46 protein-coding genes, 1 pseudogene and 1 other annotated feature are annotated in these 57,671 nt (G+C 42.1%); of the genes and pseudogenes, 14 read left to right on the top strand and 33 right to left on the bottom strand.

Annotation, left to right across the window (positions count from 1 at the left end):
• Positions 1 to 505: 505 nt before the first annotated feature.
• The 4 genes from metA to aceK all read left to right on the top strand — a co-directional run bounded on the left by metA (position 506) and on the right by aceK (position 6,513).
• Positions 506 to 1,435, top strand: coding sequence for a homoserine O-acetyltransferase MetA (gene metA / locus ABR397_RS14860; protein WP_350306419.1), 930 nt, complete (start codon positions 506 to 508; stop codon positions 1,433 to 1,435).
• Positions 1,436 to 1,722: 287 nt separating this feature from the next.
• Positions 1,723 to 3,321: a malate synthase A gene (aceB, locus tag ABR397_RS14865; RefSeq protein WP_350306420.1), complete on the top strand. Its 1,599-nt coding sequence runs from the start codon at positions 1,723 to 1,725 to the stop codon at positions 3,319 to 3,321.
• A gap of 64 nt (positions 3,322 to 3,385) precedes the next feature.
• Positions 3,386 to 4,693 (top strand): isocitrate lyase, encoded by a 1,308-nt coding sequence (gene aceA, locus ABR397_RS14870; protein ID WP_350306421.1) that lies wholly within the window; start codon positions 3,386 to 3,388, stop codon positions 4,691 to 4,693.
• Positions 4,694 to 4,755: 62 nt separating this feature from the next.
• The gene (aceK, locus tag ABR397_RS14875) at positions 4,756 to 6,513 is read left to right on the top strand and encodes a bifunctional isocitrate dehydrogenase kinase/phosphatase (RefSeq protein ID WP_350306422.1); all 1,758 of its coding nucleotides are present in this window, start codon (positions 4,756 to 4,758) and stop codon (positions 6,511 to 6,513) included.
• A gap of 178 nt (positions 6,514 to 6,691) precedes the next feature.
• On the opposite strand, the gene ABR397_RS14880 is transcribed toward aceK, so the two are convergent.
• Positions 6,692 to 7,114, bottom strand: a complete 423-nt coding sequence (locus tag ABR397_RS14880; RefSeq protein ID WP_350306468.1) for a tail fiber assembly protein — start codon at positions 7,112 to 7,114, stop codon at positions 6,692 to 6,694.
• A 2-nt stretch (positions 7,115 to 7,116) separates the two neighbouring features.
• Positions 7,117 to 8,025, bottom strand: coding sequence for a gp53-like domain-containing protein (locus ABR397_RS14885; protein ID WP_350306423.1), 909 nt, complete (start codon positions 8,023 to 8,025; stop codon positions 7,117 to 7,119).
• A 401-nt stretch (positions 8,026 to 8,426) separates the two neighbouring features.
• On the opposite strand from ABR397_RS14885, the gene ABR397_RS14890 reads away from it, so the two are divergent.
• Complete coding sequence (locus ABR397_RS14890) at positions 8,427 to 9,617, top strand: lactate oxidase (RefSeq protein ID WP_350306424.1); 1,191 nt, start codon at positions 8,427 to 8,429, stop codon at positions 9,615 to 9,617.
• Positions 9,618 to 9,785: 168 nt separating this feature from the next.
• Here ABR397_RS14890 and ABR397_RS14895 read toward each other — a convergent pair whose 3' ends face one another.
• On the bottom strand, positions 9,786 to 10,928 hold the full coding sequence (locus tag ABR397_RS14895; RefSeq protein WP_350306425.1) for a DUF1266 domain-containing protein: 1,143 nt from the start codon (positions 10,926 to 10,928) through the stop codon (positions 9,786 to 9,788).
• A 219-nt stretch (positions 10,929 to 11,147) separates the two neighbouring features.
• Here ABR397_RS14895 and zur point away from each other — a divergent pair, with 219 nt between their 5' ends.
• Positions 11,148 to 11,657 carry a zinc uptake transcriptional repressor Zur gene (zur, locus tag ABR397_RS14900; RefSeq protein ID WP_350306426.1) on the top strand — a complete coding sequence of 170 codons (510 nt, stop codon included), beginning with the start codon at positions 11,148 to 11,150 and terminating at the stop codon, positions 11,655 to 11,657.
• A 135-nt stretch (positions 11,658 to 11,792) separates the two neighbouring features.
• Here zur and lexA read toward each other — a convergent pair whose 3' ends face one another.
• Positions 11,793 to 12,398: a transcriptional repressor LexA gene (gene lexA, locus ABR397_RS14905; protein WP_350306427.1), complete on the bottom strand. Its 606-nt coding sequence runs from the start codon at positions 12,396 to 12,398 to the stop codon at positions 11,793 to 11,795.
• A 119-nt stretch (positions 12,399 to 12,517) separates the two neighbouring features.
• A complete protein-coding gene (locus ABR397_RS14910; RefSeq protein ID WP_350306428.1) occupies positions 12,518 to 12,889 on the bottom strand; it encodes a diacylglycerol kinase in 372 nt (123 codons plus the stop codon).
• A 129-nt stretch (positions 12,890 to 13,018) separates the two neighbouring features.
• Between ABR397_RS14910 and plsB the strand changes: the two genes are divergently transcribed.
• A complete protein-coding gene (gene plsB / locus ABR397_RS14915) occupies positions 13,019 to 15,475 on the top strand; it encodes a glycerol-3-phosphate 1-O-acyltransferase PlsB (RefSeq protein ID WP_350306429.1) in 2,457 nt (818 codons plus the stop codon).
• Positions 15,476 to 15,525: 50 nt separating this feature from the next.
• Here the strand turns inward: plsB and ubiA are convergent, their stop codons facing one another.
• The 3 genes from ubiA to pgi all read right to left on the bottom strand — a co-directional run bounded on the left by ubiA (position 15,526) and on the right by pgi (position 18,758).
• Entirely contained in the window at positions 15,526 to 16,380 is an 855-nt protein-coding gene (gene ubiA / locus ABR397_RS14920; RefSeq protein WP_350306430.1) for a 4-hydroxybenzoate octaprenyltransferase, read from the bottom strand.
• Positions 16,381 to 16,416: 36 nt separating this feature from the next.
• The gene (gene ubiC / locus ABR397_RS14925) at positions 16,417 to 16,923 is read right to left on the bottom strand and encodes a chorismate lyase (RefSeq protein WP_350306431.1); all 507 of its coding nucleotides are present in this window, start codon (positions 16,921 to 16,923) and stop codon (positions 16,417 to 16,419) included.
• Positions 16,924 to 17,111: 188 nt separating this feature from the next.
• Positions 17,112 to 18,758, bottom strand: coding sequence for a glucose-6-phosphate isomerase (pgi, locus tag ABR397_RS14930; RefSeq protein WP_350306432.1), 1,647 nt, complete (start codon positions 18,756 to 18,758; stop codon positions 17,112 to 17,114).
• A gap of 297 nt (positions 18,759 to 19,055) precedes the next feature.
• On the opposite strand from pgi, the gene lysC reads away from it, so the two are divergent.
• On the top strand, positions 19,056 to 20,435 hold the full coding sequence (lysC, locus tag ABR397_RS14935) for a lysine-sensitive aspartokinase 3 (protein WP_350306433.1): 1,380 nt from the start codon (positions 19,056 to 19,058) through the stop codon (positions 20,433 to 20,435).
• A gap of 372 nt (positions 20,436 to 20,807) precedes the next feature.
• Positions 20,808 to 21,107: a hypothetical protein gene (locus ABR397_RS14940; protein ID WP_350306434.1), complete on the top strand. Its 300-nt coding sequence runs from the start codon at positions 20,808 to 20,810 to the stop codon at positions 21,105 to 21,107.
• 113 nt (positions 21,108 to 21,220) lie between these two features.
• Here the strand turns inward: ABR397_RS14940 and ABR397_RS14945 are convergent, their stop codons facing one another.
• The 6 genes from ABR397_RS14945 to ABR397_RS14970 form a co-directional block, all read right to left on the bottom strand.
• Entirely contained in the window at positions 21,221 to 22,258 is a 1,038-nt protein-coding gene (locus tag ABR397_RS14945) for a DUF2156 domain-containing protein (RefSeq protein ID WP_350306435.1), read from the bottom strand.
• Positions 22,242 to 24,809, bottom strand: a complete 2,568-nt coding sequence (locus ABR397_RS14950; protein ID WP_350306436.1) for an aminotransferase class III-fold pyridoxal phosphate-dependent enzyme — start codon at positions 24,807 to 24,809, stop codon at positions 22,242 to 22,244. Before ABR397_RS14950 ends, ABR397_RS14945 begins: the two co-directional genes overlap by 17 nt.
• Positions 24,810 to 24,898: 89 nt before the next feature.
• Positions 24,899 to 25,945, bottom strand: a complete 1,047-nt coding sequence (locus tag ABR397_RS14955; RefSeq protein WP_350306437.1) for an acyl-CoA dehydrogenase — start codon at positions 25,943 to 25,945, stop codon at positions 24,899 to 24,901.
• A 50-nt stretch (positions 25,946 to 25,995) separates the two neighbouring features.
• The gene (locus ABR397_RS14960; RefSeq protein ID WP_350306438.1) at positions 25,996 to 26,892 is read right to left on the bottom strand and encodes a hypothetical protein; all 897 of its coding nucleotides are present in this window, start codon (positions 26,890 to 26,892) and stop codon (positions 25,996 to 25,998) included.
• Between the two features lie 48 nt (positions 26,893 to 26,940).
• Complete coding sequence (locus ABR397_RS14965; protein ID WP_350306439.1) at positions 26,941 to 27,324, bottom strand: hypothetical protein; 384 nt, start codon at positions 27,322 to 27,324, stop codon at positions 26,941 to 26,943.
• Positions 27,317 to 28,141: an alpha/beta fold hydrolase gene (locus ABR397_RS14970; RefSeq protein WP_350306440.1), complete on the bottom strand. Its 825-nt coding sequence runs from the start codon at positions 28,139 to 28,141 to the stop codon at positions 27,317 to 27,319. The genes ABR397_RS14965 and ABR397_RS14970 overlap by 8 nt, the downstream gene beginning before the upstream one ends.
• Before the next feature lie 902 nt (positions 28,142 to 29,043).
• Here ABR397_RS14970 and iclR point away from each other — a divergent pair.
• The gene (gene iclR, locus ABR397_RS14975; RefSeq protein ID WP_350306441.1) at positions 29,044 to 29,874 is read left to right on the top strand and encodes a glyoxylate bypass operon transcriptional repressor IclR; all 831 of its coding nucleotides are present in this window, start codon (positions 29,044 to 29,046) and stop codon (positions 29,872 to 29,874) included.
• 263 nt (positions 29,875 to 30,137) lie between these two features.
• On the opposite strand, the gene ABR397_RS14980 is transcribed toward iclR, so the two are convergent.
• The 3 genes and pseudogenes from ABR397_RS14980 to ABR397_RS14990 form a co-directional block, all read right to left on the bottom strand.
• Positions 30,138 to 30,701, bottom strand: coding sequence for a hypothetical protein (locus ABR397_RS14980; protein WP_350306442.1), 564 nt, complete (start codon positions 30,699 to 30,701; stop codon positions 30,138 to 30,140).
• Between the two features lie 276 nt (positions 30,702 to 30,977).
• Positions 30,978 to 31,150 (bottom strand): annotated as a pseudogene (locus ABR397_RS14985) (IS30 family transposase); the annotation flags it as partial.
• A gap of 458 nt (positions 31,151 to 31,608) precedes the next feature.
• Positions 31,609 to 32,145, bottom strand: a complete 537-nt coding sequence (locus ABR397_RS14990) for a single-stranded DNA-binding protein (protein WP_350306443.1) — start codon at positions 32,143 to 32,145, stop codon at positions 31,609 to 31,611.
• Positions 32,146 to 32,378: 233 nt separating this feature from the next.
• On the opposite strand from ABR397_RS14990, the gene uvrA reads away from it, so the two are divergent.
• A complete protein-coding gene (gene uvrA, locus ABR397_RS14995; RefSeq protein WP_350306444.1) occupies positions 32,379 to 35,213 on the top strand; it encodes an excinuclease ABC subunit UvrA in 2,835 nt (944 codons plus the stop codon).
• 117 nt (positions 35,214 to 35,330) lie between these two features.
• On the opposite strand, the gene ABR397_RS15000 is transcribed toward uvrA, so the two are convergent.
• The 7 genes from ABR397_RS15000 to dnaB form a co-directional block, all read right to left on the bottom strand.
• Entirely contained in the window at positions 35,331 to 36,269 is a 939-nt protein-coding gene (locus ABR397_RS15000; protein WP_350306445.1) for a pseudouridine-5'-phosphate glycosidase, read from the bottom strand.
• On the bottom strand, positions 36,266 to 37,357 hold the full coding sequence (locus ABR397_RS15005; RefSeq protein WP_350306446.1) for a PfkB family carbohydrate kinase: 1,092 nt from the start codon (positions 37,355 to 37,357) through the stop codon (positions 36,266 to 36,268). The genes ABR397_RS15000 and ABR397_RS15005 overlap by 4 nt, the downstream gene beginning before the upstream one ends.
• A gap of 532 nt (positions 37,358 to 37,889) precedes the next feature.
• Positions 37,890 to 38,144: a cloacin immunity family protein gene (locus tag ABR397_RS15010; RefSeq protein ID WP_350306447.1), complete on the bottom strand. Its 255-nt coding sequence runs from the start codon at positions 38,142 to 38,144 to the stop codon at positions 37,890 to 37,892.
• Positions 38,145 to 38,152: 8 nt separating this feature from the next.
• Positions 38,153 to 39,934 carry a colicin-like bacteriocin tRNase domain-containing protein gene (locus ABR397_RS15015; RefSeq protein WP_350306448.1) on the bottom strand — a complete coding sequence of 594 codons (1,782 nt, stop codon included), beginning with the start codon at positions 39,932 to 39,934 and terminating at the stop codon, positions 38,153 to 38,155.
• Between the two features lie 338 nt (positions 39,935 to 40,272).
• Positions 40,273 to 41,469 (bottom strand): amino acid aminotransferase, encoded by a 1,197-nt coding sequence (locus ABR397_RS15020; RefSeq protein WP_350306449.1) that lies wholly within the window; start codon positions 41,467 to 41,469, stop codon positions 40,273 to 40,275.
• 52 nt (positions 41,470 to 41,521) lie between these two features.
• A complete protein-coding gene (gene alr, locus ABR397_RS15025) occupies positions 41,522 to 42,601 on the bottom strand; it encodes an alanine racemase (RefSeq protein ID WP_350306450.1) in 1,080 nt (359 codons plus the stop codon).
• 38 nt (positions 42,602 to 42,639) lie between these two features.
• The gene (gene dnaB / locus ABR397_RS15030) at positions 42,640 to 44,049 is read right to left on the bottom strand and encodes a replicative DNA helicase (RefSeq protein ID WP_350306451.1); all 1,410 of its coding nucleotides are present in this window, start codon (positions 44,047 to 44,049) and stop codon (positions 42,640 to 42,642) included.
• Between the two features lie 171 nt (positions 44,050 to 44,220).
• On the opposite strand from dnaB, the gene ABR397_RS15035 reads away from it, so the two are divergent.
• Entirely contained in the window at positions 44,221 to 45,204 is a 984-nt protein-coding gene (locus ABR397_RS15035) for a quinone oxidoreductase (protein ID WP_350306452.1), read from the top strand.
• Positions 45,205 to 45,222: 18 nt separating this feature from the next.
• Here ABR397_RS15035 and dusA read toward each other — a convergent pair whose 3' ends face one another.
• The 5 genes from dusA to tal form a co-directional block, all read right to left on the bottom strand.
• Positions 45,223 to 46,260 carry a tRNA dihydrouridine(20/20a) synthase DusA gene (dusA, locus tag ABR397_RS15040; RefSeq protein WP_350306453.1) on the bottom strand — a complete coding sequence of 346 codons (1,038 nt, stop codon included), beginning with the start codon at positions 46,258 to 46,260 and terminating at the stop codon, positions 45,223 to 45,225.
• 243 nt (positions 46,261 to 46,503) lie between these two features.
• On the bottom strand, positions 46,504 to 47,010 hold the full coding sequence (gene def / locus ABR397_RS15045) for a peptide deformylase (RefSeq protein WP_350306454.1): 507 nt from the start codon (positions 47,008 to 47,010) through the stop codon (positions 46,504 to 46,506).
• Positions 47,011 to 47,311: 301 nt separating this feature from the next.
• A complete protein-coding gene (locus tag ABR397_RS15050; RefSeq protein WP_350306455.1) occupies positions 47,312 to 47,638 on the bottom strand; it encodes a hypothetical protein in 327 nt (108 codons plus the stop codon).
• Between the two features lie 229 nt (positions 47,639 to 47,867).
• A complete protein-coding gene (mog, locus tag ABR397_RS15055; RefSeq protein ID WP_350306456.1) occupies positions 47,868 to 48,443 on the bottom strand; it encodes a molybdopterin adenylyltransferase in 576 nt (191 codons plus the stop codon).
• A gap of 90 nt (positions 48,444 to 48,533) precedes the next feature.
• On the bottom strand, positions 48,534 to 49,487 hold the full coding sequence (gene tal / locus ABR397_RS15060) for a transaldolase (RefSeq protein ID WP_350306457.1): 954 nt from the start codon (positions 49,485 to 49,487) through the stop codon (positions 48,534 to 48,536).
• A gap of 254 nt (positions 49,488 to 49,741) precedes the next feature.
• On the opposite strand from tal, the gene yaaA reads away from it, so the two are divergent.
• Positions 49,742 to 50,518 carry a peroxide stress protein YaaA gene (yaaA, locus tag ABR397_RS15065; RefSeq protein ID WP_350306458.1) on the top strand — a complete coding sequence of 259 codons (777 nt, stop codon included), beginning with the start codon at positions 49,742 to 49,744 and terminating at the stop codon, positions 50,516 to 50,518.
• A gap of 55 nt (positions 50,519 to 50,573) precedes the next feature.
• On the opposite strand, the gene thrC is transcribed toward yaaA, so the two are convergent.
• From thrC to thrA, 3 genes are read right to left on the bottom strand one after another with little or no spacing between them, the layout of a single operon-like run.
• Entirely contained in the window at positions 50,574 to 51,866 is a 1,293-nt protein-coding gene (gene thrC, locus ABR397_RS15070) for a threonine synthase (protein WP_350306459.1), read from the bottom strand.
• Between the two features lie 8 nt (positions 51,867 to 51,874).
• Positions 51,875 to 52,804 (bottom strand): homoserine kinase, encoded by a 930-nt coding sequence (gene thrB / locus ABR397_RS15075; protein WP_350306460.1) that lies wholly within the window; start codon positions 52,802 to 52,804, stop codon positions 51,875 to 51,877.
• A gap of 2 nt (positions 52,805 to 52,806) precedes the next feature.
• Positions 52,807 to 55,266: a bifunctional aspartate kinase/homoserine dehydrogenase I gene (thrA, locus tag ABR397_RS15080; RefSeq protein WP_350306461.1), complete on the bottom strand. Its 2,460-nt coding sequence runs from the start codon at positions 55,264 to 55,266 to the stop codon at positions 52,807 to 52,809.
• Positions 55,267 to 55,291: 25 nt separating this feature from the next.
• Positions 55,292 to 55,413: a sequence feature (Thr leader region), on the bottom strand.
• Between the two features lie 664 nt (positions 55,414 to 56,077).
• On the opposite strand from thrA, the gene arcA reads away from it, so the two are divergent.
• Positions 56,078 to 56,794 (top strand): two-component system response regulator ArcA, encoded by a 717-nt coding sequence (arcA, locus tag ABR397_RS15085; RefSeq protein WP_350306462.1) that lies wholly within the window; start codon positions 56,078 to 56,080, stop codon positions 56,792 to 56,794.
• 68 nt (positions 56,795 to 56,862) lie between these two features.
• Here arcA and creA read toward each other — a convergent pair whose 3' ends face one another.
• Positions 56,863 to 57,348, bottom strand: a complete 486-nt coding sequence (creA, locus tag ABR397_RS15090; protein ID WP_350306463.1) for a protein CreA — start codon at positions 57,346 to 57,348, stop codon at positions 56,863 to 56,865.
• Positions 57,349 to 57,671: the final 323 nt, after the last annotated feature.

A 57,671-nucleotide genomic window follows, 5' to 3' on the forward strand; every position in this document is an offset into this window, starting at 1 on the left:
GATGATATAAAAATACTTCTTCCTGTTTTTTCGGATAATCCTCCCCCTTTTTTCAGGGCTTAAATCCTGCCAAATTAACCGTTTTATCCCTTTTTTTATTATGTTCTTTTTAGGATTTTCCTCATAAAATGTATTTCGGTGCTGGAGGTAAATCTGATAGTTTAGCAATAAGAATAATTTATTAATTAATATTATTTGTTTCGTAAGGTATATTATTTTTAGTATTTATAGCTTGCTAGCTAACTTCATAAATCTTGTCTTTTTGTATTGATTTTCTTAATTTTTAAGTAAATTAACCTTATTATCTTTTTATATAAAAATGAAATTGTTTCCTGTTTAAAATATTAAAAATTTATTAATTATTGTTATGTTGGATATCGTAGTATGAACAAAATGAAATAATTTCAGCTTACTTGTAAAGCCTCGACATTCAGCTAATACTTAGTTAGATTTAGCTGTCTAGAAGTCTAAATATGTAAACGGATAAAAAAATCGAGGTTATAGCATGCCAATTTGTATACCGGATGAATTACCTGCTGTGAATTTCTTACGAGACGAAAATGTGTTCGTGATGACATCTACCCGTGCAAATATTCAAAATATACGTCCGCTAAAGGTATTGCTGCTTAACCTAATGCCAAAGAAGATTGAGACAGAAAATCAATTTTTACGATTGCTATCCAACACACCTTTACAGGTAGATATTCAGTTACTCAGAGTAGATAACCGGAAGTGTAGAAATACGCCTATTGAGCATTTGAATAACTTTTATTGTGATTTCGAGCAGATAAAACATCAAAATTTTGATGGTTTAATTGTCACTGGTGCTCCATTGGGGTTGGTTGAATTTGGCGATGTGGCATATTGGGGGCAGATCGAAAGAATAATTAGTTGGGCAAAGGAGCATGTAACTTCTACTCTATTTATCTGTTGGGCAGTACAAGCAGCGTTGAATATTTTGTATGGTTTGCCGAAGCTTACCAGAGAAATAAAATTATCAGGTGTTTATTATCATACTACTCTTGACCCTCTGGCACTTTTGACCCGGGGGTTTGATGAATCTTTTTTTGCTCCTCATTCCCGCTATGCGGACTTTCCTGAACAGGTTATTCGTGAACATACTGATCTGGATATTCTTTCCTGCTCTGAAGATGCAGGCGTGTATTTACTGGCGAGTAAAGATAAACGCATGGTGTTTGTTACGGGTCATCCTGAATATGATGCCGGAACATTGGCTGGTGAATATTTACGTGATTTAGCGGCAGGTCTGGATCCAAAGATCCCAATAAATTATTTTCCAGATAATAATCCAGAAAGAAAACCATTAGCATCATGGCGCAGCCACGGGCATTTATTGTTTTCTAACTGGCTGAATTACTATGTGTACCAGATTACGCCATATGATCTTACCTACATGAATCCAACACTGGACTAATATCTTCATAAATGGCTGAATCTCAGCCATTCTATTCCCCAGATTTTTTTCTGATCTTCTGTCAAAACATCGCACTTTTTGTAGTTTATCTTATATAACAAAAACTTAATAAAATCATCATATAATTTATGGAATCGATTTCTCTAATTATGTATAGGTAATTTGTCATTTAAATCATTGTTTTTAATTGAATAAAATTAATTTTTTAAAAAAATGGAAATCGTTTTTGATTTATTTTGAATATAGATTACTCTTATTCAGGTGTGCTTTAAAATGAGGGTGAGTGAATGACGCAGCAAACTTTAGTGACTGAATTATCGTTTATTAAGCGATTTAGAGCGGCAGAACAGGAAATTTTGACGCCTGAAGCGGTAGATTTTCTGGCAAATCTGGTGGTTCAGTTTACTGATACACGGAAAAAACTATTAGTGGATCGCGATGTTTGGCAGCAGAAAATTGATGGCGGTGAATTGCCTGATTTTATTTCGGAAACTAGTTCCATTCGAGAAAGTAAATGGAAAATTCAAAACATTCCAACCGATCTCCGTGACCGCAGAGTAGAAATCACTGGACCAGTAGAACGGAAAATGGTGATCAACGCTTTGAATGCGAATGTAAAAGTTTTCATGGCCGATTTCGAAGATTCCTTAGCACCAGCTTGGGATAAGGTTATTGAGGGGCAAATTAATTTACGTGATGCTGTTAATGACACAATTTCTTACGTTAATGAGCAGGGTAAACAGTACCAGTTACAATCTGATCCGGCTGTTTTGATCGCACGGGTAAGGGGGCTTCATTTACCGGAAAAACATGTTCTCTATCAGGATGAACCTATTGCCGGCGGATTGTTTGATTTCGCGCTCTATTTTTACCACAACTATCAGCAATTGCTGGCAAAAGGGAGTGGTCCTTATTTCTATTTACCCAAAATTCAGTCTTACCACGAAGCGCTTTGGTGGAGTGATGTGTTTAGTTTTGCAGAGGATCGTTTTGATTTACCGAGAGGCACAATCAAAGCAACGGTGTTGATTGAAACTCTGCCCGCTGTATTTCAGATGGATGAGATTCTTTACCATCTTCGTCACCATATTGTTGGTCTTAACTGTGGTCGCTGGGATTATATTTTCAGCTATATCAAGACATTGAAAAATCATAGTGACCGGGTTTTGCCTGATCGTCAGTCTGTCACGATGGATCAGCCATTCCTGAGTGCTTATTCCCGCTTACTGATCAAAACCTGCCATAAACGCGGAGCATTTGCGATGGGAGGAATGGCCGCCTTTATTCCAAGCAAAGATACTGAACACAACAAATGGGTGTTAGATAAAGTCCGGGCGGATAAAGAGTTGGAAGCGCGTAATGGCCATGATGGTACATGGGTTGCTCATCCTGGTCTTGCCGATACGGTAATGGAAATTTTCGATAAGGCATTGGGAGAACAGCAAAATCAGCTAGTGATTTCCCGCGAGGAAGATGCGCCTATCACAGCTGTGCAATTGCTGGAACCTTGCCCAGGAGAGCGCACTGAAGAAGGGATGCGCGCCAATATCCGCGTAGCAGTTCAATACATTGAAGCCTGGATTTCAGGAAATGGGTGCGTGCCTATCTATGGCTTGATGGAAGATGCTGCGACAGCAGAAATTTCTCGGACATCCATTTGGCAATGGATTCATCATGAAAAATCATTATCCAACGGTAAAAAAGTAACAAAAAACTTATTCAGACAAATGCTGGAAGAGGAAATGGAGGTCATTAAGCAAGAAGTTGGAGAAACACGTTTCAGCCAAGGGCGATTTAACGATGCGGCCGAGTTGATGGAGCATATTACGACGCAGGACGAACTGATAGATTTCCTGACACTGCCGGGATATCAATTGCTCGATTAAGCAACAAATAATAATAAACCACTATTATCCGATTAATTTAATAAAAGATTAGGAAGTAGAAGTCATGACAATCTCTAGAACTCAACAAATCGCTCAATTGGAACAAGAATGGAAAAGCGCTCGCTGGAATGGAATTATCCGTCCGTACAGTGCGGAAGAAGTGGTTAAATTGCGCGGCTCGGTTAATCCTGAACATACATTGGCGCAGCTTGGCGCTAAAAAGTTGTGGGAATTACTGAATGGCAAGGCAAAGAAAGGTTATGTGAACTCATTGGGTGCATTGACCGGCGGACAGGCATTACAGCAGGCGAAAGCGGGTATTGAAGCGATTTATCTTTCTGGCTGGCAGGTTGCGGCTGATGCTAACACCGCATCCAATATGTATCCTGATCAATCCCTCTATCCGGTGGATTCGGTTCCGGCAGTAGTCAAACGTATTAACAACAGTTTCCGCCGTGCAGATCAGATTCAGTGGGCAAATGGCATTGGTACTGATAGCCAGGGATATACCGATTATTTTCTGCCAATTGTGGCAGATGCGGAAGCAGGATTTGGTGGTGTTCTGAATGCTTTTGAATTGATGAAAGCCATGATTGAGGCTGGCGTTGCCGCTGTTCACTTTGAAGATCAACTTGCTGCGGTGAAAAAATGTGGTCATATGGGCGGTAAAGTTCTGATTCCGACACAAGAGGCTATTCAAAAATTGGTTGCTGCGCGTCTGGCGGCGGATGTGTCTGGCGTGCCGACACTGCTGATTGCCCGTACAGATGCCGATGCAGCTGATTTGTTGACTTCTGATTGCGACGCTTATGACAGTGAATTTATTACTGGCGAGCGGACTTGTGAAGGATTTTTCCGTACCAGAGCAGGTATCGATCAGGCGATTAGTCGTGGTTTGGCTTATGCGCCGTATGCTGACTTGGTATGGTGTGAGACGTCAACGCCTGATATCGAAATGGCTCGCAGTTTTGCTAAGGCGATTCATGCTAAATATCCTGGTAAATTACTGGCTTACAACTGTTCTCCATCGTTCAATTGGAAAAAGAATTTGGATGATAAGACCATTGCGCGTTTCCAGGCTGAACTGTCAGCAATGGGTTATAAATTCCAATTTATTACTCTGGCGGGTATTCACAGTATGTGGTTCAACATGTTTGACCTGGCACACGCTTACGCGCAGGGAGAAGGCATGAAACATTATGTGGAGAAAGTTCAGGAAAAAGAATTTGAATCCATTGAACGTGGTTATACCTTCTCTTCCCATCAGCAGGAAGTGGGTACAGGTTATTTCGATAAAGTGACCACGATTATTCAGGGGGAAACATCATCTGTTACTGCATTGACTGGTTCCACGGAAGAGCAGCAGTTCTGATTGTTGTGTTTCTTGTTCCATTCAGCCTGCTTATTGCAGGCTGAATATATTGAGGAGTTGCGATGGGGATAGATTCAGCACATCTGATAGCACAAACGATTTTACAAGGATTCGATGCACAGTATGGTCGCTTTTTGGAGGTGACTTCAGGTGCACAGCAACGCTTTGAACAGGCCGATTGGCGCGCCGTTCAGCAAGCCATGAAAAAGCGCATCAATCTTTATGATCACCATGTTGGGTTGGTCGTTGAGCAGCTTAAATGCATACATGGCGCTTTCGGGTATGATGAAGAGTACATTGCCGAAGTGAAGGTGGTTTATACCAGTTTATTACCAGATTATCCCCGATTTGAAATTGCCGAGAGTTTTTTTAATTCTGTTTATTGCCGTTTGTTTGAGCATCGTAACCTGACGCCGGATAAGTTATTTATTTTTACCTCCCAGCCTGCCCGCAGATTTCGGGATATTCCCCGGCCGTTATCGCGTGACTTTTTCCCTGATGGCAATCTTGCCTCAATGCTACGGACAATACTTAATGATTTGCCGCTGCGTTTGCACTGGGAGGATCTGGAGAGGGATATTCGTTACATCACGGATTATCTGCAAAGAGCATTACCAGCCGGAGAATTATTACAGGCGACTTTTCAGATAGTGAATGAACTGTTTTATCGTAATAAAGCTGCCTGGCTAGTGGGTAAAATCCGCATTGAAAATCAGGTTTACCCTTTCTTATTGCCGATCCATCATAACGAATCTGGTGAGATTTTTATTGATACCTGTCTGACCGATCAGGCTGATGCCAGCATTGTATTCGGTTTTGCTCGTTCCTATTTTATGGTTTATGCGCCTTTACCTGCGGCTTTGGTTGAGTGGCTGAGAGAAATTTTGCCGGCCAAATCGACTTCTGAGCTTTATATGGCAATTGGCTGTCAGAAGCATGGTAAGACAGAATATTACCGGGAATATCTGGCATTCATTACCTTCTCCAAAGAGCAATTTATGATTGCTCCCGGTGTTAAAGGTATGGTGATGTTGGTGTTTACTTCTCCTTCATTTGATAGAGTATTCAAGGTTATTAAAGATAAATTTGCGCCACAGAAAGAGGTGACTCAGGAGCGGGTACAAGAGTGCTACCGGTTGGTCAAAGAGCATGACCGTGTGGGGAGAATGGCTGACACACAGGAATTCGAAAATTTCGTTGTTGATAAGGTCCGTATCAGTCCTGAGCTAATGGAAGAGTTGCAGAAAGAAATACCGGAAAAGTTGGAAGATTTTGGGGATAAGATCCTTATCAAGCATTTGTATATGGAACGCCGGATGACACCGTTGAATATCTATATGGAACAGGTGGATGAACAAGAACTGAAAGATGCGATTGAAGAATACGGCAATGCGATTAAACAACTTGCTGCGGCGAATATTTTCCCCGGAGATATGTTGTTCAAAAACTTTGGTGTGACACGGCATGGGCGTGTGGTGTTCTACGACTATGATGAAATCTGTTATATGACGGAAGTTAACTTCCGCGATATACCGCCGCCGCGTTATCCAGAAGATGAATTTGCCAGTGAACCTTGGTACAGTGTGGCGCAAAATGATGTTTTTCCTGAGGAATTCAGGCACTTTCTTTGTACTGACAGTCGCATTCGCCGCTATTTTGAAGAGATGCATAGTGATTTGTTCAAAGCAGATTATTGGCGAGCGCTACAGGAACGGATTAAAGATGGTCATGTGGAAGATGTGTTTGCATATCGCCGCCAACAGAGGTTTAGCCAACGCACTGGGATAGGAAGTTATTCTATTTCCAACGTTTCAGCTTGATTTTGATGAGGAATTGGCAGTTGCCGTTGGCAACCGCCGTTTTCATCAGTAGTTGATATTATTATGTGTATCTACCTAGCAGATAATCAGAAATTAAGATTTAAGGATAGCTGGCATCCTGGATTCCCCAAAAAAAGTCAAGCAGCTAATTTTTTTGGGGAAATTCAGCGTTTATCGATTACCTTGGTTGTTCAGGCCAATCAATATCGTTCTCCTGTGAAATATCTACCCGGTTAAGCATTACTCTATATTCTTTCCATGCCGATAAAGCTATTTTCTCTTCTTCAGTAGCAATATCTAGATCAACAGCATCTTGTAATGGTGCGATTTGCTTTATTGCCTCAGCCATTAATTGCTGCTTTTGGAATTGAGCATATTGTTGTAATTCATCTTTTGTGGGTGGAGGAATATCAGCCCATTCTGGCAAGCCATTTTTACCGGCTATACGGTATTTTCCTTCTGGTGCGTTATTAGCGGCATATTCATGATAAATATCACTATTGATTTCCATAATATCATCCGGCAATGAACCAGCCGCAATATAATTCTCTTTCAACTCTATTGGGTAGAATGCATTGGTTTTTGCACTGTAATAATACATAACTAATATCCTATCGCTATCCAAAAGAATGGACTGTTCCATCTGGCATTTACCCAAGAGTTTAATAAATCGAAAGATGAGCTATCAATTACATTTACGTAGCCAATAACTGCCCCCATACTACCTATTTTGCTCTGGATAGGATTAATATTCACAGAATAATCCATATTGGAAAAACTAATTGGTAATTGAATACGAGCTACATTGCCACTTTGGATCACGTCAGTGCGTCCCCATTGATAAATTACACCGGTATCTCCACATTTCCACCAGCCATTAGTAGCTTTACCGGCTGTATTCTTATTACCTTTAGCATTAATCTTTTTATCAACTTCAATACTAATTTTCTTGTCTAATTCAGTATCGATTCTCCTGTCTACTGCAATATTAATTTTTTGGTCTATTTGTTCTGGTGTGTATACACCGATATCTACGGCACCCAAATGAATATCCTCAGACAATTCCTTACCATTCACTTTCCGAATATTAGGCACTCTATTACTAAGCTTTTCATTAAACGAATCTGCTAATTCTTGGGTAAGCTTTTGTGTCGCGGCCAACGTGCTGCTATTACCAAGCTGGTCTGTAAGCTGAACAATGCCTTCCTGTGCTAATGAAGCACTTGGAATTTCCGTTGTGATTTTCTGCTCTAAAGCTCTATTTAATTGTGTAGTGAGTTTGACGATATCGCCATCATCCAAAACATCATCGCTAGATTGTGTAGAGATAAAATTAGCTACCACAGATGATATCGTTGATGACTGACGCAAGACTTTATTTAATAAGCCAATAGAAATAGTATTGGGTGGAATCCCTGTGTTCAGGTCTCGACTTTCTTCATATTCTCCTTGAGAAACAACATTAGCATCTTGGCTAGCAGAAAAAGCTTTAAATTCATTTTTATTACTCATAATTTCTCCTTAAGGAAAAAATAATGTTTTCATTAAATAAGATTTTGAGTTAATAGATATTAAAATAAAAATTTCCCTTATCATCGAATATCATTTTGATATTGCATTTCAATAATAGTCTCTTTCTGATAAAGAACGATGAAAATTTTTTATAACTTTTAGCAATTAATTATTTTCTTATAGTTAATTGAGGTAATAGAACAACACCTGAAATAAAATTTTGAATTTTTAGATGAACCTCTCACAACAAAAAATCACCGGGTTCAACAAGCTTTATAAGCTCATAAAAACATGCTTAATTATTTATTAGCTTGAATTATCCAGAATTTGTCTATCCTTATATATGTGGACAAAATTTATTGTCAATATTTATAAGCCTACTTTAAGTAAGGGAGAATTGTATGCCATCAAGAAGAGACGTCATGGTTGGAGGATTAAGTCTTGCTGCTGCCGGTATCCTATCTACGGTATCTTCAGCTAATGCTGCAACTGCTAACATAAAACTGCAAGGAGCTTATAAGACAGGTAGTGTAGAAAAAGCCCTTGATATTATTAATCTTTATGATTTGGAAGAAGAAGCTCGTAAACTGATTCCTGCTCCTCAATTTGGCTATATTAGCAGTGGTTCAGGTGATGAATGGACGCTACGTGAAAATACCAGAGCCTTTGACGATTACCAAATTATTCCCCGCTATCTTGCGGGGATAAAAGAACCCGACACAACAACCGAATTACTTGGCAGTAAAGTAGATATACCTATTTTCATTCCACCGATGGCGGCACACGGATTGGCTCATATCTCTGCTGAATTGGGAACAGCAAGAGGCGCTGCCGCTGCTGGCGCCTTGTTTACTGCACAAACTCTGTCTAATTCATCTCTCGAAGAGATAGCAAAAGTGAGTAACGGCCCCAAATGGTTCCAAATTTATTTTACCAAAGATATGGGTATTAACCGTGAACTAATACGTCGGGCTAAAGCTATGGGCGCAACCGCCATCGTATTTACGGTTGATTTAGAGTGGAGCGGTAATAGGGAAACTGATAGACGTAATAAATTTACCTACCCACGTTCACTTCCATTTCCTAATATTCCTGGCGCTCCCGCTGGTGCGCCATTATCAGAGATTATAGCGCTATTTAAACGTGATCTTGGTTTTAAGGATCTGGAATTTCTTGCCAAAGAATCAGGTCTTCCAATCATTGTAAAAGGTATTCAATCTGCCGAAAATGCTAAAGAATGTGTTGACCACGGAGCCGCAGCTATTCAAGTCTCTAACCACGGTGGTCGGCAATTAGATACTGTCCCGGCAGCAATCAAGTCATTACCAGGCATTGTTGAAGCTGTTGGTCGTCACATTCCGGTCTACTTAGATGGCGGTATTCGTCGCGGTATTCATGTGTTTAAAGCTCTCGCATTAGGTGCCAAAGCTGTCGCTATCGGCAGACCAATTTTATATGGACTGGCATTGGGCGGAGCGCCAGGCGTGACTTCCGTTTTAAACCTGCTTAAGGATGAGCTGAAACTTAGCATGAAACTGGCGGGGTGCGCAGCTATTAAAGATATTGAGAGAAAGTTTATCAGTTTAATTTAACTCATTAACTGATAACGTAAATATCAGCCCCGTTTCATTTAAAGTAGGTGATTTCAGGAAATGGGGTAAATTCTGTTAACCACGGTGGTTTTTATAATTTAACCAGTAAAATAGCATTTTCACCTTCCCCCTGAAGTATTCTTCAAGGGGAAGTATTTAATATAAATATTAATGAAGTATACGAGATGCTGACGGCTCCGTGAGATCAATTTCATACCTTTGTTGTTCTTCCATTCTACTGCGTAAAACATCTTCTACTAATGCAGAAAACCCTGTCATCATTTGCCGTTCCATAATAACGCCTTTTGGCTCAGGCCACGGCAGGCTGGCAATTGGCCAGTCACAATATAATTTATAATAATTAAACTGCTCCAGCCGATCTTTACTCTTGTCAAAATCATTACTCCAGTAGGCATTACCCAACCGGAAGTTTGTATAAAACTCATCAAAGCTGCTAAAGATTTCATAAATATAATCAGCGGTTTTCAGCATATTTTTCCATGCCACTTCTTCACTGATATAACCAGCACAAAAACAGTTACGGCTTAAAACAATTGCAAGCCACAAATCAAATCCCCACACCAACGCAGGTGGGCGCCTATTAACAGTTTGAGAACATTTACGAATAGAGTTAGGTGTTACTTCAACTAATTTGGCAAGAACTTTAAACATTTTGCCATCATTAAGCGCAGCATCAACAGAAAAATGTTTTGAATGCACCCCACCCCACAAACCAGTTAACATTTTCATATAACCTTCTTCATCAATAATTCCCCAGTCACTGTATAGTTGGGATTGATGTTCCTGAGTAGATGATAATGGGAGCAGGTAGTAACGATAGTTATCATGAGCAACCCGTGACTGCAAAGGATAATGCTCCAGAGTTTCACTCCAAAAGCCCTGCCAATAGTCACTCACAATATTTAACCGCAATACCTGGCGCTTTTCTTCCGGTAAAAAAGATAAACCTGCTTGTTGATAATAACGCCGTTGTTCCCATTCAGGACGTTTAATAATACGATAAATAATAACTAAAAGTAACATTACTGAAAATAATGCTGCAATGACTACTTGTGCCAGAAGTAAATAGTCTATAGCAGGAACGGATACATTATCTATTATAAATAATACAATTGCCACAGATAATATAATTCCCATACAGACTGCAATTACAAATAAAATATTAATCAATGCGTATAATGAACTCAGAAAAGGTAACTTTCTTTTTTCACAGATAATATTCTTTATTACCTGATAGCCTTTAGCAGGAAACTGCCTATAATGAGGCTGATTTTGTAAAAGTTCTTTCATCACAAATGATTCCTTTCCGAAAATTATCTACCATATATGATAATTCTTATCTGTATTATCACAAACCTCGATAAAACATTATTTTTGCTGCTAAGTATCAATTTAACCAAATTAACTCTATCAGGGGACAAGCACAATGAACTTTTCTGGAGAATATTTTCTATCGTAGAAACATGATAACATTCCAATATTGTTATCATGCTGGCTGTAAGGGGCGTAATGAAACTGATCAACCAAAAAAAGTTACTGGAACAAGCCGAAGCTATTTGCCTGACACGGGGAGTTCGCTTTACTCCGCAGCGGTTTGAAGTTTTGCGTCTGATTTCAGAGCAACCCGGCGCAATCAGTGCTTATGATTTACTGGATTTATTGCGGGAAGCAGAACCACAGGCTAAACCACCAACCATATACCGGGCACTGGAGTTTCTGCTGGAACAGGGATTTATTCATAAAATAGAATCCACCAACAGTTATGTGCTGTGCCACCATATCGAACAACCAAGCCATACATCAGCAATGTTTATTTGCGATCGCTGCGGTTCTGTTACAGAACGGGATGGTGGAGCCGTTGAATCCGCTATTCAACAGTTAGCAAAAACTGCTGGATTCAGTTTACGCCATACTGTCATTGAAGCGCATGGTTTGTGTTCCTCTTGTGCAGAGATTGAATCCTGTACTGAGCGGGATGAATGTCAGCACGACCACAGTATTGAGGTAAAAAAGAAATAGAGAACCTGTAAATAGCGGCAGGCAACCGCAGAATCATGTTCAAGATAATCATATTGATAAACCAATAACATGATTCTGCTGGAATATTGCAACTTTTTGACAATCACCAAAAAACAACGATTCGATATTTTACTATCAAAACCCATCACCGTTACGAATCACCCCGACGGCTAATCCTTCTATTATCAGGCTCCGTTCACGCAGATCCACCACGATTGGCTTAAACTCAGGGTTTTCTGCCAATAATTCAACTTTATTTCCAGTCTGTTTAAAACGTTTTACAGTTACTTCATCTTCAATACGGGCAACAATAATCTGCCCATTACGAACATCCTGTGTTTTATGCACAGCCAACAGGTCACCATCCATAATCCCAATATCTTTCATGGACATACCGCTGACTCTTAACAGGAAATCCGCACTTGGCTTAAACAGTGCAGGATCAATCCGATAATGACTTTCAATGTGCTCTTGCGCCAACAGTGGCTCACCTGCGGCTACACGACCAATCAACGGTAAACCAGATTCTTCTAGCAGCAAACGGATACCCCTGGATGCCCCGGCAACAATCTCTATCACCCCTTTGCGAGCCAATGCTTTTAAATGCTCTTCAGCCGCATTAGGTGAACGGAAACCAAGACGTGATGCAATTTCAGCACGCGTTGGCGGCATACCCGTTTGCGAAATGTGGTCACGCACCAAGTCATAAACCTGCTGCTGCCTTACGGTAAGTGCTTTCATTTCACCCCCTGTGTGTTTATACAGTCAAACTGTGAGTATATACAGGTAAATAGCGATTGGGAACCTGCCAGGGCAGAAAATCAGTCTAATATAGTATAATGACTCATTATTAAACTAAATCAGGTCACAAAATAGTGCCAGAGAATAGTACTCCAGACAATTAACGACAGCATCATCGTCAGAAAGACCGCCGCCGATCCCATATCTTTTGCCCGGCCGGACAGTTCATGGAATTCACTGCTAATACGATCAACGACAGCTTCAATAGCACTGTTCAGAATCTCCACAATCACCACCAGCATCACTGAACCAATCAGTAAAATGCGTTCAATTGCGCTGATATCCAGATAAAATGCAACAATTACCGCCAATATAGATATGATTATTTCCTGCCGGAAAGCCGCTTCATTTTGCCACGCAGCCCTGAGGCCTTTCATCGAATATACGGTTGCTTTGATGATACGGGTCAGTCCCTTGGATTGATTTGCCATAAGTTACTCGCACCAAATATAGGGTTATTTATCACTTTTAACTTTTATTATCGTCTTAACATAACAGATCTCAATACTTGTTTCTGGTATGCTTGCGACGTATTGCTAACAGGAGGCTTCAAGTTATTTATGTCAGGTTGGCGTAAAATATATTATAAATTATTGAATTTACCACTAAAAATACTGGTAAAGAGCAAACTTATCCCTAAAGATCCCATTACCGAATTACGGCTCGATACGACACGTCCGATTCTGTACGTATTGCCGTATCACTCCAAAGCAGACTTACTGACATTACGTCAGCAATGTCTTGAGCAGGATCTGCCGGACCCTTTAAACTCACTGGAGATAGGTGATACTGAGCTTCCGGGCTATGTATTTATTGATAATGGCCCACGCGTATTCCGCTATTGCGCACCAAAGCAGGAATCCGTAAAAATTTTCCATGCTTATCTGGATCTGCATCGTAATAATCCAAACTTGGATATTCAAATGCTGCCAGTTTCTGTCATGTTTGGTCGTTCACCCGGACGTGAAGGACACAGCACCCCACATCTGCGGCTACTTAATGGTATCCAAAAATTCTTCGCCGTTCTCTGGCTGGGCCGGGACAGTTTTGTGCGTTTTTCAAATACAGTATCTTTGCGTTATATGGCAACTGAACATGGCACGGACAAGACCATTGCTCATAAGCTAGCTCGCGTGGCGCGAATGCACTATTCACGCCAACGTCTGGCGGCAGTGGGGCCGCGTCTGCCTGTTCGTCAGGAGCTGTTTAATAAGCTGCTGGCTTCAAAAGCAATAGAAAAGGCCGTTATTGATGAGGCCCGCAGTAAGAAAATCTCCCATGAGAAAGCGCAACAGAATGCTGTTAACATGATGGAAGAGATTGCCGCGAATTTCTCTTATGAAGCGGTACGGTTGTCAGATCGTGTACTTGGTTGGACCTGGAACCGTCTGTACCAAGGGATCAATGTTCATAATGCTGAACGCATCCGTCGTCTGGCGCAAGATGGTCACGAACTGGTTTATGCTCCCTGCCACCGTAGCCATATGGATTATTTGCTGCTCTCTTATGTGCTTTACCATCAGGGTTTGGTGCCGCCCCATATCGCCGCGGGCATCAACCTGAATTTCTGGCCGGCAGGGCCGATGTTCCGCCGCCTTGGTGCATTTTTCATCCGCCGCACTTTTAAAGGTAATAAACTCTACTCCACGATATTTCGTGAATATCTGGGAGAGTTATTTGCACGCGGTTATTCTGTTGAATACTTTATGGAAGGTGGTCGTTCCCGGACAGGTCGTTTGCTCGATCCTAAAACGGGCACCCTGACCATGACGTTACAGGCAATGTTGAGAGGTGAATCACGCCCAATCACTATCGTGCCGATTTATATCGGTTACGAACATGTGATGGAAGTTGCCACTTATGCCAAAGAGCTGCGGGGAGCAACCAAAGAGAAAGAGGGCTTTTTCCAGATGATACGCGGTTTGCGTAAGCTTCGTAATCTGGGGCAAGGCTATGTAAACTTTGGTGAGCCTATCCCGTTGATCCAATATCTTAATCACCATGTTCCTGACTGGCGTGATTCTATTGACCCAATAGAGTTTCACCGTCCCGAATGGGTTAACCCGACAGTCAGTAAGCTGGCCGGGAAAATTATGGTGAACATCAATAATGCCGCAGCTGCTAACGCAATCAACCTGTGTTCAACTGCCCTGCTGTCATCACGTCAGCGAGCACTTACTCGTGAGCAACTGCTTGAGCAACTGGACTGTTATATACAGCTCATGCGCAATGCGCCTTATACAGCCGATGTTACTGTGCCAAAGAAAACCGCAGAAGAGTTGTTAGAACACGCTCTGCAAATGGATAAGTTCGAGGTAGACAAAGACAGTATGGGCGACATCATTATCCTGCCGCGTGAGCGTGCAGTTCTGATGACCTACTACCGCAACAATATCCAGCATTTATTGGTGCTGCCATCACTGATTGCCTGTATCGTGATTGATCATCGCCGTATCAGCCGTGAAGCGTTACTAAGTCAGGTAGAAATCATTTATCCTCTGCTCAAAGCAGAATTGTTTATACGTTACAGCAAAGCAGATCTGCGGGAAGTGGTTAATATCCTGGTTAATGAGCTTACCCGCCAGAGCCTTATCTGCAACAAAGAGCAAGGTATGTTGGTGTTGAATCCAGCGCGTATTCGCCCATTGCAATTGCTGGCAGCCGGTGTCCGCGAAACACTGCAACGTTATGCCATCACCCTCTCTTTACTGAATGCCAACCCAGAAATCAGCCGGGGTGCGCTGGAAAAAGAGAGCCGAATATTGGCACAGCGTCTGTCGGTATTGCATGGCATTAACGCACCTGAATTCTTCGATAAGGCGGTATTCACCACATCAGTAAATACACTGCGTGAAGAAGGGTATATCAGTGATAGTGGTGATGTGATTACAGCAAATACTCAGGAGCTGTATCAAGTATTGAGTGAGCTGATGTCACCTGAAATCCGTCTGACTATTGAGAGTGTCAGTTTACCGGCTGAACACAACGATGCAGAAGAGACAACTAAAGAAGTGTAATTTTTAACATCCGGGGTGATAATGGTTTTTCCCCATTATCACCCGATATATCAAACGTAACTGAAGAAGATACCCAAAAATAGCACTACACCAACATAGTTATTATTGAGGAATGCCTGGAAACAAAGTTCTCTTTCCCGACCTGCAATCAGTTTCTGCTGATAAATAAATAAGGCGCCGGTAAGCAACAATGACCAATAATAGATGCCGCCCAGATTCATCATATAACCCACCAGCAGCAAAACCAGCAACATAGCAAGTTGTAGTAAACCAATAATCAGTTTATCGAAACGACCAAACAGGATAGCAGTAGATTTAACACCAATTTTCAGATCATCGTTACGATCGACCATGGCATATTGTGTATCATAAATAACCGACCACAAGATATTAACCAGAAATAACAGCCAGCATTCTAATGGTAAGGACTCATTAACCGCAGCGAATCCCATCGGGATAGACCAGCCATAAGCTGCTCCCAATACAAACTGAGGAAGATGACTGAACCGTTTAACAAAGGGATAAAACCAGGCCAGCGCCAACCCAGCGACTGACAACCAGATAGCCATCTTATTCAGCGCCAGAACCAACCCGAAAGAAATCAGCACCAGTACAACAAACAGGATCTTACTCTCTTTCTCACTGATGGCGCCACTGGGCAGGGGACGTGCTTTTGTACGTTCGACATAACCATCAAATTTTCTGTCAGCAAAATCATTAATGACACATCCTGCTGCACGCATCAGAAACACACCGGCAGTAAAGACCAACAATATGTACATATCCGGAATACCTTTCCCGGCAATCCATAAAGCCCAAAATGTTGGCCATAACAACAATAACGAACCTATGGGTCTGTCAATACGCACTAAACGGCAATAGGCCTGCCATTTACTTTGCGTCATACTTCCCGCCACTTCTGTTTCCCCCTTGTTTGAATTTTATTTTTTGTATACAGGTGATTCAGGCAAGAAGACTTCCGTTAATAATAATGGTTTGCTTGATAACCTCAGCAATGATCGCCTTGCCCAACGTTTCCCCTGTTGCCCTACATGAATATAATCCCGTGTTAATTTATTGCTACTAAAAAGATATCGCCCAAGTGGGACTGTTCCTAAATCAACCAGACTTTCATCAGGGCCGGTTAATGTTGCTTCAGGAATTAATGTTCTTCCCAATAACCAAGGAATATTATCTCCGTATAACACGACTTCACGCAGCCAGTACCTCTGACAAGTTAGCAAATGCTCACTTTCATCGAAAAGTTCTTCCACTGTGATAAAAGACTCTCTGAATGGTACAACATGAACATGGTCACAGTATTGTTCAAAACGGCGGGTCATTGACCCCAGCTCCATCAGCCAGTCTGAAATCTCGTCAGGCAAGCCGGATGAATCCACCGAAACCCACTGAATAGGCGCCGTTGTTAAGATCGAGTCAGTTAACATGCGATTTTCCATTAGGACAAATTTCTTTTATCCGGTCGTACAATTGATGGGCACTGAGAATACCACGTTGTAGGTATATAGAATAAAAAGTTATGACAAATTCTGTAAATAATGTTTGCCAAAAATAAGCGAATTATGATCAACATAATTCGCTCATACAAATTAAGTCCCTGATTCAGAATAAGTGATTAACGCCATGCTTTAAAGCGGTTAATCAACCCATTTGTCGAGCTATCGTGATCGGCAACCTCTTCACCATCCTCAAGTTCTGGCAAAATACGATTAGCCAGTTGTTTACCCAGCTCAACTCCCCATTGGTCAAAAGTGAAAATGTTGAGAATCGCCCCTTGTACAAATATTTTGTGCTCATACATGGCAATCAACGTACCCAAACTGAATGGGGTAATTTCACGCAACAAAATGGAATTCGTCGGACGGTTTCCTTCAAACACTTTAAATGGCGCAACATGCCCGACTTCAACCGCAGTTTTACCACTGGCGGCAAATTCAGCATCCACTTGCCCACGGGTTTTACCGAATGCCAACGCTTCTGTCTGAGCGAAGAAGTTGGATAACAATTTGTTGTGATGGTCACTCAATGGGTTATGGCTGATCGCCGGAGCAATAAAATCGCAAGGGATCAGTTTAGTGCCCTGATGAATAAGCTGATAGAAAGCGTGTTGTCCATTGGTTCCCGGCTCACCCCAGATAATTGGGCCGGTTTGGTAATTCACCGGACAGCCATTGCGGTCAATATATTTACCATTGGACTCCATATTGCCCTGCTGGAAGTATGCTGCAAAGCGATGCAAGTACTGATCGTATGGCAGAATCGCTTCAGTTTCCGCGCCAAAGAAATTGTTGTACCAGATGCCAATCAGCGCCAGTAATACGGGGATATTTTGCTCAAACTGGGTATGGGCAAAATGCTGATCCATTGCGTGTGCGCCACTGAGCAGTTGTTCAAAATTATCAAACCCAATAGAGAGCGCAATAGACAAACCAATTGCTGACCATAATGAATAACGGCCCCCGACCCAATCCCAGAACTCAAACATATTTTGGGTATCAATACCGAATTTCTTAATTTCCTGCTCATTGGTGGAGAGCGCGGCAAAATGCTTCGCAACATGCACTTCATCACCGGCAGTTTTCAGGAACCAGTCACGGGCAGAGTGGGCATTGGTCATTGTTTCCTGAGTCGTGAACGTCTTGGAAGCAATCAAAAAGAGCGTCGTTTCCGGGTTAAGCGCTTTCAGGGTCTCCGCAATATGGGTCCCATCAACATTAGAAACGAAATGCATATTCAAATGATTTTTATAGGGTTTTAGCGCTTCAGTCACCATATAAGGGCCGAGATCGGAACCACCGATACCGATATTCACAACATCAGTTATCGCTTTACCGGTATAGCCTTTCCACTCACCATTAATCACGCGCTGACTGAAATTTTTCATTTTTTCCAACACAGCATTAACCTGCTGCATAACATCTTCCCCATCAACAATAATTGGGGTATTGCTGCGGTTACGTAGAGCAATATGCAGTACTGCGCGATCTTCAGTACGGTTAATTTTCTCACCGGAGAACATGCTGCGAATAGCCCCTGTGACATCCGTCTCTTCCGCCAGCGTCTGTAACTTTTCCAATGTCTCGGTTGTGATGCGGTTTTTTGAAAAATCCACCAGCATCTGGTCATCAAACGTTGCGGAGAACTTAGCAAAACGATCTTTGTCCTGTTCAAACAACTCACGTATATGAATATTTTTTATCTGTGCAAAATGCTGTTCTAATGCCTTCCAGGCTGAGGTTTGACTAGGATTGATATTTTTCATGGCTATGCTCTCTATCAACTGACTGTAAATAATTGGAGGTAAAGAAAGATTGTAACCCGTAATTCTGTGATTAAAGCTCCCTTTCCTTTAATCGCTGATATTGGTCAAAACAATTAAGTTTTTCTAGCTCTATTTGCCAAGGCGTATAAAAAATAGTTATTCTTCTCTACTATCCTCAATTTCTTTTATGATTCTCCTATCATCATGAAAGATATTGATATAACCCTTCATTACATTGACTCAAACCGGTTAACCCGATATTTCTAAAATTCCATCCAGTCAACATAAGGTTATCGCATGAGTTCTGTTTCATCCTTTTTCTCGGAAACCGGCGGATATGTCGTCGCAAAATTTGGTGGTACCAGTGTGGCAAATTTCGATGCCATGAATAGCAGTGCAGATATCGTACTGGCAAATAAAGAAGTTCGTGTTGTTGTACTGTCTGCTTCTGCTGGTATGACTAACCTATTAATTGCGCTGGCGGAAGGCTGCGATGCAGATAAACGGGCTGATTATCTGAAACAGATCCAAACCATTCAATATGCGATTGTTGATCGTTTGCACATATCTGATGTTATTCGTCAGGAAATCAACCGGTTGCTGGAAAATATTAAAACGCTTTCTGAAACAGCATCGCTGGCAACTTCGGATGTACTGACAGATGAAATGGTCAGCCACGGAGAGCTGATGTCCACGCTGTTGTTTACCGAGTTGCTTCGCCAGCGTGGTACTGATGCCGAATGGTTTGATATTCGCAAAATTATGCGTACCGATGATCATTTTGGTTGTGCGGAACCAAACAACACACAGCTTAGAATACTGGCAACTGAACATCTCTTACCTCATCTGAAAAATACCCTGATTGTCACTCAAGGTTTTATTGGCCGTGAAGAGAAAGGCTGTACCACCACACTGGGACGTGGTGGCAGTGACTATACTGCGGCACTGTTGGGGGAAGCCCTCAACCTGAAGCGTGTTGATATTTGGACAGATGTTCCGGGGATTTACACTACTGACCCACGAGTCGTTCCGGCTGCCCAACGAATTGATAAAATTGCCTTTGATGAAGCGGCTGAGATGGCAACATTTGGTGCTAAAGTCCTGCACCCGTCAACGCTGTTTCCGGCTATTCGTTGTGGTATTCCTGTATTTGTTGGTTCCAGTAAAAATCCCCAGGCCGGCGGTACGCTGGTTTGCGATACGACGGAAGCACCACCCCGGTTCCGTGCTATCACCCTGCGCCGGCAACAAACATTACTGACCTTGCACAGCTTGAAAATGCTACACGCACAGGGATTTTTGGTTGAAATATTTACCATCCTGTCACGTCATAACATCTCCGTAGATTTGATCACCACGTCTGAAGTGAATGTGGCATTAACACTTGATACTACTGGCTCCACCAGCACAAATGGCAGCTTGCTGACCAATGCACTGATGACTGAGCTTTCAACGCTGTGCAGGGTTGACGTGGAAGAAGATTTGGCGCTGGTGGCGATTATTGGTAATCAGCTTTCTCAAACCAGTGGATTAGGAAAACAGGTTTTTAGTGCGCTGGAAAGATTCAATCTCCGTATGATCAGTCACGGCGCCAGCAACCATAACTTGTGCCTGCTTGTCCAAGGCAACGACGCAGAACAAATTGTTCAAACGCTTCATCAGCATTTATTTGAGTGAGTGAATATAGTTTCGTAGACCTTGATATCCCTCTCAGCCAAAAGACTGAGGGGCATATTATGTTAAAAAATCAATAAATGTAGTCTAAAGTGGGTCGGTAATAATTCAAGTCAGTTTTAAGTGAGAAAAAATAAGATGATTTACTTGGTTATTTTATGTTAATTTTTCCATTTATCCTACCATCCAATAGATGATAATAAAACACAAAATAATATTATTATTACATTTATATTGATCTCTTGTAAATTTACATTCCAAAAATAAAATAACTTTTACTTATTCCAATATTTAACATTGGAATCCTCATCCTACTAAGATAAATTAAAATTATCTTATACATCATAAAAAACAAGTTAAAAACAGGAATAACAAATGAAAGAAAATATAGAATTACATCCCCCATATAAAAATGCTACAGGAATAATATTATCTTTAGAATCAGGAACAGGAAACCCCTATCCCAATAGTACAGAAATTAAAGTTAAACAAAATAATGACCAACAATCTAAATTTTATTTAGATTGGAATCTGGATGTGAACATGAATATTGGTTTGTCCATAATATATAACACGTTACTATCTTCATTTCAGCAAAAAAATAAGGTAACAATAACTTATGAAGAGAAAAATAATTTTAGATATATACGCTCAGTGAAAATAATTTCATCATAGAAAATAGACCAATATCAAAATAACTATTAACCATGACAGGTGATCAGCTCAGTATTTTTAGCCACATCATTGATCACCTGTTACCCAACATTAAAAGAAAACTTCTTATAACATCAAATACTATTGGTCGTCCGCAATGTTGACCATAATGCTTTCATGGCCTTTCCTTTGGGGAAAGCGATATATTCCGGTTCAATTAACGACGGCCGCCAGCTCATTTTATATTGACGTTGCGAAGCGGCAGGATAAACAATGCCGCCTTTTGATGACAACCATTTGGCAACTTTATGAAAGATTGCCGAATCATTGAAGTTCCTCTCCTCACCAAACTCCACCAATGGGGTGAAACCTAAATGAAGGTAGGAAACTGTTCCCTCTTCCAGGAAGTCATTAATCGCGGTTTCATTAATAAACTGCATAGTGCCGTCGGGTATGTCTGGTTTCTTTCGGGATAGATTATGAAACCACCCCGATGTTTCCCCCCAAGTGTAACTGTAGACGATATATGCCTGAATCTGTTCTCCCCGAGTTGCAATATAGACTCTGTGCTCACCTGAATTCACTTCCACGGTGTTGAAATCAATCACCAGCTTTTTCAGGGCTTTCGCATGTTTTTCTTTCAACCAAAGCTGATTAATCTGTTCTAGTTGTGGTTTAAGCCGATAATATTCCTCTTGCGAGCTTATCTCTCGAACAGAAATTCCTGCCCTTCTGGATTTGCTGATTTTATTTCTAAGCTGCTGAAACCGCTTGCCTGTCATGCTATATCCATTAAGGCTTAGTGAATAACTGGCCCCAAGCTGGTTCACAGAAAAGCCATTATTCTTCAACAACACAAAGTCACTCTCATCACCGTGCAAGAAAACTGGGAAAGCCCGTTTTTCTCTGATGAAATTGAGAAATAACTGCAAAAGTGCAGCGCGTTCTTCGTCAGGCGCCAAGATGCCACCCACACACATATGCAGGTTTTTGTCCTGGAAGAAACCCATCGCTCCCTTCTGATTCGTAAACCACTGTGTTTCACTATTGAACAACAGACTACTCAACGGGTGCTTTGCATAGCAAAGCACTTTTCTAAGATGACTGTCGCCAAGAACATCCTGAGCGTTCCCGGTGGTAATAACCTGGGGAACATCAGGCAACATACTCATAACGTTCACCTTGATTCTTCGGGGCATACTGGACCGGGATGAACCCATGCTTCCTGGCGATATCCCGGATGGCTAATGCGTCATTGTAATCAATAGACTTGCCGATGCTTTGATGAACACTCACCTGCTCAAGCGCCACAGCAATGGTTTCCGACAAGCACGCCAGATTGACCCCTGCCGGGACATCGATCAGATTGCAATCGCTGTAAGTGACTTTCTCAGGCTGATAGACCAAACCACCTTCATAAACGTGATGGTTACCGTCACGAATGAAATCGAATGGTCTGGCCGCATCAAAAACAATGGTGGAATCTTTCAAGTAACGCGTATTCAAGAAAGGCTTGCCTTCACTGGTTGCTGAGACGATAAAGTCTGCCTGACTCAAAGATTGTTCATAACTCTCTATCGCTTCTAAACCAAAGGTGCCAATGACTTCAAGAACTTGCTGATGCAACAGACGGGCATCGGTGACACCGGGATTTTGTTTAAAAAGCCATTTTCTCATCTTATCCATGACAGAATCCGGCTGGATAATATCGTGAGTTTTTAACACCGTGGAGAGAAGCGCCTTGGTCAGTTCAGAAAGCAAAATGCGTGCTTTATTGGGTCGGCTAACCAGGATAATCCGGCCAAAGTTATGGGCTAAACCGGTAACAGAAAGCCTGCCTACAGAACCTCTGGCTCCCACGACCGCCAACGTTTGCCGGGACGCATTTTCAGCCAACATTGAACGAATACCTTCAACCACCGCCATTGCCGTCAGAGAATTGCCGTTAGTCACTATCCGGCCCTGCCGATTATTCACCAAGCTGTTACCACCATCAGTAATCACTGATGTATAAGCGCCTAATCCGACTATTTCAGCGCCATTTTTCTCTGCTATATCAAAATATTCCTTCATCAACACCGTCCGTTCTTTCACTGACAATGCCATCATATCTTCGGGGCTGATAGGTGAGAAAAGAAGCATACCGTTAGCGTATGCCGTTGAGCTTTCGACACCAAACTCAACCGCGATATCAGGATTGAAATCAATCGCAGAAACTTCCGTGATCCAGTTACCGAGCTGTTTCTGTTGCTCCGGTGTATAATTCTCCTTTATTGACAGACAATAGGAATGCGCAAGCTCATTGACCGAAGTGGTATGAATCAGGAAAGCGAATTTCTTACCTTCAATCAATTGCGGCACAGGTGTTTTAATCTGGGCAACATTGCTGTTTCTTGAAATTGGATAACTGACCGATGGTGGCGGGAGATCCGCAACAGATAGGTCTATCAAGTGTGAAAACAGAATGTCATACCGTCCATTCTGGACCAGTTTACAGACCTCATCAAAAGCCGTGAAAAACGCTTTAATATCTTCTTTGGCAACGTTAAGCGGCGGCTCAAAACGTACAGAACAAGGGCGGGACATCAATGGCATGGTGAAAATGCCATAGTGTTTCAATAAGAAACTACAAATAATGTAAGCTAGGCCGCCGCTTCGTTGGCTAAAATTGATAAATATGTTGGAAACAGCTTTACTGTCCTGTATTTCAAGACCCCGCATCAAGCCAGCGCCTTGCCAGTAAAAAAGCTCCGGGTATTTAGCAGACAATTGTTCAAGACATTCATCAACATAACTGCTGACTTCCTGAACATGCGTTAACGCCTTACCATTATTTTTCGTCAGATGCTGGATGACGGCAATCCCCATTGTTGCTGCCAGAACATTATTGGCAAACGTGGAACTGTGTTTCTTATCGAACTCGGAAACATAAAGTTCATCTGAATACAACATCGCGCCAATAGGCGAGATACCCGCACCCAACGCCTTAGAAAACAGGAGCACATCCGGTTTCAGGGAGTAGAGCGTGGCCGCACAGAATGCCCCCAACCTGCCGATGCCAGTCTGAACTTCATCAAATACTGACAATGTGCCATTAGCCTTACACAGTTGCAAAATACTGGAGAGCGTATCCGATGGAATCACTTTCATTCCACCTTCTCCCTGTACCGGTTCAATGATAAATGCGGCAAATTCCCGGCTTTCCAGCTTTATTTTTATTTCATCCAGGTTTTCGCTATCAACATGTTCATACAGCTTATCATCGTAAATAAAATCAGCTTTAAACCGATTTGATCCTGTAGCGGATAATGCCGAGTAGGTTTTACCGTGGAAACTGCGATTCAGGCTCAAAATACTTTTTCTGCCAGTTACCAAGCGTGCAAATTTAATTGCCGCTTCTACCGTCTCAGCACCACTGTTAGTAAAAGTACAGTGGGTGTATTTCTCCTTATCTATTTGTTCTGCCAGCATTTCAGCCAATAACCGTACCTTTTTGTGAATATTGGGCTGAAAGAAGATAGGTTCTTTATTCTCAATGAACTTGCTGACTTCGGTGATAGCGAAATCAGGATTATGCCCAAATGGCAATGCGCCATATTGAGCCAAAAAGTCTTTAACAACCCGGCCATCCGATAATGTAAGCCGGTTATTTTCAGCAGACTTAATATCCAGTTCAAGGCCCACAGAGTTTAATAAACTCTCACGATATTGATTAACAAACATAGTTCTCTCTCTTTTTTTAGGTGCGCAAAGTCATGCTGTAAACAGCATGGGAAAATTCTTGAGTTATAAATAAGTGATCTAAAAAATCATTAAGCTGGCTGCATTATTTGGTTAATCATCTGGAATTCTCCTACAGGATGAAATTTGAATAACTGTACAGTGGAATAGAAACTCATAATTTCTGGTGTTGTCATCACCTTAATTCCACCGCAACATCGGAATATGAAATTGGCGGTCTCTTCAAGGATCTTTTCCAAGGTATAACGTAATGCGAGGATCTTATAGACGGCGTTTTCATCCTGACTAGCATAGAAAGCTATCGTCAGCATCTGATCGAGAATGACATTAATCTTATAATTAGCTTGGGTCAGGGGATATTTAATGGATTGTTGTTCTGCCACTTTCTCAGGAATAAAACGAGCAAGCCCACCCAAAACACCAGAGTAAGTATTAGCGGCAAAATAATTAAATAGTGATAAACCGTAGGAAAGAACTGCTTGCTGCTCAAGTCCCTTATAATGAGAAAGACGTTTTGATGAAATTTCAGTATCCGAAAATTTGACTTCTTGATTATCACTTTCAGTAAAAATCCCTAACCGCCAGAAAGGAATAACCTTAATACTCTGCACCGATTTAGAAACCAACGCGACTCTCATTTCATTGTTATTATCTGTATCGCAAACCGATAATACGTAATAATCCGCAATCGAAGACAGAGAACAGGGTTTCTTCGAACCATTAACCAATAGTTTTCCTCCTTTAGAATGCATTTTAAGTGATGGCATAAAAATATTCGCTCCAGGCAGCCCCTCAGCAAAAGCAGAAGCAACCAACGCTTTTGACGTCATCACTTCATTCAATAATGTGTTGTTATCTTCGAATAAATCGGGAAACTTACTGCAAGCCAGTACAATATGATTATGCATAGTTAAGGCAATACCAACAGAGGGAAGCCATGAAGAGACTTCACGAATAGTCTTACCCACCTGATTAAGCCTCTCGATGCTGGATTGAGCCACCAAGCGTAGGCATTGTGAAGCGGCTTCAGAATCCAATAACAATCTCTTCAACCTATCAGGCGTTAAATGCTGATATTTCCCGCTGTTTTTCCTGAGCTCTTCAACAATATCTGTCATTTTCAACTCTCCTTTGCTTATTCAAACAATCCACTGAATAAGCCTGATATCTACACTAAACCCATGTACTTAAGGCGGGACTGTTGCATCTGTTCAACCAAAGAATGAGACAGCTCAAGGCGAGATTCCACGGTAGAATCGGACAACAACATCCCAGGCGCCAACTCATAGCCTTCAATAAAGCGCAAATTGCTCTGCATACCCCGCTGATAGAACATTTCACGCTCCACAAACAGGTCATCAACCGAGACCTGATCCCATAATGCCAATCCTTCTTCTATACACTCAAAAGCTGATTGCTTTAGAGAGCTGTCATTTTCGAGTGCTTTTTTGACAATGTTTGCACACACGGTCAGATGCCTTAATTCATCGGCGTTAGCTCTGGCCTGAGTCTTGGCGGCTACAATATCAAAAGGACGCCATTTGATTTCACTGAGTTCTGAAGTTGGCGCCAGCACCCCTTCCAGAACCACAGTAATGATCAGCACACCTGCGATATAGTCATTTTTCAATACTACCCACTTGTCAAAATAGGTTCTCAATGTTTCCAGCATATGGGTCATTTTTCCCCATAAGAGGCTTTCCATTTTTCCAGCTACGTTGTCGATATCCGCAAAACCTATTCTAACCAGATGTTCCCTGAATAATTTGGCATGTCTGCCTTCGTCAAATATCTGGGTTAGCATATAATCAAAGTTGATATTGTCAGGCGCCTTATCTGCAAGCAGCAGTAATGCCTTAGTCGCTTCATATTCTGAAATCGATTTAAAAGAAAGCTCCCTAATCAGAGATTCCCGCAAATCACCCGGTAAATAAGTTAATTTAGGATCATTGGCGTAATGGTTTTTTTGTCTTTTTTCAACCTTTACCTGTTCAGTAAACCATTCATCCAATCCCCAATCCTTTGCCTGCATTTCTATTTCCGATGCCTGTTTAATTAAGTCCATGATATAAATTCCTATTCAGATAGAGTTATTTCTCTGTAATGCTTCATTTTAATGAACGGTTGGCTGTTTAAATATATTAATAAATAATTTAGGAAAATTTCCCAGTACACCTCGATCCAGGCAAATATGGACAAATAACGCAATAACACTGTAATTATCCTGAAATAACCAGAGCCAGAGCAAAGTAATCATACTAAGCGTGAATAAATTGTGGCAAATATTATAAACAGTATAAAAAACAGGTGGCGGAACCTCTTTCTTATTCAGCAAGCTCCAGATCCGTCCTGGGTAATAGCCGATAATATCAATCATAAAGAATAACAAAATAAATTGCCACCAATTGATATAACTATCAAGCTGCCAGGTCAGAAATAAACTGATAAAAAACAACCCCAGAAATTCCCAACGCAGAATTTTCAATGTATTAATCATTTCTATTCTCCATCATTTCTCTCTTCATGATCGCAATAATCTCTTCTGGCTGTTTAATCCAGACACTATGAGGATTCCCCTTAAGAGACGAGGTTATTTCACTAACTTTTGCGTTAGATATAAGACTTGCTAACGATTTGGCGGATTTTAATGGCGCCCAATTATCTTCTTTAAAACAAATATAAACCGCTTTGGATAAATTCTTATTCCTTTTAGCTTTATAAGCGCTGATATGGTTATAATTCCCTGTCCAGACAGTTTTGGACCAGTCCCGCATTAACCCCTTAGCTTCTCTTATACCAAAACCAATCTTTTTCCCAGGGAGATAACCATATAACGCAGTCAGAATGTTAAAAATAACAGCAGCCTTTATCATCTGTATCCGCCCCATTCCTTGCCAATTCTTATACCACACACTCCCGGTTGCCACACAAAACAGAGAAAAAGGCCGGTCAGTTGAGCAGGCAAAAAGCGTCGCAATATGCCCTCCAAGGCTGTGACCAAATACAATAGGAATTTCCTTACTATTTAATTGAATAGCCTTGTCCAACATTGTGGGAAGATAATCCCGTAGCAGATCGGAATAGTTATAATCATTTTCCCTGCTGGGTTTAGGTTGGTTGCCTCCATAACCTGGCATATCAGCAGTCACAACCTGAAAACCCTCTTTTGCCAGTTGTTGTATTAGAGTTTCATATTTCCTGATTTCTACACCAATAGCGGGTAACAATACAATAACTCTGCCATTACTATCTCCCTGATAAACCTTATAATTACAGAGAAAATTGCCAGCCACTTTAAAATTATTATTTTTCATATCTACAGTGTCCCCATTAACTACATCACACTCCGGTGACTGACATCGGCGATAAAGCAGCCAAAAAAATTCGTGTTTTAAAGGCGATAAATATCAATCATTTATCTATATTTACCTTTTCGGGCTATCGGTGGTTTTTAAATTTATTATTACCCAATAAAAAGCCCCTTATACTTTATTAGTTACAGGCTATCGATAAATCAAGAAGCATATATTATTTTCCAAATTATTTGCTGGAAGAATTATTTTACACTTTATATATGATTTAATTACAAGAGTGAATTATATCATAAATATATTAACAAAATTAATTACCAAGCAGTAATAATATCAACCATGAATATATAAAATAACTCCCGCAGAGAATATGGTTATATGTAAAAACAATCGATTAATAATCGAGATAAATGAATTTAATTGCGGAAATATATAAAGTAAAATTGACTTTATTTATGTAAAAATTAAATAATATATTCGCAAACTATTTCATTATATTATCTTTGCCAAATCAATTTAATATTTTTACCAAAACAAACTATTAATTACTTACATTATCTATTAATAACACTTACACAATGAAACTATTAAAGGTAATAAATTATTATTTATCTACTATTTAATTCATCAAATTAATCAGTCATTCTGATATGTTATTTTCTGACTGGCTTTAATTACAACCATCAATTTTACGGGATTAAAAACTATCTTATTTGGCGTTACTGTTGCAGGCCGTTATTGTAAATAAATAGTGAACACAGGCAGCGCACAGAAATCAGATCTATACATAGTACGTAAGGAATGACAGATAACATTCTCCACACATCGGATGAGTGTTTTCCAGGTTTATCGTCCATAATTGGGAATGAAAATGAATTCCATCTTATGATTCTGAGGACATTTCGATGAGCACTGCCGTTACCAGTAAAAAAACAAAACGAACTAAAATTACGACGAATAATGCTGCTGCTAACGGGCAGGTACAGTCATTAAGTCGTGGGCTTAATCTTTTGGAATCTATTTCCGAGTCACCCGGCGGTATCGCGCTGACTGATTTAGCACAACAAGCCGGATTACCCAACTCTACCACTCACCGCCTTTTGACCACCTTGCAACAGCACGGTTTTGTTCGTCAGGTTGGCGATTTAGGGTTGTGGGTTATCGGTTCACACACGTTTATTGTCGGTAGCAGTTTCTTACAGAGCCGCAATCTATTGGCACTTATTCACCCTATCCTTCGCCGCTTGATGGAAGATTCCGGTGAAACTGTCAACCTGGCTATTCTTGATCACAGTGAATATGAAGCGGTTATTGTCGATCAGGTGCAGTGTAATGCCCTGATGAGAATGTCCGCACCTATTGGCGGCAAATTGCCTATGCATGCTTCCGGGGCAGGAAAAGCATTCCTTTCAACACTATCAGATAACCAACGGGTTCAGTTACTGCATAAAAAAGGGCTTCATACTTACACGCAACATACCAAGACAACCCCTTCTGGTTTAAAAGAAAATCTGGAACAAGCACGCAAACAAGGGTATTCATTCGATGATGAAGAACATGCTTTGGGTCTGCGCTGTATTGCCGCTTGTATTTATGATGAGCATCACGAAGCCTTCGCTGCTATTTCTATTTCCGGCCCTGTATCTCGGATCACCGATGATCGCGTCACTGAACTTGGCGCCTTGGTTATTCATGCAGCAAAAGAGATTAGTAAAGAATATGGTGGAATTCGTTAACTCTTTTTCTTAAATTATCATATACTTCTCAGGGCATTGATTTCTTCGTGCCCTGTCTTTTCAGAACAATAAATTCAACTTAATTTATCATCCCCCTGAAAATATTATTGGCAATATAATAGAATAACAACGAAATTATTTAACCAGTTTGGAAATAATATTAATGAAAAATGCGATAAAGAATCCGAAAATAATTATATTTCCGGACTCTTATATATAGAATGATTAGTTAATGAAAAACTAATCAATGAGTATTATCCTGATTAAATCGCTTTTGATAAATTCCAGGTGCCTGTCCCATTGCCTCGATTAGAAAGAAGTGAAGTATATACATTATATACTGCACCAGAAGCAGTAGCATTGAAACAAATATCGAGAAATCCTCCACGTACACTATTATAACCATTCAGAAAACGGATAATATTGCCTTCACGAACTTTACCATCATGTCCATTGGTTGTATCTGAAAAAATATACCATGTTAGGGTCTCAACCGGACGTGCTACTTTATCCGCCGTATAAACATTATAGAGCTCAGGTGACGGTGCATAACCATTAGTACCGAGATATCCCCCATTATTCTGGTAAAGATTGACAAGAAACACAATATCACCACTGTAAACCACTTCGCCTATGCCTTTTCCGCTTGCAGACAAAATTTCCCATGTACCCGTACCCGGACCACGTGCCGGAGAAGCAGCCGTGTATACATTATATTTTGCGCCTTGCACGGTTGCATAACCATTAGTATCCAGATAACCACCGTTTCCATTAAGATAGTTATTCTTAATATGAATTTTATCACCGTATAAAATTACACTAGCCATTATTATCTCCTTAAATACTTCTATGAAGTTATATATGTATTATATGAAAATTTTAATACTTTTAATTAAGAGTCAAAAATATCCATTGTTTTTTAATCATTAGCCGTGACAAAAAACATGTTTTCGAAATTCAATGAAATTATAGAATGCAAAAAAACAAGCAGATCTATTTTTATTTCTCAAAGCAATCACTAAATATATGACTTTAATTTACATTCCGATTATGCTTTCCTTAATAAAAATATATGGTAGATTCACATAATAAGTGCAATATTGTTAATCTGGAAGTAAACATGTTTGTATTTTCTTAAATAACTCATTCGGTGTTTTATCACCCCGAGTTTTTCGGGGGGGATGATTTAATCGGTTCCCTTTGGAAAGTATTGTCTGATTAACTCATTGATATTCTCATTGATCCCTTTTTCCCAGGGCGAGTAAGGGGGAGAAAATTAAATTTGTGTTTTTTGTTTCCGGTGTTATTTTCACGGCTTTCTTAGTACTACAACCGTACTTACTTTTTTCAACTCAGTGCCTGAGCTGATAGAGATCCCAGTCACATGGTTAAGTAACCCATTCGTATATTGTTGGATATAGCAATTTTCTAATCATAATCACTATAAATATTGGTATGGTTCCTTAATAACCGTGAGTTGAAGGTATCCCGAAACCCACTATGAACTATGATTCAAGCAATCAGGCTTAATCATATGGAGCTTGCAATGGCTGGCGCAAAGTAGGTTATTTCCCCCGCAACCAGCCTTTTCCTGACATGCTGCACTCCTCCCTCTCTCGAGGTTCAAACCCATTACTGGGTAAGGATTAGTCAGGCTTGCAATAGGCACTCCAACAGCCTATGATTATCACGATGATTCGAGATAACTACTTGTTTTATAAAAAAATATCGAACCTAGAACGGAATGTCATCATCAAAATCCATTGGCGGCTCATTGTTTTGTGGAGCAAAGGACTGAGCCGGACGGGAAGCGGTACCGCCACCGCTGAACTGTTGAGATTGTTGTGGTTGTGATTGTGATTGTGGCTGCTGTGGTTGTCCCCAGCTACTGCCTTGTGATTGATTATCCTGGAAGCCGCTCGCACGCCCACCCAGCATTTGCATGGTACCACCCATGTTTACCACCACTTCAGTGGTGTAACGATCCTGGCCGTTCTGATCCTGCCATTTACGGGTTTGCAGAGCGCCTTCGATATAAACCTGTGAACCTTTACGCAGGTATTCACCCGCGACTTCCGCCAGTTTGCCGAATAAAACAACCCGGTGCCATTCAGTCTTTTCTTTCATCTCACCGGTCTGTTTATCGCGCCAGCTTTCAGAAGTCGCCAGAGTAATGTTAGTCACTGCGCCACCGTTTGGCATATAGCGGACTTCTGGGTCCTGCCCCAGGTTGCCGATTAAAATAACTTTGTTTACGCCTCTGCTGGCCATTGGGAATACTCCTGATGAAATGAATTTCTACAATTATAAGCAATGCAGTTTAACATGCGATGCTAAAAATGAAACACAACCACATTAGAACGGACTTTGCGAAGCTCACCGTACTTTATATGTACTTATTGCATTATTTCACTTAACTACTGTATATCTAATCAGTCAACTCTGTGTAATAATAACGCACTTATTATTAGTTATGCACGTACGAATAATCTGGGAAATGGTTCATGGATAACATCGAAGTTCGGGGCGCACGCACCCATAATCTCAAAAATATCAATCTGATAATTCCCCGAGACAAGCTGATAGTTATCACGGGTTTGTCCGGTTCAGGTAAGTCTTCTCTGGCATTCGATACACTTTATGCAGAAGGGCAGCGTCGCTATGTTGAATCGCTTTCAGCTTATGCGCGCCAGTTTTTGTCACTGATGGAGAAACCAGATGTTGATCATATCGAAGGGCTTTCCCCGGCTATTTCCATTGAACAAAAATCCACTTCCCATAACCCACGTTCAACCGTGGGAACAATTACTGAAATTCATGATTATCTGCGTTTGCTGTTTGCCCGTGTAGGTGAACCACGTTGTCCTGATCACGATGTTCCACTTGCAGCACAGACTGTCAGCCAGATGGTAGATAATGTTCTGGCGCTGCCGGAAGGGAATCGCCTGATGTTGCTGGCGCCAATCGTCAAAGAGCGCAAAGGGGAACACTCTAAGCTGCTGGATAATCTGGCGGCCCAAGGCTATATCCGCGCACGCATTGATGGTGAAGTCTGTGATCTGTCCGATCCCCCAAAACTGGAATTACAGAAAAAACATACCATTGAGGTGGTTATTGATCGCTTTAAAGTTCGCACCGATCTGGCCCAACGTCTGGCTGAATCTTTTGAAACAGCGCTAGAGCTTTCAGGCGGCACAGCCATTGTCGCCGATATGGATGACAATAAGGCTGAAGAACTGATTTTCTCCGCTAACTTCGCGTGTCCTGCATGTGGCTATAGCATGAGTGAGCTGGAACCTCGCCTGTTCTCTTTTAACAACCCAGCGGGTGCCTGCCCAACTTGTGATGGTTTAGGCATTCAGCAATTTTTTGATCCTGACAGAGTCATCCAGAACGGTGATATCTCTCTGGCAGGGGGGGCAATTCGGGGTTGGGATCGCCGTAATTTTTATTATTTCCAGATGCTGTGTTCATTGGCAAACTATTATAAATTTGATATTGAAGCACCTTTCAATTCTCTGAGTGCCAGTATTCAGAAAGTGGTGTTATATGGTTCCGGTAAACAATCCATTGAATTTAAATACACCAATGACCGTGGCGATACCACGGTGCGCAACCATCCGTTTGAGGGTGTACTGCATAATATGGAACGCCGCTATAAAGAGACAGAATCTACTGCCGTTCGTGAGGAACTGGCGAAATATATCAGCAACCGCTCATGTATTTCCTGTCACGGAACCCGTTTACGCAAAGAAGCCCGTTATGTATTTATTGAGAATACAACTTTGCCGGAAATCTCAGATTTTAGCATCGGCCATGCAATGGACTTCTTCCAAAATATCAAGCTCAGTGGTCAGCGCGCACAAATTGCCGAAAAAGTATTGAAAGAGATCCGTGACCGTCTGAAATTTTTGGTTAATGTGGGTCTGAATTATTTAACGCTCTCCCGTTCCGCCGAAACACTGTCCGGTGGCGAAGCTCAACGTATACGTCTTGCCAGCCAGATTGGCGCAGGTTTGGTGGGAGTAATGTATGTACTTGATGAACCGTCTATTGGGTTACATCAGCGGGATAATGAACGTCTGCTGGAAACGCTGATCCACTTGCGAAATCTGGGGAATACTGTGATTGTGGTTGAGCATGATGAGGATGCAATCCGCGCTGCCGACCATATTATTGATATTGGCCCCGGTGCAGGTGTACATGGCGGTGAAATCGTCGCGGAAGGCTCAGTTAAAGACATTATGGTGAGCAAAGATTCACTAACAGGTCAATTCCTGAGTGGAAAGCGTGAAATTGCCATCCCAGAGAAGCGTATCTCGGCAGATCCGAAAAAGGTGCTGAAACTGATCGGAGCGAAAGGTAATAACCTGAAAAATGTGACGTTCAGCCTACCGGTCGGATTATTTACTTGTATTACCGGGGTCTCCGGCTCCGGTAAATCGACGCTAATAAATGATACGCTGTTCCCCATTGCACAACGCCAATTAAATGGCGCGACCAATATCAATCCTGCGCCTTATATTGATATTCAAGGACTGGAGCATTTCGATAAAGTAATTGATATTGACCAGAGTCCGATTGGCCGAACTCCCCGCTCTAACCCCGCAACTTACACTGGTGTATTCACGCCAGTCCGTGAGTTGTTTGCAGGCGTACCTGAATCCCGCGCCCGTGGTTATACACCTGGACGATTCAGCTTTAACGTTAAAGGTGGACGCTGTGAAGCTTGTCAGGGTGATGGCGTTATTAAAGTAGAAATGCACTTTTTGCCTGATATTTATGTCCCCTGCGATCAGTGTAAAGGTAAGCGTTATAACCGCGAAACACTGGAAGTAAAATATAAAGGCAAGAATATCAATGAAGTCCTGAATATGACGATCGAAGAAGCCCGTGAATTCTTTGATGCTGTTCCTGCTCTGGCCCGCAAATTGCAAACACTGATAGATGTCGGTCTTTCTTATATCCGTTTGGGGCAATCAGCAACGACGTTGTCAGGTGGTGAAGCACAACGGGTAAAACTGGCGCGTGAGCTATCTAAACGTGGAACTGGGCAGACGTTATATATTCTTGATGAACCAACAACTGGTCTGCATTTTGCTGATATTCAGCAATTATTGGCGGTTTTGCATCAGCTACGCGATCAAGGAAATACCATTGTGGTTATTGAGCATAATCTTGATGTGATTAAAACCGCTGACTGGATTGTGGATCTTGGTCCTGAAGGAGGAAGCGGTGGCGGTGAGGTTCTGATTTCTGGTACGCCAGAAGAAGTCGCGGAATGTGAAAAATCACATACCGCACGTTTCTTGAAACCTATATTGAAAAAAGAAGCATAATCGGCAAATAGGGGCGATTTAAGCCCCTTTTTTCTGTAATGATTGTTCAAGCCGTTGAGACAGATCTCCTTTATTAACTCACTTGAAGATAAGACTCAAAGCTATAACTCAGTTGTTTTACCCACGGCTTTGCCAATAACAACAAGCAATTTTCGCTGCCAGTTCAGCGTTATTGAGCACTAACTGAATATTGGAAGATAGGCTATTGCCCCCGGTTAACTCAGAGACTCTAGCTAACAAAAACGGCGTACACGCTTTTCCATTTACTCTCTGTTCTATAGATTCGCGTACTGCCTGTTCGATAGCAACATTGATCTCCGCTTCCGGCATGGCGTATGGCTCAGGGATCGGATTGGCAACTACCAAACCGCCCTGTAGTCCAGTCTCCCATTTTGCTGCCATCGCTTGAGCTATCTGTTCTGGAGAATCCAGACGAATATTGACGGGGAATGGGCTGGTACGACAGAAAAACGCCGGTAAAGCATGAGTCTGATAGCCAATCAGTGGCACACCGTGAGTTTCAAGATATTCTGTTGTCAGGCCAAGATCCAAAATAGATTTAGCGCCAGCACAGACTACCGCAACACTGGTTTTCGCTAATTCTGGTAAATCGGCAGAAATATCAAAAGTCTGTTCCGCCCCACGGTGCACACCGCCAATACCGCCGGTAGCGAAGATTCTAATCCCGGCCATTGCCGCAATAATCATGGTAGAAGCCACCGTCGTCGCGCCATTTTTTCCAGCCGCGATAACAAAGGGTAAATCACGACGGCTGACTTTAGTTATTTCATCACCTTTTCTAGCCAAAAACTCCATTTCTTCATGCGACAGACCTGCTTTCATCATCCCATTGATAACAGCAATTGTTGCAGGAACAGCACCATTTTCCCTGATTTTCTGCTCAACTTGTAGCGCAGTCTTTACATTTTGCGGGTAAGGCATTCCATGAGCAATAATGGTCGATTCTAACGCCACAACCGGTCGGTTATTCTCTAAAGCCTCTGTAACTTCCGGGGAAATATCCAAATATTTATTGCTACTAGCATGATTTTTCATAATTGTAATTCCAACAATTTTTGGACACTGCCATTTGACAGATTTGGGTTATTGGTCAATTCACAAGAGAGCGTGAGCGCGGAACACCCTTGAGCAAAACGGACACTCTCTGCCAGCGTCATATCTTCTAACCAGCAGTTCACCAATCCGGCCATCATGGCATCTCCGGCACCTGTTACATTGACAATCTTGATACTGATGGGAAGTAACCACCCTGCCACACCATTACTTTCACTAAAGTAGACCCCCTCTACACCCATGCTGAGTACTAACCGCTGCACACCTTGATCGTGAAACCACCGCGCCACTGCCGGAACATCGGTAGGTTGGGTAATTTTCATTCCACTAAGCGCTTCCGCCTCCAGACAATTAGGTTTTAAGGTGTGGATATAGGAAAGCCAGTTTTTAATCTTAGGTGCTTTAAATGCGGATACTGTATCCACAAATACCGGCACTGTTCCGGCATTAGTCAACAGCCAAACCAAAGCTTCTTCGGATAAATTGCAATCAATAACCAGTACGCCTGCATGTTGAATAAGATCATAATGATTCGCTAACAACGATGGCGTCAATTTTTCCAAAATATGCATGTCATTGATGGCAACCAACATCTCACCACCGCCATCTAATAAGGAGACATATGTCGAGGTATTTTCACCATAAAGCTTATAGCAGTAGTCAATATTAACACCTGCGCATCTGGCCTGATCCAGTAAAGTGTTACCATAGAAATCATCGCCAACAACAGAAATAAGATGACATTCTTTACCTAATAACGCGATATTTTGAGCAATATTTCTGCCTACACCACCAGGGGTACATTTTATTTTCCCTGGGTTAGAATCTTGATAAATAAGTTTATCCGATGCATAACCGTAAACATCCATATTAATAGAACCAACTGCCACCACATAATTATGATCAGATAAAATATAACCTTTCCCTTTTATATATCCCTTATTCATTAAATTCATAATATGACCAGCAACACCAGAGCGACTTATACCTAAAATATCGGCAATTTCCTGCTGTGGAATTAATGGATCTTGTCTCAGAAGTTGCAATATTTGTTTTTCCCGGTTCGTCATTTTTGAGCACTTGTTTGTTTTTAAACATACGTTTGTTTTATGTGCGAAATGTAAAACAGTAAAGAGGGATTTTTTAGTTTTATGATAAAGTTGGGAGAACGATCGTAAGAATGGATTGCCGAGTTTTAACCCTGTTTTATGTGATTGCCATCAAGTTAAACCCTGCCGAAAAAAGTTTATTCCAATATATTGATAATGAATCAGCCTCTCATTCTGGAAATATGTTTAATAAAACAAAGTAATAAGCAAAATATTATCTAAACCTAACAAATGTTTGGATATACCTTGAAATAGTCAGGATCGTTTTTTACCATTTGAAACACGTTTCATGGAAAATTGATTTGTTTCACATTAAAAAATATATTCCATAGCCGGAATTATCCGCTAACAAGCTATATACGCTGCGATTAGAACAAATGCGTTAAATACCTTAGGCAAACATCTGGAACTTATTGCCATTTAAACATCACGATAGAATAACCTTAAACCTCGCCACAGCGAGGTTTAAGTGAATAACTAAATTACGGCCTCATTACCATTTATCTCGGTAGTCAAATGATATTTGATACCAATATTTATCTGTTTCAATTTTATTTTTAAAATATGGCCCAAGTGTTGGTTCCCACTCTTTTTTTACATCGAACCCACCATTATTAATATTATCTTCAATAGGAAGCCCTAGTTTTTCTATTACTGAACCATCATCACCCAGATCTCCAGAATATTCCTCGCCAATAAACTCTTCCGTTTTTCTATCATACCATGCAATGTTTAATTTTAATCCCATAACTCACCTCATAAAAATTTTTTAATACTACGTTCTGGATCAGCAGCAGCTAATTGTTTACCTGTTTTATGATCAAAAACACCTATATGTTGACCATCACTAGCCCTGTAACCTTCAAGTTCACCATGCCGAGAATCCCACTCGTAAATTTTACGGCCTTTTTCACCAATCCATCGTTTACGCTTTCCACCCCCATTCTGCTTTGGCGTTTTTTGGGGACCTCTTCTTAATTCACCTAGCCCCTTAATTTCTTCAGTCTTCGGAGCTGGATAATAATCATGACTGGCCTCTTTAACACTTTTACGCTTTTTCCTGTTTTCTTCTTTTACCTTATCCCGATGCTTCTCAGCCTCAACTTTTGCCTGTTCCGCTTTTTTGCGGTTTTCCATTGCAATGTTAAATTCATTTTGCGCTGGATTTATTTTCTTCCAAGCGTCTAACAACCGACGACCAAAACGTTCATAGTATATCGCTTTTAAAAGTGCTGCACTCGTTTGTATTTGAGCTTCTTTAGGATCTTTGATACCCTGCAATTTCTTAAAATCTGAAAGCGTCATAGCAGATACGTATGCTTTTATTCCTTCTTTTAAAAGAATATCCAAACCTTTTTTGTTATCCGTTTTTATCTCTACTTTAAGTTTCTTCCCATCTATCTCAATATCCTTTGTATAAACAAGAGGATTTTTTACAGGATCTGCCAGCGCTTTACCTTCCGGCGTATTTTTTACCTGATTTAATACCTTTAGCTTTTCCTGATAAATTTTATCAAGCGGTTTGAATACTTGTTCTGCTTCATAAAGCCGCCGCTCCGCTGCTTCAACAGGATGTGCTTTCTCCCACTTTTCTTGTTGCTGCTTTGCCTCTGCCGCCTGTTTTTTAGCTTCCGCCGTACTCAATACTGTCGTCACCGAAACATACACCGGTTCTGCATTTGACCCCGCTGGAAAATGGACGATAGCATCCACTGTATTTTTAACCGGTGCTGGTGTATATGGTTTAACCGGCACATCAGCTACTGGTGTTACCTCTTTTCTACTAATAAATATATTTCTTCTTGGAGGATCACTTATTCTGATATGCACTGGAGGCATACTCGGAACAACTTTTGCGGTGAAGACATTCTGCCGTTTAGTTTTTACCGCTTTAACCACAGGAACACTCACAGTTCTAGCTAGCGTTCTAACAATTGCCAATGTCTGCTTATCTTTCTCAATGACATCCTGTACTTGAATATCAGTAACCACGCTGGACATTGTGGCTAACTGGGATACAGGTGTTTTTGTGACCTGACTGGCTTGTATTGCCTGAATAATCATCCTCTGCCGTTCTGCTTTAAACTTTTCATCTTCAGGTATTCCCAATTCACCAGGCCACATAGCTCCTACTGCCACACCAGCAAAACGTCCCACATAAGGTGCGGCGTCTAATGCAACACTGCCCAATCGGGTTAATGTCGAACTCACAGCACTGGCTATCTGTTTTCGAAATAATGTAAATCCCCACAGCCCATCAATGACAGAAATGTTCATCGGTTGAGCGCCGATAGCTGCCGATGCCTGAGCCTCTGGAAATAAGGATAGATTCACCCCTCCATTTTTTCCTGTACGGTCAACCCGTTCATGATCTCCTGAGTTTCCACTGCCACCTCCCCATCCTCGATCAGACTTGCCGCCTGATGTCACAGTCATTGTGTCATGATTGGCGAGAGCCTCTCCATCTCCTCCTTTACTGCCTACGCTCTCTATCGTTTGCATATCACGGTCATGGCCTTTTCTATCTCCCTCATTCATCTCATTCTCCTCTTTCATCAAATAAAAAGCACACATAATCACTGTATATGCAGACAGCAAATTAGAACAAAAACAGATTTATCTCAAGTAAGAATGATTATTATTATTTATGTAATAATAAACACCATTTAAGATTAGTGATACTCGTTACTAGTTTGAACAATAATTGCAGTCCGAAAAAACACCACAATAAAAATATTAAAAATCAATAAAATAAGTTAAATCAGAGAGAGAGAAAAGCGCACCATACATAGTGCGCTTCTAAAGAGGGGTGTACTGCTATTTTACGAATCTGCCCATCGTTATCATCAATAGCAGATCATTTACATTAAAATCTATTACTTATTTACCGCTGCAAATGTTTCAGCAATACGTTCAACGTTGTGGTAATTGACCCCAGCCATACAGACACGTCCATTACCGACCAAATAAACAGCAAACTCTTTGCGCAGGCGATCCACTTGCTGCTGACTAAAGCCGGTATAACTGAACATGCCGCGCTGTTTCAACAAGTGATCAAAATTTTTCTCTGGCAATGCGGTTTTCAGGACATCCACCAGCACCGTGCGCATTTCCAGAATACGCAGGCGCATATGTTCAACCTCTCCCAACCACTGTGCCTTTAAAGCCGGATCAGTCAGTACTTTAGCCACAACCTGTGCACCAAAATTCGGTGGGCTAGAATAAATACGGCGCACACCCGCTTTCAACTGTCCAAGCACCCGATCTTTGATCTGGGCATCATCACAAACAACAGACAAGCCACCAACGCGTTCACCATACATAGAAAATATCTTGGAGAAGGAGTTGCTCACCAAGAAAGGCAAACCGGCTGTCGCCATAGCGCGAATGGCATAAGCATCTGCTTCCATGCCATCCGCAAGCCCCTGATACGCAATATCAAGAAATGGCAGAAGTTCTCTTTCTTCAACAATCTGAACAACCTGATCCCATTGATCATTTGTCAGATCCGATCCCGTTGGGTTATGGCAACAAGGATGCATCAAAACTATGCTTTTTGCCGGCAATTTTCTGAACGTTTCCAGCATTTCACTGAATTTTACCCCTTTGGTCTGTTCATCAAAATAAGGGTAATAGTTCACCTTCACACCAGCACCCGTAAAAATAGCCGCGTGGTTTTCCCAGGTTGGATCACTGCACCACACTTCTGAATCAGGAAAATACCGATGCAGAAAATCAGCACCAACTTTCAGACCACCAGAACCACCTAACGCTTGAATTGTCGCTACCCGCTGTTGTTGCAACATGGGATGATCTTTACCAAATAGCAGTTCTTGAACAGCAAGACGATATGATTGCAGCCCTTCCATTGGCAGATAAAGAGAGGCAGTCTGTGACATCGCACGAAGTTGCTCTTCGGCGGTAGCCACAGCCTGCAATTGCGGAGTCACACCTTGCTCATCGTAATACAGCCCAATGCTTAGATTAATTTTTTCCGCACGAGGATCTTTTTTAAATTCTTCAGCCAGCGAAAGAATAGGATCACCGGCATAAATATCAACATTCTGAAACATCAGGCTATACTCCTTGTCAATCATTATTCAACAAACAATATAGCCTATAGCATCATTCGTCCAGATATTCCATTGCAACTCGGGATGTGAGTTTAGTCATCAGCTCGTAAGTAATGATACCCGTGCATTCAGCAACCCGTTCCACTGGCAGCACATCCCCCCAGAGAACCACTTCATCACCGACTTTATCTGTCGCATCCGGCCCCAAATCAATAGATATCATATCCATTGAAACACGGCCGACAATCGGCACTTCACGCCCATTAACAAGTATTGGCGTTCCTGAGGGAGCACTGCGCGGATAGCCATCGCCATAACCAATAGCCACAACACCAAGCCAGGTATCCTGTTCACTAACCCAAGTTCCACCATAACCGACTGATTCACCGGCTTTGTGTTTACGAACCGCAATCAAACTCGATTTTAATGTCATCGCGGGGATCAGGTTAAAATCCGCCGCCGTTTTATCTGGCAATGGCGATACACCATACATCATAATCCCAGGGCGCACCCAGTTCTGATGGGCTTCCGGCCACAATAGGATCCCCCCCGACGCATCAATAGACTTTTCTCCCGGTTTGTTAGCACAGAAAGCCTGAAAACAAGCAATCTGCTGGCGGGTTGTGTCTACGGTGGGTTCATCAGCTCTGCTGAAATGGCTGACAATATTGACTGGTTGCCGTACATTTTGGCAGCGACTTAGCCGTTCATAGAAAGCTTCCGCATCTTCTGGCCGAACACCAAGGCGATGCATTCCGCTATCCAATTTCATCCACACTTTTATCGGATGAGATAATTCAGCCTGCTCCAGTGCTTCCAATTGCTCAACGCTGTGCACCACCGTATCAATCTGATTGGCTACCAGTACAGGCAGGTCAGACGCATCAAAGAATCCTTCCAATAACAGAATTGGTTTGACAATACCACCGTGGCGTAACGTCAATGCTTCACCAATTCGCGCTACACCGAAACAATCGGCGTCTCCCAGCGTATGTGCTGTCTCCAGTAAACCGTGGCCATAAGCGTTTGCTTTCACAACTGCAATAAGATTGCTTTTAGGGGCGAGAGTCCTTACCCGTTGCAGGTTATGTCGCAGAGCGCGGCGGTCAATAACTGCGGTTGCCGCTTTCATTTTATTCCTTTATTGATTAATTCTCTGGTGGTTAATACTTATTCGTCGTCATAACTCGGGCCGGCGTAGTTATCAAACCGCGACCACTGACCATTAAACGTCAGGCGAACTGTACCGATTGGACCGTTACGCTGCTTACCAAGAATGATTTCAGCCACACCTTTCATGTCGCTGCTCTCATGGTAAACCTCGTCACGATAGATAAACATAATCAGGTCGGCATCCTGCTCAATAGAGCCGGATTCACGTAAATCAGAGTTAACCGGGCGCTTATCCGCCCGTTGTTCAAGGCTACGGTTGAGCTGAGAAAGTGCAACTACCGGCACCTGAAGTTCTTTAGCCAACGCTTTGAGTGAACGGGAAATTTCTGCAATTTCCAAAGTACGGTTATCAGATAAAGATGGAACCCGCATTAATTGCAGGTAATCAATCATAATGAGGCTCAATCCGCCATTTTCACGGAAAACACGCCGGGCACGGGAACGCACTTCGGTTGGTGTCAGGCCGGAAGAGTCATCAATATACATATTGCGTTTTTCCAGCAATATCCCCATCGTACTGGAGATCCGCGCCCAATCCTCATCATCAAGTTGACCTGTACGGATACGGGTTTGATCTACCCGAGAAAGAGATGCCAACATACGCATCATGATCTGGTTGCCAGGCATTTCAAGACTGAAGATCAGGACAGGTTTGTCCTGCATCATGGCGGCGTTTTCACACAGGTTCATGGCGAAAGTGGTTTTACCCATAGAAGGACGAGCGGCTACGATGATCAGATCTGATTTTTGTAACCCTGCGGTTTTCTTATCCAGATCCTGATAACCGGTAGAAACACCTGTTACGCCATCATGAGGACGCTGATAGAGTTGCTCAATGCGTTCGACGGTTTCCTCAAGGATACGTTCTATCCCTTTTGGTCCTTCATCTTTACTGGCACGGTTTTCTGCGATCTGGAATACCCGCGATTCAGCAAGATCCAATAATTCTTCGCTGCTCCGTCCCTGAGGATCGTAACCTGCATCCGCAATTTCATTTGCTACGGCGATCATATCGCGGACAACAGCACGTTCGCGGACAATATCCGCATAAGCATTAATGTTAGCTGCACTTGGCGTATTTTTGGATAATTCGGCCAGATAAGCAAAGCCGCCTACATTGTTCAAATCTCCACTCTGCTCAAGAGATTCAGATAACGTAATCAGGTCGATGGGGTTGCCCATCTCCAGCAACCGCTGCATTTCAGAAAAAATACGTCGGTGTGGACGGCTGAAAAAATCATTGCTGGTGACTCGCTCGGAAACATTATCCCAACGCTCGTTATCCAGCATTAAACCACCTAACACTGATTGCTCCGCTTCCAAAGAGTGTGGCGGAAGCTTCAGTCCTTCCATTTGGCGATCTTTTGGTTCAGCCATTTTGTTGTGAGTTGATTTTTTTCCCGCCATGAATCCTGCAATAATCTACTGATAAATCTGTAACGACGCACGAGTATACGCTATGAAGTGCCTTGAGTAATTACATATAGTTTGTAATTATTCCTGACACATTAAAGCCCGTTTACAATCAGTTCAACTACTACGTACAAACATTCATCCCTACATTTACGAGGTTGAGTCATGGCAAAGCATATCGAATTTTCCGCAATCGGCGGCCCTGAAGTCCTTAAGTATTGTGAATTCACACCCGCAGCACCTGCTGAAGATGAAGTACAAGTAGAAAATAGAGCTATTGGAATCAACTATATTGATACTTATATCCGTAGCGGGCTATATCCACTGGCTCGCCTGCCAAGCGGTCTGGGTACAGAGGCCGCAGGCGTAGTCAGCAAAGTGGGTTCTGCTGTAACCTCCATAAAAGTGGGTGACCGTGTGGTTTATGCGCAATCAATTTTGGGTGCTTACAGTGAAGTGCATAATGTCCCGGAAAGTAAAGTTGCTGTTCTACCGGATGCCATCTCCTTCGAGCAAGCTGCCGCTTCTTTTTTGAAAGGGTTAACGGTTTACTATCTTTTGCGCCGTACCTACAAGATTCAACCAGACGAACCCTTTTTGTTTCATGCCGCCGCTGGTGGCGTTGGACTGATTGCTTGCCAATGGGCAAAAGCCTTGGGTGCAAAACTTATCGGAACGGTTGGCTCCGATGAGAAAGTCCAACGCGCTAAAGATGCGGGTGCATGGCAAGTTATTAACTATAACCGTGAAAATATTGTTGAGCGAGTTTATGAAATAACCAACGGTGAAAAAGTGGGTGTAGTTTATGACTCCGTCGGTAAATCCACTTGGCTAAACTCATTGGACTGCCTGAAACGCCACGGTTTGATGGTTAGTTTTGGTAATGCATCTGGGCCAGTTACGGGTGTTGATTTGGGGATTTTAAATCAGAAAGGCTCACTGTTTGTTACCCGCCCTTCTATCGCCGGCTATATTTCGACCCGCGAAGAGTTAGATGAGGCCAGCAAAGAGCTATTCAATCTGATTACCAGCGGCAAAATTAATGTAGATGTCCCAGAAAGCCAGAAATTCCCACTGAGTGAAGCGATAAGAGCGCATCAAACGTTGGAAAGTCGGGCTACTCAAGGATCAAGTTTACTGATCCCTTAACGGTAAAACGAGCGGATATTACATCCGCTCAGTTACCATTGCCAACGCCTGTTCCACAACGGAAATATCTGCCCCCCGTTTATGAGCATTTTCACTCAGATGACGACGCCACTGACGCGCGCCCGGAATCCCCTGAAAAATACCTAAAATATGGCGGGTGATGTGCCCCAGATATGTTCCTTTTGAAAGCTCTTGCTCTATATAAGGATAGAGTGCTCTGACGACTTCAACAGAATTGACCACCGGAATTGAAGAATCAAATAATTCATGATCAACATGTGCCAGAATAGACGGGTTCTGGTACGCCTCACGTCCGACCATAACCCCATCCACATGTTGCAGATGCTGTTTTGCTTCTTCCAGCGATTTAATACCGCCATTGATAGCAATTGTCAGTTGAGGGAAATCTTTTTTCAGTTGATAAACCCGCGGGTAATCCAATGATGGTATCTCACGGTTTTCTTTTGGGCTTAAACCAGAAAGCCAGGCTTTGCGTGCATGAATGGTAAATATATTGCAACCACTGCGCTGCACAACCGTATCAATAAAATCACACAGGAATTCGTAGCTGTCTTGTTCATCAATACCAATACGAGTTTTAACCGTAACCGGTACACTGACCACATCCTGCATTGCTTTAACACAATCCGCTACCAGTTCAGCTTCGCCCATCAGGCAAGCGCCAAAACGACCGTTTTGTACCCGGTCCGAAGGGCAACCCACATTCAGGTTAATCTCATCATAGCCACGTTCCTGAGCGATTTGAGCACAATGCGCCAGCGCTTGTGGATCACTGCCACCCAGTTGTAATGCTATTGGGTTTTCTTCTTTGTTGTATGCCAGATAATTGCCTTTACCGTGAATAATTGCCCCGGTTGTCACCATTTCTGTATATAACAGCGTTTGCTTAGTCAATAAACGATGAAAATAACGGCAATGACGATCTGTCCAGTCGAGCATTGGAGCAACGGAGAAGCGGCCTTGCCATAATCTATATGGAGATTCTTGTATTCCTATGTTTTCTATGTATTTTTCAGTTTCTTTATTTTCGTGCATTTTAAGACATTTTAATTTTAGGTTATTTTCGATTTACCGGTACACCATCCAGTACACTTATACAATGGTGTACTGACGCATGAGAGGTGAAGAACGGCCTATTATAACATAGTGAAACGTCCTCGCGCCGACGGCTTGAAATAAGCTAATCATTCAAGGGGTTTTACCACAACTACCGGAACGTCATCCACATGACATCGGCGTTTCAGTTCTGCCCCTTGACTATTTTGGATTTAAATTCGGTTAAGATGCTCTGTTATTGTGATATTTTTTAATTTTTTTCAACGCCATTTGCCTTTTCAATGGTGATAAGTAATCAATAAAAATCTTGCCATGGAGATGATCAATTTCATGTTGCATCACAATAGCCAGGAAATCTTCACTCTCCACCGTGATTTTCTCACCATGCCGGTTTAACGCTTCAACTTTCACTTTTTCAAATCTTTCCACATCAGCGTAATATCCTGGGACAGACAAACATCCTTCTTGCCCCATGACACTGCGTTCTTTCTCAACGATTTGTGGGTTAACCAGAATCAAGGGTTGATCTCGATTGGTTGAAATGTCAATGATCACCACCGCTTCTTTTCGTCCAACTTGCGGTGCGGCCAAACCGATTCCATTATCCGTGCTATACATGGTATCAAGCATGTCATCGATAAGACCTTGGATCTCTTCAACATTTGCAACTTCAACACACTTTTGCCTCAGTCGTTCATCTGGAATAGTCAATATTTTTAATGTTGCCATGACAAATGATTCTCTCTATTCGGGCAGCCTGTCGTTGCTTTCAATCGGCTTTAAACCGCACTATAGCGCTACGGCTCAAGCTGCTTTGTTCTTAGATTTATATAGTTAGTACACTTCTCATTCTGAATTCAGTGGTAACTATGCCTTAAGCGATATGTTTTCCATGATAGAAATTAACCGATATCATATCATCCAGTACACCGTTGAAGCTGTTAAATAGCACTAATGGCATATCACTTGCATAAAACTACCGAAATGATGCAAGATCGATAAAATCATCTAAAATACGATTATTAATCAATTAATTAGTGATAAATGCTATTGAGATTTTATTTTCAGTTACCGTTTCATAAAACCGGTTTTTGTAAAGAAGTGTTTCAGAATCAACGATGCACATTGAAGCGCTATACGACAAGGTTACCCACAATTCAAAAACAAATGCATCAAATGAAATAGAAGAAAATTGAGCGATACAGTCCTGTTCCGTCACATCGACAAACGTATTCACAAAACTCACAATATTTATCTGAGACAATAAAATTAATTTTCCTAGCCTATAATCTACAAAAACTTTTGCCTTAATATCTAAGGCTCTAGCCTGTTCCAAGGTCCAGAATTTTTTGACCAACTATTTCAACCCTATAGGGTTTAAGGCGAACCAACAGAGCAGGAGGAAATCCCTCACGATGTATTACATAATCCAGTGCTGTTTTCCCGAAATCAATTTTGGCGACCACGGAACTTCCCCATTAATTTTTTAAGCATTAGAAAATGAAATGTAATAAAGCGATATCACCTCTTCTATACAACTTTATTTAAAGTGATCAACAAGGAAGTAAGCGACTTGATAAGTTCATTCAGCGGCGAGCGCTTTTCGGTCTAAAAGTAGCAACTATTTTATCATCGGTTTCGACATATGGGCCATCCAGCAATTGGATACAATATGGCACGCTGGCAAAAATGCCGGATACCAGAACATTGCCATTTTCGTCTTTCAAACCTTCCAACGTTTCTGCTATTGCTTTTGGTTGTCCTGGTAAATTCAAAATAAGGGCTTGTTTGCGGATAACGCCAACCTGGCGGGATAGGATTGCTGTTGGAACAAATTTTAGGCTGATCTGACGCATCTGTTCGCCATAGCCTGGCATTTCACGATCTGCAACAGCCAATGTTGCATCAGGAGTCACATCACGGCGTGCGGGGCCGGTTCCACCGGTAGTCAAAACCAGATGACAGCCGATTTCATCCACCAGCTCGCACAGGGTTTGTTCAATGATAATCTGTTCATCAGGGATTAGACGAGTTTCTATACTGAAAGGTGTTGTAATAGCACTTTGTAACCACTCTTCCAGTGCCGGAATCCCTTTGTCCTGATAAACACCGCTTGATGCACGATCAGAGACGGATACCAGGCCAATGCGCAATTCATTCATACAAACCTCAATAATACATAATTAACTAACGGCAAAAAGGCGACTAATTATGCCGCCTTTAAAGTAAAAAGAATAGCTTATAACCTGTAATTACAGCAGATCAGCGATCATCTTCTCAAGTTTGCCCTGATCTACAGCAAATTTACGGATACCATCCGCCAGTTTTTCTGTAGCCATTGCATCCTGATGATGCCCCCAATAGAACTGAGCTTCATTCAGTGGCGCCGGGTGCGCTTTAATTTCACCGTTATAACCCAGCTTGCATTCAACTTCACCCTGAGTTTCAGACAGCTCTTTCAGCAGTGCTGGTGCAATAGTTAAACGGTCACAACCCGCTAATTCCAGGATCTCACCGGAATTACGGAAACTTGCGCCCATCACAACAGTGTCATAGCCATGTTCTTTATAATATTGATAGATTTCTGTCACAGAAACTACGCCCGGATCTTCGTGTGGAGCGTACTCTTTCTGATCACTGTTCGCTTTATACCAATCAAGAATACGGCCAACGAATGGAGAAATCAGGTAAACGCCTGCTTCTGCACAAGCGCGGGCCTGAGCGAAAGAGAACAGCAGAGTCAGGTTACAGTTAATACCTGCTTTTTCTAACTGTTCAGCCGCACGGATACCTTGCCAAGTTGAAGCAAGTTTGATCAGAATACGATCATTGCTGATACCCGCCTCGTTATACAGCTTAATCAAGCGTTTAGCTTTAGCGACACTGCTTTCGGTGTCATAAGACAGACGGGCATCCACTTCGGTAGAGATACGGCCAGGGATCAGTTTTAGAATTTCCAGACCAATATTCACAGCCAGTTTATCGCTGGCATCCACAATCTGCTGCTCACGGGAATCACTTTGTTCACGCGCCCACGCAATAGCTTCATCAATGAGTTTGCGGTATTCAGGGATCTGTGCAGCGTTAAGGATTAGAGATGGGTTAGTTGTAGCATCTTGTGGCTGATAAAGTTTCATCGCCGCAATATCCCCGGTATCTGCTACTACTGTTGTCAGTTTACGCAGGGAAGTTAATTTATCGGTCATTTTGTCATATCTCATCGTTATGCGTGAAATTGAGGCATTGTTACTGAGCCATCCATTGATAATAACATTCTAAGACCTTGCTGCAAGGCGGTAAAAACGATCATTCATAGTCGCTCACCCGCAACCGTTTTCGATTCTGTATCTGTCGTCACGACCTATAGAACACTGCCAAGTAGTTTCCGCTATCGTTGTTATTGTTCTTTTCATCTGAGTTTTTGTTAAAGTAACTCAATCTGAACAACCGGGATGACGTTATGCTTATTACTATTTCACCTGCCAAAACCCTTGATTATGAAAGCCCGCTTGCCACGGAAAAATACAGCCAACCAGAATTGCTCGATCAGTCAAAGCAGTTAATCAGTATTTGTCGAGAACTGACGCCTGCTAAAATTGCCAGTTTGATGGGGATCAGCGATAAACTTGCCGGTCTGAATGCAGCCCGTTTTGGCGAATGGTATGCTGATTTCACACCAGAAAATGCACGTCAGGCTATTCTGGCATTTAAAGGTGATGTTTATACCGGTATGCAGGCTGAGGTTTTTTCCGATAGGGATTTTGATTTTGCTCAGGCTCATCTGCGGATCCTGTCTGGTCTTTACGGTGTGCTGCGTCCTTTAGATCTGATGCAACCTTACCGGCTGGAAATGGGGATCAAACTGGAAAATAAACGCGGTAAAGATCTCTATTCTTTCTGGGGAGATCTGATCACTGAAAAGATCAATGAAGCCTTGGAGCAGCAAGGCGATAATATATTGGTTAATCTGGCTTCTGATGAGTACTTCAAATCCGTTAATATGAAAAAATTAGCCGGTAAAATTATCAAACCCGTATTCCTTGATGAGAAAAACGGTAAATATAAAATCATCAGCTTTTATGCGAAAAAAGCCCGTGGGCTGATGAGCCGGTTTATTATTCAAAATAAGCTAACCCAAGCTGACCATCTGGTGGAGTTTAATCTGGATGGCTACGCATTCGATGAGTCGTTATCCAAAGGGAACGAGCTGGTATTTAAACGCCCGGAGCAACATTAAAACTTTTATTATTGATATAAGCGCCGCACGATCTGTACGGCGTTTATTTTCTTAATTACTCAGGTGCTCTTTCCATCAGGAAAGCTCGCAATTCAGCAAAATTTGCGGATAAATAATGGGACAACAACGCTAAATCAGCCCGTTCTGCCAGTGCTTCCGGCAAGGGTAATTCCTCACCCAGAATTTGTTCCACACTCTCTTTAAATTTCGCTGGGTGAGCCGTACCAAGAAACAGCCCGTATTCATCTTCTTGTAACTGATCACGCAGGACACGGTAAGCGATGGCAGCATGAGGTTCAGAGATATAACCCAATTTAGCCAGCACTTTAATCGTCTCTTTAGTCACTTCATCACTGACTACTCCATAGCCCAATTCACTTAACGGCCAGGATTTACGACAAAACAGCTCTTCAATACGCGGCCAGTTGTTTGGCTGACTAACATCCATTGCATTGGAAAGCGTGGCAATTGTCTGATGAGGCAGCCATTTTCCATCGGTCAGATAACGTGGAACCGTATCGTTAACATTAGTCGCAGCGATAAAGCGTTTTACCGGCAGCCCCATTGATTTCGCCAATAAACCCGCAGTCAAATCACCAAAATTCCCACTTGGTACAGAGATAACCAGTTGTTCACGTTTATCTTCTGGTAATTGAGCAACCGCCTCAAAGTAATAGCAAATCTGCGCCAACAAGCGGCTGATGTTAATTGAGTTAGCTGAATTGAGATACAGAGCCTGTTTTAACGCATTATCATCAAACGCTTGTTTAACCAGTGCCTGGCAATCATCGAAATCACCATCAATCGCCACCGTATGAATATTACCGCCCAATGTACAGAACAGTTTTTCCTGTAACGGGCTGATTTTTCCCTGCGGATAAAGGATCACTACCTGTACATTGTTCAACCCATAAAAGGCGTGTGCTACCGCTGCACCGGTATCGCCGGAAGTCGCGGTCAAGATAGTCACAGGCTGCTCACCAGCAACCTGTGCCAGCATCTGCGCCATAAAACGACCACCAAAATCTTTAAATGCCAGAGTCGGGCCGTGGAACAATTCCAGTGTTGCAACATCATCTTCCACTTTTGCCGCCGGCGCAGGGAAAGTAAAAGCGCTCTTAACCCGTGCCGCCAGTTGTTCTGGCGGAATCTCATCACCAATAAACGCCGAAAGAATATGGCTGCTGCGGGTAACAAAATCCAGTTTCAGTAGTTGAGCAATTTCTTCACGGTTAAATTCCGGTAAGTCTTGCGGAAAGAAAAGCCCTTGCTGTTTGCCTAATCCCTGCTTTACCGCCTGTGCAAAACTCACCTGCTCGCTGTTGTCTTTTAAGTTATACAGTTTCATCTGTTCCGTTACCCTATCTGTCGTGCGCCTGCGAGATCCAGACGGCAAATGTGTACAAAACCTTCATCATTCTGAACATAATGCTGTTGCAGCCACTGAGCCATTTTCTCCGCGGTAGTCATATCATTACAAATGGAAAACAACGTCGGGCCAGAACCAGAAATACCACAGGTCAACGCACCTATCGCTTTTGCTGCCTCACGAGCCTCAGTAAAACCCGGGAGCAGTTGCGTCCGATACGGTTCAGCAATCACATCTTTCATCAATCTGGCTGCCAATTCTGGCTGCCGTGTATAGCAGGCATGAATAAAACCAGCCAGAAAACGTCCGTGGTCGATAACATCCTGTTTCGAATATTTTTCCGGTAAAATGGCTCTGGCTTCCGCAGTGCAAACTTTGATTCCCGGATAGGCCATCACCCATAGCCACTCATCAAATGACGGCACCGACTGACAGATAATGTCCTCCTGTTCCATAATCAATTGCAAACCACCGAGGTAGCATGGAGCGACGTTATCATAGTGAATGCTGCCGGAAATGCGCCCTTCCAGTTGCCCCATCATTTCCAGTAATTGGTGTTCACTGAATGGATGCCCCGTAAATTCGTTCAGCGCCATCAAACCCGCCACAACAGAACAAGCACTGGAGCCAAGACCAGAACCAATTGGCATATTCTTTTCCAGCGTTATCTCCACGGGTAATTGTTTACCTAAATGCTGGCAGAACAGCTGCCAGCACTGATAAACGATATTGTACTCCGGCTCTACAGGTAACTTTCCGACAAACCGCCCTTCATTACGCAAACTAAAACTCTCTGCGGCCCGGACAGTTACACAGTCACCTAATAAAGTACCATCAACCGGAGAGACCGCAGCTCCCAGCACATCAAACCCAACACTGACGTTCCCGATAGATGCGGGCGCATAGACTTTAACCACAATTAAACTCCCTGTTTCCAGGATAAAGTACGCAGCATATCTGCAAAAACACCGGCGGCAGTGACATCATTACCGGCCCCGTAACCCCGCAGTACCAACGGTATTGGTTGGTAGTAACGCGTGTAGAATGCCAGCGCATTTTCGCCATTTTTGACTTTAAAAAGCGGATCATTGCCATCTACTGCGGAGATTTTCACTCTGCACCGGCCATGTTCAATCATGCCGACATAGCGCAACACTTTTCCTTGTTCCTTCGCTTCTGCCACACGCTGGCTGAAAACGTGATCAAGAAAGGGTAAATGTTCAAGGAAAGTATCCACACTACCTCTACTATCAAAAGAGACTGGCAGTACAGGCTCCACATCAATATCCGCCAGTTCAAGTTCATAACCTGATTCACGGGCGAGGATCAACAGCTTACGGGCAACATCCATACCGGAGAGATCATCACGAGGATCCGGTTCGGTATAGCCTTTCTCTTTCGCCAGTAAAGTCGCTTGAGATAATGACATTCCTTCATCCAACATACCAAAAATGAAAGAGAGGGAGCCGGAAAGAACACCATTGAACTGCACCAGTTCATCACCCGCGTTAAGCAGGTTTTGTAAGTTCTCAATAACCGGTAGGCCTGCACCCACATTGGTATCATACAGAAATTTGCGTTTAGATTTCTCTGCTGCCTTACGGATCTGACGATAATAAGCCATTGACGAAGTATTGGCTTTTTTATTCGGCGTGACCACGTTGAAACCATCACTCAGGAAACTGGAATATTGGTCAGCAATTTGCTGACTGGAGGTACAATCGACTATCACCGGATTAAGCAAATGGTACTCTTTCTCCAGGCGGATCAGACGGCTTAGACTGAATGGCTCTTTGGCCTCTGATAAACACTGCTGCCAGTTATCAAGACAAATACCTCTCATCTCCGTTAGCATGGCGCGTGAATTGGCGATGCCACATACCCGTAAATCAATGTGCTTTTGTTTCAGCCAGGTTTGCTGACGACGGATCTGCTCAAGCAAAACGCTGCCAACACCACCGACACCAACAACAAAGAGCTCGATCACCTGATCGGTATTAAATAACATCTGATGGCACAGACGAACCGCTGTCGTTGCCATTTCATTGTCGATAACCGCAGAGATAGAACGTTCAGAAGATCCCTGTGCGATGGCGACAATATTGATATTACCGCGAGCCAATGCGGAAAAGAAACGGGCAGAGATGCCACGCAAGGTACGCATACCATCACCCACAACAGAGATAATGGAAAGATTTTCCATCACATCCAGAGGATCAAGAACGCCATCTTTCAGTTCGAGATAGAATTCTTCACTCAATGCCTGACGAGCACGTTCCAATTCACGTTGAGGGACACAGAAGCTGATGCTGTATTCTGAAGATGACTGAGTAATCAGCACGACAGAGATCCCTTTGCGGGACATGACAGCAAATACCCTTGCGGCCATACCAACCATTCCCTTCATACCAGGGCCTGATACGTTGATCATTGCCATATTGCTCAGATTGGTAATCCCTTTCACCGGCGTACTTTCATCTTTCTGCCCATCACCAATAAGTGTTCCCGGCGCATCTGGATTGGCTGTATTTTTAATCAAACAAGGAATCTGGAATTGAGCAATCGGGGCGATAGTCCGTGGATGAAGCACTTTAGCACCGAAATAAGAGAGCTCCATCGCTTCTTGGTAGGACATGCCTTTTAATAGCCGTGCATCCGGTACAACTCTGGGATCACAGGTATAAACGCCATCCACATCCGTCCAGATTTCGCAGCATTCAGCCCGCAAACAAGCAGCCAAGACAGCAGCAGAATAGTCAGAACCATTTCGCCCCAGGACAACCAACTCCCCTTTATCATTGCCGGCAGTAAATCCAGCCATCAGGACAATATGGTCGTCAGGAATATTCAGAGAAGAAATGCGCTTGGTAGACTCATTAATATCTACCGTAGATTCAAGGTAATGACCTTGTGCCAACAGATTTTTTACTGGATCAATTACCGTGACTTTGTGACCACGTGCCTGCAATACAGACTCCATGATTGCGATAGAGAGTTTTTCACCACGGCAAATCAGGGAAGCGTTAATACTGTCCGGGCATTGACCCAGTAATCCAATACCATGCAGAACCTGTTTCAATTGAGCAAATTCTTGCTCCACCGCCATTTTTAACCGCTCATAATCAAAACCAGGTTGTGCTTGCGCTAACCCCTGCAATAAATCAGCAAAGATCCGCTCTGCATCGTGTATATGGGTAATAATATCTTGCCCAGCCACAGTTTTTTCTATCATCGCCACTAAATGATTGGTAATTTTTGCCGGGGCGGAAAGCACTAACGCAACCCCTCCCTGAGAAAGTTTTTTCTCTGCAATATCGGCGACGCTCTGCACACGCTGGCAATTAGCGACCGAAGTTCCTCCAAATTTAAGCACTCGCATTAACATTTTTCTCCTGATTTAGCGCCAAAAAAAAGCCCGCATCTGATTTGGATGCGGGCTTTTCTCTCTATCTTTAATATATGCGTCAGCCCGCCCCGTAACTTGTAGTTCCGGTGGTGATAATAATTGTCGTTTTCAGGCTGATAGTTTGCATAGGTTCCTGTCTGTCATTTAATTGGTTCGACCCTATATTGGTTAAATGAATTCGCTCACAAAGTCAAACGTTTTATCTAAATGATCTTATTTTTTTGATATTTTTCCCATTGGAATAATTCATTTTATAGTCATCGATACCAACAAATATATCTTACTGAACGTAATATTGTAGTTGTTAAATCTATTTTTAACAAAATTAACAATACGTTTTATCTTTTAATAAAAATCAGTTATTTTTGTTCGCCGGCAAGCTTATTATAGATTGTTTTTTGCACAATGACGCTCAGTGCGTTAACAGGAGTTTGTCATTTGTCTGACATAGTACAAGGTATAAAATAACAAATATAAATAATATTAACGTGCTACAATCAATTTTGATGTACGTCAATAAAAGGTAGTTTTTTTAGATGGTAAATGCATTGCAAGCTGTTATATTGCTGTTAATAGACTAACATAACACTGTTTAGCTAGTTTTTTCGGGTATATACCCACAAAGGAAAAACAACTTTTACTTTCAGTGTAAAACATATCAATAAATGTTATTACTGACTTAAGCTATAATTTCAGTGATGACAAACAATAACCAGTAAATATCCTGAGATAAGAGTAGTTTGAGTCATTCTGATTTTATTTTAAGCGATTCTAGGTAGCAACCATGCAAACCCCGCACATTTTGATTGTTGAAGACGAAATTGTCACTCGTAATACCCTGAAAAGCATTTTCGAAGCTGAAGGGTATATCGTTTATGAAGCCACCGATGGTTCAGAAATGCACCATATTCTGTCAGACAGTGACATTAACCTGGTGATTATGGATATTAATCTTCCAGGCAAAAATGGCTTGTTACTTGCCCGCGAATTGCGTGAGCAAGCGAACGTTGCTTTGATGTTCCTGACCGGCCGTGATAATGAGGTAGACAAGATCCTTGGGTTGGAAATTGGTGCGGATGATTACATCACCAAACCCTTTAACCCACGAGAATTAACTATTCGGGCCCGCAACCTGCTTTCCCGTACCATGAATCTGAGTGCTGTCACCGAGGAGCGACGCCAGGTTGAGAGCTACAAATTCAATGGCTGGGAATTGGATATCAATAGCCGTTCTCTGATCAGCCCAGCTGGTGAGCAATACAAATTGCCACGCAGTGAGTTCCGCGCCATGCTTCATTTCTGTGAAAATCCGGGTAAGATCCAGACTCGCGCAGAATTACTGAAAAAGATGACAGGCCGCGAGCTGAAACCTCATGATCGTACTGTTGATGTGACTATCCGGCGTATCCGTAAACATTTCGAATCTAACCCAGATACGATGGAAATTATTGCCACCATTCATGGCGAAGGTTATCGTTTCTGCGGTGATTTAGAAGTGTAGTGTGAATTATCGAGATATCTAAAATAAATAACAGGATGGGATATCCATGAGGAACCCCATCCTGCCTCTTAGTTTTCCGCAACTTTCCACGGCATAATGGGTACAGCACTGATCGCATTCTTTGGTGAACCATCAATCATTTTGTCAGAATAAGTCAGATAGACTAATGCATTACGGTTTACATCGTAAAAACGAACAACCTGAAGTTTTTTAAACACCAGTGAAGTGCGTTTCTGGAAAACAATCTGGCCCTTTTTACCGCCCTTTTTAATCTTGTCTGTCAGTTCAATGGATCCGACTTGCTGGCAGGAAATAGCCGCATCAGCGGTATCTTCTGCAAGCCCCAATCCCCCTTTTATTCCACCTGTTTTTGCTCTGCTCAGGTAACAAGTCACATTTTTAACATCTGGATCATCAAACGCTTCCACTACAATTTTGTGATCTGGCCCGATAAATTTAAAAACAGTGTCTACCGAGCCAATTTCTTCAGCTTGAGTAGCCAAAGGTACGAACAACAATGTAGTTGCTACTAATATCTTTATGATTTTTAACATATATAATCTCATACCTTAATTAATTAAGCCTAAAATTTCACCACTCTAATACCAAACAGGGTGGTAATACCACCAACAATAATAGTTAATCATTAATATAATTTCATAAAGTAATGAGTGAAATAATAATATGAATAAGTATCCTATTGTAAATAGAATACTTGTCTTACACTTAGTGTTTATATCCAGTAGAGTTATTGTTGAATGCTACTCTTGTCAATAAATTATGAACACGAACAGCACGCAGAAACCAGAACGTACACAATACGTGTGAATGATTCGTTTCACTTAACTTGCGGGCCTGTTCAAATAGCAAACAAAAT

Origin of the sequence: Photorhabdus viridis (assembly GCF_040256935.1) — a bacterium.
Classification (GTDB): Bacteria; Pseudomonadota; Gammaproteobacteria; order Enterobacterales; family Enterobacteriaceae; genus Photorhabdus; species Photorhabdus viridis.

What these genes read in the sequence shown, in the direction of transcription:
- metA (WP_350306419.1), top strand. Translation starts at nt 506, where the DNA reads ATGCCAATTTGTATACCGGATGAATTACCTGCTGTGAATTTCTTACGA.
- aceB (WP_350306420.1), top strand. Translation starts at nt 1,723, where the DNA reads ATGACGCAGCAAACTTTAGTGACTGAATTATCGTTTATTAAGCGATTT.
- aceA (WP_350306421.1), top strand. Translation starts at nt 3,386, where the DNA reads ATGACAATCTCTAGAACTCAACAAATCGCTCAATTGGAACAAGAATGG.
- aceK (WP_350306422.1), top strand. Translation starts at nt 4,756, where the DNA reads ATGGGGATAGATTCAGCACATCTGATAGCACAAACGATTTTACAAGGA.
- ABR397_RS14880 (WP_350306468.1), bottom strand. Translation starts at nt 7,114, where the DNA reads ATGTATTATTACAGTGCAAAAACCAATGCATTCTACCCAATAGAGTTG.
- ABR397_RS14885 (WP_350306423.1), bottom strand. Translation starts at nt 8,025, where the DNA reads ATGAGTAATAAAAATGAATTTAAAGCTTTTTCTGCTAGCCAAGATGCT.
- ABR397_RS14890 (WP_350306424.1), top strand. Translation starts at nt 8,427, where the DNA reads ATGCCATCAAGAAGAGACGTCATGGTTGGAGGATTAAGTCTTGCTGCT.
- ABR397_RS14895 (WP_350306425.1), bottom strand. Translation starts at nt 10,928, where the DNA reads ATGAAAGAACTTTTACAAAATCAGCCTCATTATAGGCAGTTTCCTGCT.
- zur (WP_350306426.1), top strand. Translation starts at nt 11,148, where the DNA reads ATGAAACTGATCAACCAAAAAAAGTTACTGGAACAAGCCGAAGCTATT.
- lexA (WP_350306427.1), bottom strand. Translation starts at nt 12,398, where the DNA reads ATGAAAGCACTTACCGTAAGGCAGCAGCAGGTTTATGACTTGGTGCGT.
- ABR397_RS14910 (WP_350306428.1), bottom strand. Translation starts at nt 12,889, where the DNA reads ATGGCAAATCAATCCAAGGGACTGACCCGTATCATCAAAGCAACCGTA.
- plsB (WP_350306429.1), top strand. Translation starts at nt 13,019, where the DNA reads ATGTCAGGTTGGCGTAAAATATATTATAAATTATTGAATTTACCACTA.
- ubiA (WP_350306430.1), bottom strand. Translation starts at nt 16,380, where the DNA reads ATGACGCAAAGTAAATGGCAGGCCTATTGCCGTTTAGTGCGTATTGAC.
- ubiC (WP_350306431.1), bottom strand. Translation starts at nt 16,923, where the DNA reads ATGTTAACTGACTCGATCTTAACAACGGCGCCTATTCAGTGGGTTTCG.
- pgi (WP_350306432.1), bottom strand. Translation starts at nt 18,758, where the DNA reads ATGAAAAATATCAATCCTAGTCAAACCTCAGCCTGGAAGGCATTAGAA.
- lysC (WP_350306433.1), top strand. Translation starts at nt 19,056, where the DNA reads ATGAGTTCTGTTTCATCCTTTTTCTCGGAAACCGGCGGATATGTCGTC.
- ABR397_RS14940 (WP_350306434.1), top strand. Translation starts at nt 20,808, where the DNA reads ATGAAAGAAAATATAGAATTACATCCCCCATATAAAAATGCTACAGGA.
- ABR397_RS14945 (WP_350306435.1), bottom strand. Translation starts at nt 22,258, where the DNA reads ATGAGTATGTTGCCTGATGTTCCCCAGGTTATTACCACCGGGAACGCT.
- ABR397_RS14950 (WP_350306436.1), bottom strand. Translation starts at nt 24,809, where the DNA reads ATGTTTGTTAATCAATATCGTGAGAGTTTATTAAACTCTGTGGGCCTT.
- ABR397_RS14955 (WP_350306437.1), bottom strand. Translation starts at nt 25,945, where the DNA reads ATGACAGATATTGTTGAAGAGCTCAGGAAAAACAGCGGGAAATATCAG.
- ABR397_RS14960 (WP_350306438.1), bottom strand. Translation starts at nt 26,892, where the DNA reads ATGGACTTAATTAAACAGGCATCGGAAATAGAAATGCAGGCAAAGGAT.
- ABR397_RS14965 (WP_350306439.1), bottom strand. Translation starts at nt 27,324, where the DNA reads ATGATTAATACATTGAAAATTCTGCGTTGGGAATTTCTGGGGTTGTTT.
- ABR397_RS14970 (WP_350306440.1), bottom strand. Translation starts at nt 28,141, where the DNA reads ATGAAAAATAATAATTTTAAAGTGGCTGGCAATTTTCTCTGTAATTAT.
- iclR (WP_350306441.1), top strand. Translation starts at nt 29,044, where the DNA reads ATGAGCACTGCCGTTACCAGTAAAAAAACAAAACGAACTAAAATTACG.
- ABR397_RS14980 (WP_350306442.1), bottom strand. Translation starts at nt 30,701, where the DNA reads ATGGCTAGTGTAATTTTATACGGTGATAAAATTCATATTAAGAATAAC.
- ABR397_RS14990 (WP_350306443.1), bottom strand. Translation starts at nt 32,145, where the DNA reads ATGGCCAGCAGAGGCGTAAACAAAGTTATTTTAATCGGCAACCTGGGG.
- uvrA (WP_350306444.1), top strand. Translation starts at nt 32,379, where the DNA reads ATGGATAACATCGAAGTTCGGGGCGCACGCACCCATAATCTCAAAAAT.
- ABR397_RS15000 (WP_350306445.1), bottom strand. Translation starts at nt 36,269, where the DNA reads ATGAAAAATCATGCTAGTAGCAATAAATATTTGGATATTTCCCCGGAA.
- ABR397_RS15005 (WP_350306446.1), bottom strand. Translation starts at nt 37,357, where the DNA reads ATGACGAACCGGGAAAAACAAATATTGCAACTTCTGAGACAAGATCCA.
- ABR397_RS15010 (WP_350306447.1), bottom strand. Translation starts at nt 38,144, where the DNA reads ATGGGATTAAAATTAAACATTGCATGGTATGATAGAAAAACGGAAGAG.
- ABR397_RS15015 (WP_350306448.1), bottom strand. Translation starts at nt 39,934, where the DNA reads ATGAATGAGGGAGATAGAAAAGGCCATGACCGTGATATGCAAACGATA.
- ABR397_RS15020 (WP_350306449.1), bottom strand. Translation starts at nt 41,469, where the DNA reads ATGTTTCAGAATGTTGATATTTATGCCGGTGATCCTATTCTTTCGCTG.
- alr (WP_350306450.1), bottom strand. Translation starts at nt 42,601, where the DNA reads ATGAAAGCGGCAACCGCAGTTATTGACCGCCGCGCTCTGCGACATAAC.
- dnaB (WP_350306451.1), bottom strand. Translation starts at nt 44,049, where the DNA reads ATGGCGGGAAAAAAATCAACTCACAACAAAATGGCTGAACCAAAAGAT.
- ABR397_RS15035 (WP_350306452.1), top strand. Translation starts at nt 44,221, where the DNA reads ATGGCAAAGCATATCGAATTTTCCGCAATCGGCGGCCCTGAAGTCCTT.
- dusA (WP_350306453.1), bottom strand. Translation starts at nt 46,260, where the DNA reads ATGCACGAAAATAAAGAAACTGAAAAATACATAGAAAACATAGGAATA.
- def (WP_350306454.1), bottom strand. Translation starts at nt 47,010, where the DNA reads ATGGCAACATTAAAAATATTGACTATTCCAGATGAACGACTGAGGCAA.
- mog (WP_350306456.1), bottom strand. Translation starts at nt 48,443, where the DNA reads ATGAATGAATTGCGCATTGGCCTGGTATCCGTCTCTGATCGTGCATCA.
- tal (WP_350306457.1), bottom strand. Translation starts at nt 49,487, where the DNA reads ATGACCGATAAATTAACTTCCCTGCGTAAACTGACAACAGTAGTAGCA.
- yaaA (WP_350306458.1), top strand. Translation starts at nt 49,742, where the DNA reads ATGCTTATTACTATTTCACCTGCCAAAACCCTTGATTATGAAAGCCCG.
- thrC (WP_350306459.1), bottom strand. Translation starts at nt 51,866, where the DNA reads ATGAAACTGTATAACTTAAAAGACAACAGCGAGCAGGTGAGTTTTGCA.
- thrA (WP_350306461.1), bottom strand. Translation starts at nt 55,266, where the DNA reads ATGCGAGTGCTTAAATTTGGAGGAACTTCGGTCGCTAATTGCCAGCGT.
- arcA (WP_350306462.1), top strand. Translation starts at nt 56,078, where the DNA reads ATGCAAACCCCGCACATTTTGATTGTTGAAGACGAAATTGTCACTCGT.
- creA (WP_350306463.1), bottom strand. Translation starts at nt 57,348, where the DNA reads ATGTTAAAAATCATAAAGATATTAGTAGCAACTACATTGTTGTTCGTA.